Genomic DNA, 57033 nt, shown 5'->3' with positions numbered 1-57033 from the left:
CGGCACCTGCGTAAAAATTTTTCATTTTCTTTCGATTTCTGCTTGCGCGCCTGCGCCGCATTCCTTAGAGAAGCGCTCACAAGCTAAGTGGCCCGTTCGTCTATCGGTTAGGACGTCAGGTTTTCAACCTGAAAAGAGGGGTTCGACTCCCCTACGGGCTGCCACTTGTACCCTTACCCGACATTCTGAAGACAATGCGCCCTGATCTTGGGCGAGATGTGTTTGCCGTTGTGTCTGCGCTGTTTGATCTCGCGCCGCGGGCTGGACGGCTAAGCTCTGATGTCTCTGACGGCGGTTTGCGGCTCGCCTATTGCATCCATAATCAGAAAACTGAGCTCAAAATCAGGTCGATTTCATAAGTCACGGCAGTCATTAGATAGGGGGCATCAGACACACCCGAGGATGACCACCATGAAAGCCATGACCCTTACCGCCTAGGGTGGCGACGCGACGTTTGAAGCCGCCGCCCTGAACGCCCATATCGCGTCGACCGTGGGGCTGCTGGAAATCGACCTGTCCCCTGCGCACTTCAAAGGGCTGTCGCTGCATACCATCTTTATGCTGCTTCCAATGCTTGCCAACCGAGGCCGTGAAAAGCACGCGGAGATCCTGACCAAACTGGCAGAGATTGTGGACGCAGGGGCGCTGAAGCCCTTGCTTGATGACCAGAGATTCGGCCTTGATACGGTGGGCGGGGCCTATGACCGCCTGACCAGCGGGCAGGCCATCGGGAAGGTGGTTGTAGACGTCTGATCATACCACCAGATGCGTGATAAGAGGTTGCCAACGTACAGGCGCTGGCAGCCCTTATTGGCCCATTTCAACCGGAAACTGCTGGGCATCCCCCCATTGGCGCGGGGATTGCCCGTACATCCGCCTGAATTCGCGACTGAATTGCGACGGGCTGACATATCCCACATCGACCGCCGCCTCGTTCACCGACATGCCGCCTGCGATCTTCATCGCCGCATTGTTGAGCCGCATGGATTTGACAAACTGGATCGGGGCCATCGTCGTCACCTGTTTGAACTTGCGGTGAAAGGCGGCGCGGCTCATCCCGGCGCGGGACGCCATATCATCAATAGAGATCGGCGCGTCCAGGTGAGAGGATACATGCGCGATCGACCGTGCAATCGCATTGCCCGCGCCGAAGGCCTGTCTGGCAAAACTCCCTGACTCCCCCTTTAGGATCGCGTAGTAAAGCTCGCGCAGCCGTGCCTCGCCAAGGATCGCCGTATCCGCCGGATTGCCACCCAATTGCAGCAAACGCAGCAACGCGTCGGCAAAGGCATCATCCCACGCGGCCAGCCTGATCCCCTGCGCGCGTAAACCGCCTTTGACCTCGGGAATCACATTGCCGGCATTTTCCATCTCCATCGACAGTTCTGTCATCATCCGCTTATCGAGCGAAATGATAACCCCGTAGAGCGGGCTTTCGGCAGAGGCGGTCGGCGTGCCGGCCTTCACCGGCATCGACATCGGGCAGCACATATATCGGCTGTCGTCATAGATGTACCTGTGCCCGTCCAGCACGGCCTCTTTCGCGCCGCTGACGATAGCAATAACGCTGGGTTCATAGACCGCCGGCACGCAAGGAATCGCCTGCGTGGCCCGAAACAGGCGCACCCCGTCAATGCCGGTTCCCGTCAGCCCCTCTTGGGTCGCGTTGTTTCGGATTAGCTGTCTGATCTGGTCTTTGCTCATGAGGGCAATCTACTGCGTCACATCCGCTTTTCGCAAGCGCGTGATACAATCAGGCAAGTATTCGCGACGATCTCGCCTGTTTTGAGAGCCAACCGAGAGCTATTTACCCTTCAACATCAAACACAGCGCGCATCGCTGCCGCGCTGACATCGAAAAGGAACATGACGATGAAGGACACGACTTTCGGACCCAAAGGCTGGACACCTGATCGCCTTGGATCGCTCAAGGGGAAAACATATCTCATCACCGGCACGACGGCCGGTGCGGGCTTTCAGGCCACGCGCATCCTGCTGTCCAAGGGGGCAAAAGTCGTCATGCTGAACCGCAACGCCGACAAATCCATCGCCGCGGTCAAAACGCTCAAGGACACGTTCGGTCCCAACGCCGAGGTGAGCTTTGTGCGGATGGATCTGTCTGATCTGGCCAGCGTGCGCGCCGCGGCGGAGGAGGTGAAACGCACTGTTCCCCGGATTGACGCGCTGATCTGCAACGCTGCCATCGCGCAGGTGCCGACACAACAGCTGACCGTTGACGGGTTCGAAAGCCAGCTTGGCACCAACCACTATGGGCACTTCCTGCTGTGCGGGATGCTGTTTGATCGCATTCAGGAAAGTGCGGGCCGGATCGTTGTGGTGTCCAGCCTCGGGTACAACATGGGGATCAAGACGATCCAGTTCGACGACATGAACTGGGACAAGAACTATAGCGCCAACGCGGTCTACAGCCAAAGCAAGCTGGCGCAGATGATGTTCGCCTATGAGCTTCAGGACCGGCTGAAAGCCACCGACAGCCGCGTTGAGGTGTATGTCTGCCACCCCGGCGCGTCGGCGACCTCGCTGATCAGCACTAGCGGCGGGCTTTTCACACGGGTCACCTGGTGGATGATGAGCAAGACGCCAATGGTGCAATCCGCCGAAAAAGGCGCGTATCCCGAGGTCATGTGCGCGACAGAAGACGGGTTGGCGCAGCGCGCGCTTTATGGCCCGACCGGATGGCTGCAAACCGGTGGGCCCGTTGGCAAAGGCACGCTGAACCCCCATGCCTACGACAAACCCGTGATGGAGAGACTCTGGACCGTCTCCGAAAAAGCGACGGGTTTTCACTGGGAAATCTAAGGGAAACGCGCGCCCGCATCCCGAGCGCAGCGCGCGTTTCACGCGACGACCCCCCCTCGCCATTCGCCCCTTGGAATACGGCCTCAAAATCTGTGATTTTTTTGCCGTATTTCCCCGCTTTCTCATGCGGCTTGCACTTGCGCCCGCCGATGGCTTTGCCTAAAGAAGCGCTCACAAGTTAAGTGGCCCGTTCGTCTATCGGTTAGGACGTCAGGTTTTCAACCTGAAAAGAGGGGTTCGACTCCCCTACGGGCTGCCACTTGTGCCTACTTACCCCATTCATAACAAATACTTAGCGCCACTGTGCGGAAGCGACCCCCAAATGAACCCCCAAGTGTGAGTTTGCCCCCTGAGTTTCGATTCCCCCTTGTGTAAAATCGCTTTCGCCGTAAGCAGAATTTCTGCACAGCATATTTACGGACCACTCCTGCCAAGCTGCTTTGCTAACAACGCTACCGCAGAGAGGTCCATTCCTGTCTCGTCATCACGAATGATCCCATCTTGGGTGGGTCGGAACAGCGATGCCAGTACAATAGCCTCGTTCGCCTGCCCCACGTCCTCACCTTCCTTCATTGCTAGGTAGGTTTCGGCGAAGGCCTTTTTCTCACTAGCATCAAGAGCGAGGTGACGTTCGCTTAAGTGGATGCGGTACTGCAAGCGTGTGATCCAAGTGAGGATCGACATGGCGAGGAGGAGGCCTGTGACGGTTAAAGGACCCTTGGCAGAAAAATACCGCTCGCACTGAAGTTCTGCAGCACCCTCGGCTCCCTGTGGCGAGCAAACCATCTCGAAGAAGCTTCCGGCGATATAGTCGCCAAAGCATACAGGAACCCCGATTGCTATCGCAGCCGTAACAAAACCGAAGATGCCCAATCGCCACAAAGCTCCGCTAGAGTTCTCAGAGTGACTTTGCTCTCGCCTCTCCCACAAAGCTACAGGGGAGCGCAAACGAAGTTGGGTTGCAAACAGGTCTTGGAGACGCCCGAACTCCTCCTCTTGCTGCTGCAGTTTAATTTTGCTTAAACGTTCCACGCCAGCGATGCGCTTCTCAGCTTCTTCAAAGCGCTCCGAGACTTGACCATCAATGCCTGATTTCCATTCGTCGTACTGATCGGTGCGCTCTATAAATTTATCAAGAATGCCGTTTTCTAAATGTTTGCTTCTCTGCTTCTGCTCCTCAAGGAACTCGTTAAGACGGTTTTCATGTTCTTCATTGATTGTTGCCGCTTTAGCGACTTCCTGCTCTAACGCGTCATTGTGGTTCGCAGCTTTCCGAGCCGCACCAGCAAGCTTTGCCGAAGACACTTTACTGAATGGCAATACCGCCGCGACAATTCCGGACTCAAGTAGACGCTCACCTTTCTGGGAAAGGGGGCCGTAGAACTGGTTAGTAGATGGTTGAGCGCCAAAATTGAGTTCGATAAAGCGAATATATACAGCAAGCGCTTCGATGGTCTTTTCACCATTAAATAACGCGAGGATTAACCGCCCTTCCGCGCTATCAGAGTTCGGCGGCAAGGCGATACTACCGCCATGCATTGCCTTACGTGTTGCTTGGTTAAATTGGTTAACGTCTTCCAACTTACCCTCTAAAATTTCGAGGGCTGCCGAAAGAGTCTCTGGGCTTTGACTGTTGTTGTGCCGGAATGGCACATGCCCTTTCAACATATTTGGAAGCTCATCTAAGAATGGCCCCCATGCCGTACGCTCATCCTTAATGTATGTGAGCATTCCAGATTTGCTCGGATACCTTACGTCGGGATGATCTGCATAGGTTATGTGGTAAGGTGTAGCCGCCATGGTAAACTCGCCGTATGAATTGACTTTGGATCAACGTTTGCACACGGCTTACACCATTACAACTTAGGATGGTGCGGCTAACGCCGCCCCCACTAACTCCCCCGGGGATTAAGATACCCACCGTAGCGGGAATGCTCGATCATCTTCTCTTCGATCATCATCTCCATGCGTTCAGAAATAGATGTCGCGATGTTCAGGGCGTTCTCCTGATCATCTTCTGAGCCTTCCACCGTAACGTTGTTCACGACGCTGAACGTCATCGGAGCTGGACCGCCTGCGCTACCCATTTCCACAGGAACCTTCCTGTTGTTGGAAAGCGGGATAACAGCTTCATTCGGATGTAGAACGGCAGGGATGCCCGACGTATTGGCGGTACCCGCTGCATAGCTGGGGACGTTGTCTGGACCATAGTATTTGCTGGTCTTCGTCACGGGTGTGTACGTAGAAGAACTGGACGAGCTGCTACCTCCTCCGCCACCTAGGAGACCGCCTAGCAGGCCTACACCGATGCCCAGCCAGTTGCCGCCACGGAACATACTACCGAAACCACCACCACCATTACCGCCGCCGGATGTCGCGGTTTCCATCTTCTGTGCGCCGACCGTGGACCCGACGATGATGCCGGACTGCATCTGTGTTGCGCCTGCGGAGCCTGCTGCGGAGACGCCTGTCGCCATAGAAGTTGCAGAGGTTATACCAGCACGTTGTAGAGCACTTGCGCCCTGTATAGATGCCGTTCTGACGCCTGAGCCTAGTTTCTGGCCTGCTCCGGTTGCTCCTGTTGCCATCGCGGCTCTTATCTGCTGAGCAGCGTTAGCCCCGCCCGCTGTCAGCGCCGCCTGCATCTGCGCTGCTTCGGATGCACCGCTATTCAGCTCTGGAAAGATTGCGTCTGCGATCTGCTCCGCCATAGCGTCGGCTAGGCTTGCGCGGATGCCTTCGGCGATGCTGGACAGGTCAAAGTCACCTTGCAACGCACTGGATAGAGCGCTTCTAAAATTGCCCTCCGGATCGCCCATGACCGCGTCCATGGGGCTGGCCTGTGCGTCCTTCAGTTGTTCCGCTGCATCGATCTGGGCAAGCATAGCCCGCGTCTTTGCATCGACATTTGCCGCGCCGGACAATTCGACATCTGCAAAGAGCTTCGCTGCTTCCATCGTGGCAAAGCTGTTTCTCGCGACGAGTTCCATCGCCCGTGCTTTGCTTAGGGCTGCAGCGCGTTTAGATGCAATGGCGGACTTTGTCAGTGGAATTCCCAGAGCTGTACTTTCCGACTGAAGGGGGTGCCTACTTATCGCTGATGCTCAATTGCAACATGTATTACAGATGTCACGAAGCAACCTCAGGGTGCAATTGCAAGTAATTGAAATACGTGTGAAGAGACGATGGTTAGCGATATTATCGGAAGGGATTTCCAGTGAATACTTTTACCTATGGCGCGGCGTTGGCCTTGCTCGTTTCTACACCAGTACTGGCGGGTGACTTGGTCACTCCAATTATGGAACAGCCTGTTATGATGGCTGACCAAGCTCCAGCACCTGCATGGACTGGCGGCTACGTCGGTGGCAACATCAGCTACGGTTTCGGTTCTCTCGATGCAAACGATGAAGCGGCTTCATTTTTGAGCGACGAAGGTTTCAGCGATAATCTATCCGAGCCTGACGGTGTATCCGCTGCATTGCGGGCAGGATATGACTGGCAATTTGGCCGCGGCGTTTTTGGCCTTGGCGCAGAGTACAACTTTGGCTCCTATGACGGCGACGGCGAAGGTATTCTAGCCGATTCCGGCGTAGAAGTCGAAATTCAAGATATGGCGACGATTTTTGCTCGCGGCGGCTATCTCGTGCAAGATAACTTCCTTGCATATGGTTTTCTGGGCTACAGCAAAGCTAAAGGCGAAGTGTCACTCGACGGGGACAGCCTGTCCGAAGATCTTGACGGTGTAACAATTGGTTTCGGTGGTGAATACATGTTCACGCAAAATTGGACCGGCTACGCAGAGTATAGCTATACTGATTTCGGTGATGTCGATAACACCGAAGGCCTGCTTGAAGCTGATCTTCAACAAATTAAGTTCGGTGTTAACTACCGCTTCTAAACTGTAAGGCCTCCAGACCCTAAGTTTGAACAGCTACCCAAGCTAATTGGGTAGCTGTTTTTTTTGTGATCTGCCTATTGGTGTGCATTAGAACTTGATGCCCTGCATGACTTAGTTCAGTTGCCGTGAAAACTCAGTATTGAGACAATTCGATTTTTCTTGGTGCAGGGTAGTTCTGACAAGATTCATTTTTTCTTTTCTTATCAGGTTCAATAGTACGAATGCCTGCGACCGCAGTTTCTGCAAACCTTCTCAGGCATAGTTTTGCTCTCACGCCATGAATGGATACCAACAAAGCAAAACGTATTCTTAAAAATTTTTTTTATCATGATTGTTTTAAAATTCACCTAAGTGACACACTTAAGTGTTCTAATTCCTCCCTGAGGCATTGATTGCCACAGATCACCATGAAGTAATCCTTTAAGTTGTTCAAGTTAGTCCGAGCACACGCTGATACTGTTACACATTCTGTCCAAGTTGATGCCCGGTGGATGCCGTCGCATTTCCCTATCGCATTGGGCCGAGCAAATTTTGCGGATGAATTTTTTATAATTTTTCAGGGGAGTTAGTGTTTCGGTTTAGGGGGTGGGGGTACCCCCCTCCAGACCAATGAAAGATATTGATACGCAGATCGGAACTTTAGCAACTAGCACTCGCACAGGGGGTATCGCTTAGCATCTGCGCGACCATGTCACCCCCACCCGGTAGCCCCTCTTGGGTCCCTCCGTCAATTTTTATTATTATTTATCAATGCTTTAAGTGGAATTCCCCATTATGCTTCCATTTCGATCTGGATTGAAGGGAGGTGATCGCGCTGGTACACCTGCTAACGCAGGCCATCGCTGGTACACCGTGTCACCAGTGCCGATGCATCCACGGTACATGGTGTGGGTGTGTCGGTGGATCACTTACATTCCCCAACGTGCCAGAGCTGCTTCACAGTTCTCAGGTTCGTCACGGATACGCAGAACAGTCTGACGTGACAGTCCGGTTTCCTTGGCGATGGCTGACACGGTGGAAGCCTGCGTTAGCAGGTGCTGGACAGTGGTCATGGTGGCGCGGTCATAGCTCGGACGCTTGCCCCGATACTTGCGCGATGCATCCGGACCAGCCTTGGCGTGCTGTATGCCTGCGACTCTTGCCTCTTGCTTGGCCTTGGTATCGGCGGACGCCATTGCGGACATGAAGCCTAGCAGCGCATTGCGCACCGCCTTCCGGGTGTCGTCACCTTCAAGTGCGTGGTCCGCTTCAAACGTCATGCCGTTGATGATCGTGCGGACCGTGACACCCTTCCTATTGAAGGTCTCGATTGCCCCCTTCACATCTTCATAGTCGCGACCGAGTCTGTCGATCCATCGCACGACAAGCGTGTCCCCCGGTTGGAGGATATCAAAGAGACGCCTACCTTGGTCCCTTTCGCTGAGTGCAACAGACACGCCGGAGACGCCGTGGTCCGTGATGATATGGTCATCTGAGATGTTGAACTTCTCACGTGCCTGCGTGATTTGATGCGCACTGGTCTGTTCCGCAGTCGATACGCGGACATAAAGAACAGTCTTCGGTGTCGGGGTCATAATCTGGCCTCCAGATGTCCATTAAGCTTCTGTCCATTAGATATAGTGTCCGATGATGATTCGCAACCCTTATGGACGCTGTTTCGGTAGGCTTTTCAGGAGTCCGTCGGGCTATACCCAATCGGACACCCCACAGGGTGCAAACCGAAGGGGCGCGGCGTTCTGGTTCCCGCTAACGCGGGGGGGATGCCCACTCGATAGGTCATAGGGGCGATAGGCCAGCGGGATGTGGATGTGAGTGGGTGGGTTTGTGTGTCGGTGGTATGCATGGGCGGTGTGCATGGGCGGTGCGCCCCCCCCGCGTTGCGGGATGCAGGCCACTATGACGCTAAGTGAATTTATTACCTTAAAGTGACTTTAAGGGCAACTTTATTACTTGGAGGTTGCAGGGGCCGAAGCCCTGTGAATTATACTACATATTCAGTTAATGGAATATACTTCGGCAATTTTGAAGGGTTGCGCGATCAGGGTCGTGCGGCGGCTGGAGCCGGATTTGGGGCGACGTGGGGCGACGTTGGGGCGACATCGCAAAAAAGCAAAGTATCCTTTAATATCAACGTGGGGCGACATGGCGCGACATGGGGCGACAAATATTTCCGGATTGTGTAAAACCGCTGTCTCCCACCGTGCGGGCAAGCAAATTAAAGAGGACTAGTTTATTTCTTTATTTTGTCGCCCCATGTCGCCCCACCCTTATTTTTATGATGCAAATGTCGCCCCAGCGTGTCGCCCCAACGTCGCCCCATGTCGCCCCAACTTCACCAACGGGGGGGGCAGACCAGTCCCAGCAGATTTGCAGAACGAACTTAATATCCATCTCCTCGCAACAAAAGAGGCCTGCTAGCGCAGGCCTTCATTCGCTATCTATTATAATTACATACCTATAGAGGCGCGTCGTATCTTCAGGTTCTTGATTGACCTTCCATCCCCATCGACGGCCTGTGCGACATGGGCAGGCAGCTTCGACTGTGGCGCTTCCCGTGTCGACTTACGCGCCACCGAATCCCCCAGCACCTTGACCAGCTCAACGCGCTTCACCGCCACACCAAGAGAGGTACTAGGGTCTTCTAGCTGAGACCAATCGAGGTAGATATGTTCGTCGTCGTACCAACCTAACGGCGTACCTCTGGCGTCCTTTCCTTCAGCTTCACCGACACTTGTTCCATTCGACGCGATCCCACCCGCCGCGATGATTGTACGATCCCACATCCCTTGAAACTTTGAAGTGATCCTATCCAGCAAAGCGTCACCGCTAGACGCGGTCCCGGCCTCATCAGAGCTGCTAAACACGTCCCATGCGGCCTTTACAGCGGTTCTGACAGCATGCTTTGCCGCTGCTATGTCATCTCCCAACAGCAAGGCGTCAGCCGCCAGTTCGCCCGCCCGCTGGGCGATGGCAAAAGGCTTTGCCGCACGTGCGATAACAGCCGCCTTTCCTTGTGATAGCTGAGCAATGATTGCATCCACTTCCCGGACCAGCTTCGCCTTATCCTTCACCACACCTGAACTTATCAGATACTTGATGAAAGCCGGACCCGCGTGTCCATAGTTATGGTTAACTGCTTCCATGATATCGCGGCTCACCTTATCTACACTGACACCCCCTGAAACGTCGACGTCCGGAAAGCGGGCGACGAGTCCGGCACGATACTTACCACCGCCGGATTCGATTTCCTGCTTGATGCCGAATTCAGATGACATGACGACGAACGGATTGTACTTAACCCGCTGCGCCAGCCCAACATTTCGGTCCTTCTTCCGGGCCTTGGAGACACCGCCGGACATACCAAAAAGCATAGACTCAAGATACTTCTTGTCCTGAAACGCCCCGATCTCATCAAACATGAACGTGGTATGCGTGGTGATAACACAGAGGTCTTCAATTGCATTTGGCGTGGTCTTTGCGCTGTGCAACAATCCATCTCCGTCCTCTGGCGATGCAAAAACTGCCGCCCCTAGCTGTTGGCCTAGGGTCTTACCCAGTGATGAATGACCAGAGAAAACAAAGCCACACGACCGGTCCTTGAGGAGGCCAAGAATTGGTCCGGCGAACCCCGCCGCCACCCCTAATGTCCAGTAGAAGTTACTATCTGCATACTTGAATGCCTCCACCACAGCAGCAGTGAACATGTCAGCCGTTCCGCGCGGCTTCGGGAATGCCACACGCGCACCCTCAACCAGCCGTACAGGACGGGACCCTGCGCAGCCTACGTATTCGCCCGACGGAAGAGCAAAGCCCATCACTTCGCCATGTTCATCACGAAACCATCCGGGCGTTGTGACGGTCGGAATCTGGCGCTGTGGCGTGATCTCATTCAGAAGGTCTAGAAGCCTGTCATTTGCCTTCTTAGTACGTCCGAAGATCAGCAGGCCAGAGTCAGCTAGGTCGCGCAGAACTGTGTTGCTATCGACCATGATATCCGCACGCGATATGGTACGCTCTACGATCATTCCGTTCTCGTTGGTGAACGAGATGATGCGTCCAGAACCTGCCGTGCCATCCTCGTTCGATGACCTTCCCACCACATCGAAAGCAGCGCAGATCGGTATCGGTGATTGACCATCATCGCTCTTGGCGTAAATAGTACCACCTCTCAAAACGTATCTCTTTGGAAGCCAAGTCTTTGGTTCTTCAAAGGCATTCGGCGGTGTGTCTGCATCTGCATCTGGAGGTGAAGTTTGCTCTTCCCCTTCAGGCCACAGGTATCCGCCATTGTCATGATCTTCCCAGAGCCAGCTTTCGTCGAAGTCTTGATTTTGCGCGAGTGCGGCGAGCAGTACAAGGCGGTCATCCGGGCAACTATGCTTACAGCCAAACCGAAAACCACCGCCGACGCCATCAGCATCGACTACATGCGTACCAGTGCCCCCCGGCGTACTGTGATAGTCTTCGTTGGGGCACTCAATCTCTAACAGGTCACCCTTACTGCTACGCACCATGTCCGGAAATTCTGTGTCGATCAAAGTAGCTAGCTGCAAACGGTCGGCGTTCTGAGCTGCCCATACCGTCCAAGGAGTACCACAGGGCATTAGCAAATGATCAGCGCCATGACCGCCATTCTTATTCTTCTTAAACGTCGCGACGTATTCGCTCTTATCCATTGACGGGACATCGTCAAAAGCTAGCGGGTCACCTTGGAAAATCGTGATAGACGGGCTAGCGCCCTTTGGGTGTTCGGGCATGTAGAACACTCGGCTCATATCCACGCAGGCGAGATCGGTATGCCCACCAAGTAGACGATATGCAGCGCCGACCACCTTGTTTGCCCATACATCCTTTCGGGGTTGCAGCTCTCGGTGAATGTCTTCTGCGTCGACGGAATCTTGAAAGGGTAGGTAGACGCGGAACTTGTCCAAAGGCGCATGTGAATATTGAATAACCATGCCTTCGTTAGTCGCATGGTTGGCATCCATCACTTCTACTGACGTGATATGCTCTTCTGTGTAAATGGCGCGTGCATAATCGCGCAGATACTCCTGAACGTGTGCTGTCGTAGGTTCTCCGTCGATGTGTGGCATGTCCTTAAAAAGTGCTGTTCGCTTGATGTCTGAAACTGTCTTCTGATCAGAAAAAGATGTGTAAACAATCGCGGCAATGCCTAGCTCTTCGATCTTTCCCTCTACATCGGCACGTGCCGTGCCAGCATCAAAGTCGAGGCCGATTCCGTGCAGCTTTCGAACAGAATGAACACTACGCTTGGTCCCTGTAAATTCAGCAGCGACGAAACAAAGCCCGCCCTTCCTGCGTGCTTCACGGTGCATGGAAAAACCACCAGCAGGGCCTCCTGTGATCAGCGCCCGCAAACTTGTGGAAACGACGGGCCACTCCGTCAGCTTCCCATGCCCACCGACAAACAACGTGATCGGTCTATCTAGCAACTTCTCAAATGCAGGCGTGACGACACCTATCACCTCAGCGTCGTTCAGGTATTCAGGTGTGAAAAATTCAAGGCTACCTGTCTTGTTATGGTCATCTAGGTAAATAACGTTATCGGAGATAGGCCGGACTGCGGCCAAAGCGTCCGCATATTCTTCAGCGTACTCAGGTTCCCCTTCTTCACTGAAGATGTTCAGCCCCGCCTCCAAAAATGCGGCTTCAAGGTCGCTGATAGTGGGCGCATCACTGCGCTTGGCGATAGTAGTCATATAATGTATTCTCTTTCTGGTGTTTACTGCCCCTAACGGGGCGTTGCTCAGCGCCTAAAATCTTGCAAAATTCTGGTCGCTGAATTCTTCATACTCCATGATTCGAGAATCACCGAATCTGGAGCACAAAACGGGTCAAGTTACATATGCAACTAATTTCCAAGTTGACCCTCTCTGGGCAAAAACTTGCCTTATCTCATCGATTGTTCTACAATTCACGCAAGGTCGAGGTGTCGGCCCCAAAATCTTGCACAAACTGTTATGCAGGCTGTCTTTCTCCTGCTTGAAGTTATCGCCGTTCCTCACAGGAGCGGCGTTTTTCGTTCAGTCGTGTTCAGCAGCTTTGCCCAAGGCTCGGTTGCGAGCCATTGGCGAAACCTCTGCTTCTTTCGCTGGCTGATCATCGACGACCTTGACCGTCGGCGCTGCTGCCAGCTTCCCAAGAATCGTCATCATGGATTCTAGGTCGATTTTCGCGCTGGACTTCTTAGGTGTGTCGCCACTCTCCGCTTGCGTCTCCGCTCTGATTAGTTTCTCCAACGACCGCGTCGCGTCTGTGGATGCCTTGAAATCGGATCCAGCTAAAGCTCTGGCGGCCACGATTCTATACTGCTCCGCTATCCACTGCGGTGTGATGCCAAGGTCAGCGAGGCTCCCCCCTGAGCTTCTTCCACCCATACTTGCGAATATTCTCGCCGCCTCTTCATCTTGGATAGCCTTAACCAGCTCAACCACGTCAGGACGCTTTGCCAATCTGGACGCTGCCCCACGGCAGTCGCCTGCGGGGGCGTATACCTTACGGTACGCGGTGACCTGTTGCCAATTTTGGGCCAGAAGTCGGGCGTAAGCATCGTGGCGCTCATTTTTCAGCTTGTGCATACTTGCCTCCAATAATCGGCGACCGCCTCAACGGTATCCCACTTAATTTGTAGGTGAATTTTAGCCTCGTCACCGTACGGCGATCTGGCACCTGTCGACATCTGGTGGCGGTGGCGGTCATGCGGCCTGAATCCTGCGCCTTGCATGGCAAGGTCAGCGTCACCACCCAGTAAAAATCGAAACTTTTCAACGTCTTCTCGCCGGAGGAAATACCCTCCCAGCCCGTTCCGGTTGTCGTGATTCCACATCTGCGCAAGGAGCAGCCGCTCAACCTCTCCAGCGACAGTTTTAGGTGGGTTGGATAGTTTAAACTTCGTCATTTCATTGGTCTTTCTCATGTGTGTGTGTGATTGGTGCCCCGGCGGCGTGGAGATCGCCGCCGCCGGAAGCGACTGGCCGTGTGGGCAGGCCAGTATTAGTCATGCCGCTTGATCTTGATCCTGCGCACGGCGCTCAGCGATTATTTTGGCGACCTCCTCGCGCAGGCGAGCCTCTTCGGCAGCGACCATTTCTGGAGACCAGAACCTGCGGCGCTCTAGGCCTCGTTCAATTTTCTCCCTCACCGCCTTACGGCGCGCATTTTCTTTCTTTGATAACTTCCTTGGCTGCGCCTTGGTGCCGCCGTGCGCGCCGTATTGAAATTTACCCGGATCGTTCATGATATCGTCGAGAAAGCTGCTCATGAGATGCCATGCCGACGCGCATAGGCCATTCGCTGTTGCGGCCCTAGCCCTTTCAGGATGGCGAGGTGCTCGCTCAGCGTCATGCTACTAAAGACATCCGAACGGGGGCGGTCTAGGCCGCGCTCTCTGGCGTAGGTCAAACGATCAGCACGCGACAAATTCGCAGTCTCATACTGGATCTGGCTGATCCTTGTGGATTCCACCTCAGCGGCGATCAGCCTTGCAGAGATCGAAGGTTCAGCCTTCAAGGATGCAATCGCCGCTTCAAGATCCAGCTCGATGGCACCACCTGACAGCACGTGCTCGCGAACAGCAGGAATGTTTTCGATCAGTGCTGGATCAACCTCAATCGTGGTGCGTGCCGCAAAGGTATCACCGATGCTACCGATTGCCTTTAAGTGGTTTGCCCGGTCCTTATCACTTAGATGTGGTAGCAGCTCGTTAATGTCGCTCATTTTTCTTACCTCAAGTTTTTGTATTTATGTGTTTTTCTCAGGATTTACTGCCCACAGGGCGCTGACCCAGCTTCGCCAGCCTGCATCACAGGGCAGCTCATCTCCCTGATTGCTGAGGACGTACTGCACCACCGCTGGATGGATCAGGGTGATCTGGCGTAGATATTCCACCCCCGGCAGACCGCTGCGGATCGCCGCTTCGCGAACTTGACGTTGAACACCTCTGGCCCGCTCAGCCTCCTCAGGGGCTAGGCAGCAAACAAATTCAGCAGCTCTTCGCTGAGCGTGCTCACCTAGGTAGATATCGTCGGTACCGCGCTGTGCGCGTACCTTCGCGTCGAAGGTCACGACACTATGCAGAACATCGCCAGACAGCCCACGCTGCGACCGCTGCCTGATACGCGTGACCACTTCCGGCAACGGGTACAGGATGCCCTTAGGCGAGCCTGAGACGGAGTGGACAACCGGACGGGGCTGGAACCACCGGATGAGCGACCTCTTGTTACCTGCGCCCAGCGCCTCCAGATCAAGAATGCGCAGCGTCGCGCTGTGTGCATCAAGGTTCATCACCGATGCCTCCTATTATATTTTTATGGGGGATGGCTGGAACGCTCTGCGTCTTCCTGCTTGTCCCCTTTGTGCCAGAGAAGGTGACATCTGTCAACTTTTTGACCAAAACGGGTCATTTTATATTGCGTAAAAGATTATATTGTGAATCAATATTTCGCCATGCCACTTTGCGTGACATTTATTGGCAAGAATCTCTATCGTTTACAGACACATAGGGGGACTATAGCCTTCTAGGTGTTAATCACACCAATGGAGAAACGAATCATGCAAGCAGCAACAGATACCTTTGAAAACTTGAATGCAGACCTGATTGAGACCACGGCAAAGATTGCCGACGCAGCCTTGTACCCGGTATCAGAAACATTATTGCAACATCTGAGCGGGATGCTGGCACAGGTGCAGGAACAGCTATCCGCGATGCAGGAAGCCACCATGACAGCAGGCGACGTGGTTCATCTAGACAGGTGACGCCACCACGCCGCTAACGCGGCTCAAATTCAGCGACGACATTAAGGCTGAAGTAGAAACACACCTGCGCGCCACACTGGAGGTCCTGAAGGCGCAGGGAGCAGAGTTGGCCCCAACCCGCTGCGCTGATATATATAATAGAAGAGGCCCCGTCAGGGGCCTCTCAGTAAGCCTGACAGGCCTTGCCTCTAACGCGGCTCACTCTTCATGTGTCATTTCCTTATGCACCCATTCCAGAACCTCGCGCTTCGTTCGCCCACTGCTAAGCTCAATCACGTCATCCAAGGAGCGCCGCTCCTTATCCCGACGGTAACGCACCTCCGCGAGACTGCGTAGATAGGTATCCCACTCCTCCAGAACCTCGCGACGCCTCTCCAGCTTATCGGATCGGAGATAGGCACGCTGATCGCGATCCCCCCGACCCTTCATGTGCTGGATGATGTGTTCACCTAGCATGAAGTCGATCCGCAGAACGTCATCCGACCAATTGCGGAACGTGGTCCGCAGACCATGCGCTGTGGCGAGACGCCCTTCGGCATCTTTCCATTCATACTTGCGGAGCCAAAGGCGGTGCGCGTTGTTACTAAGATGCCCGCTCTTCGATGCCTCTGACGGGAAGACATATCCGGAGTCACCCCATTTGCGCCGTGCAGTGCGCAGGATATCGATCATGGCCCCCGTCAGGGGGACGCGGAAGACGTACTCCCAGTGCTTCACCCTGCCCGCTGGGATGGTCCAAACCTTTTCTTTGAAGTCGAACTCCTCCCATTCGGCGATCACGATGCAGTTTACCCGCACCCCCGTTAACATCAGCAGTTTCATGGAGAGGCCTACGGACGTGTCCTGTAACGCACACCATAGCGCAGGCGCATCCTGCCACGGGATTGCAGGATGGTTTTCATGCTCAATGTTCTGAGGCCCTAGGCGATTTGCAACACGGTCCATTAGATCGCGGTCGACTCTTGGATCATCTACCGACACGTAGCCAACTACAGCGTTAATCCATTGGCGCAGCTTGCGTGTCTTCTCCTGCCCCCACATAGGTTTGAGGAACTTGATAAGATCATCGGCGGTGAGGTCTGCGACGCCTTTGCGACCGATGTGCGGAAAGACATTCAATTCCATACCGCGAAGCCAATTAAGAGGCCTCGCATAGTGCTGGCAGTGAACCTGCCAATACTCTCGGGCAGCTTCTTCAAAGGTAACCCCTTGCCGCCTAACGGCGGTACGTTCTGCGATAGGGTCCCTGCCCTCTGCCTTAATGCCCCGGGCCTTCGACGCCAGCTCTCTGGCCTTCGCCAACGTCACCTCTGGGTACTTACCCAGCCCCATCTCCCGAGCCGCACCGTTCAGCGTGTACTTATATATCCATGACGCCCCGCGCTTTTTCTTATCGAAGTAAAGCCCTGCGCCGTCATGGTGCTTCTTAACAGGTAGCCCGGGCAACTCTGCCGCTTTCAGCTTTGACATCTGGAGGTCACTTTCTATTGGTCGGGCTTCGCATCCCTGAGAACTGACCCCCAAACTAACCCCCAACTATATGTTGCGCAAATAGAATCTAAAATTTGTTAAGCTATTGTTTTTATTAACTTCAGATTGATGCATGTTCTACATTTAGTCCCGTGTGATTCCCCTACGGGCTGCCACTTGGTTTTCCTTCCGTTTGTTATGTGCCTCTCGCCCGTTCTGCGGAACCGTGGCCTGCGTTATTTGCCTTTGTCCCGCGATGACGACCGCAAAAACGCAACTTGACGGGTGGGCGGACAACTGTCATCGAAACCGGGTCGGTTTCCTTCGGGAAATAATAGGGAATTCGCCATCCGCGCTTTGGTGTGGATGAACCGGAACTGCCCCCGCAACTGTAGACGGTGAGCTACCTCCATCATGCCACTGGGCCTAAAGGTCCGGGAAGGCGGGGACAGCCGCGATCCGTCAGTCAGGAGACCTGCCGACACTGAACCTGAAACACCGGGCGGGGTTGCTCGGGAGAGGATGATGATGGGACCGGATCTTACCACAAGCGCAGACCAAAATGCGCCCGCGCGCCATTTGGCTGGCCCCTTCTCTTTCTATTCAAAGACCCCGGCATCGGACCAACCGGAGCCCTTGATATGAAACCATTTTTTTCCAGCCTGACCCTGATTGCGAGCCTTGCGGGCAGCACCGCGCTTGGCGCAGAGACAGACTATCCGCTGACCATCGACAACTGCGGCCATACGCTCAGCTTTGATGCGGCACCCCAGACCACCGTGACCATCGGACAATCCACGACAGAGATCCTGTATCTGCTGGGCCAGCAGGACCGGATCGCGGGAACCTCTGTCTGGTTCAGCCCCGTTTTGCCAGAGTTCAAAGAGACGAACGATGCGATTGAACGGCTGGCGGACAACGACCCCAGCTTTGAAAGCGTGTTGGGCAAACGCCCCGATCTGGTCACCGTGATGTATGAATGGCACGTCGGCCCCGAAGGCATGGTCGGCACCCGCGACAGCTTTCACGAGGTGGGCGTGCCGACCTATGTGATGCCCACCGATTGCGCGGCCAAGGATAATTCTGTCGGCGCGGACGGCACGCGATCTGAACTGTTCACGACCCAGCAGCTGTATACCAGCATCGAAGAGCTCGCCCTGATCTATAACGCGCAAGACGCCGGTGCCACGCTGCTGGCAGACCTGCAATCGCGCGAGGCAAAGGCCGTCGAGAAAGCCAAATCGCTGAACCTGCCGCAAGGCACCTCGGCGTTGTTCTGGTTCTCGTCGTCCGAGATGGCGGCGGACCCTTATGTGGCAGGTCAACAAGGTGTGCCCGCCTATATGATGGACAAGCTTGGCGTTAAAAACGTCGTGACCTCGGCCGAGGAATGGCCGCTGGTCGGCTGGGAGACTTTGGCGAAATCCGACCCGACCTTCATCGTGCTCGCCAAAATGGACCGTCGCCGCTTCCCCGCGGATGACATCGAGAAAAAGCGCGACTTCCTGATGAACGACCCCGTCGCCCGCGAGATGACCGCGGTGAAAGAGGGCCGCGTCATCACCATGGACGCCCATGCGATGGACCCGACCGTGCGTGCGATCTATGCGCTGGAAACGATGGCTGACGCGCTGTCCGGTTTCGATCTGGCCGAATGACCGCAATCGACCGCTCTGTGATGCGCAGGCCGCAGTGGCACTGGTGGGTGATCATCCCGCCGGTGCTGCTGGCCGCACTGCTGTTTGGTGCGGCCATCGGCGAGGTCTCTATCCCGCCGCTGGTGGTGCTGAAGGTGCTGGCCAATAAGGCGCTGAACGCGGGCTATGCGGTCGACAAGATCGACGAGGGCATCGTGTGGAACTACCGCATGGCGCGGGCCGTGGTGGCAATGTGCTGTGGCGCCGGTTTGGCGCTGTCGGGCGTCGTGTTGCAAGCACTGCTGCGCAATGCGCTGGCGGACCCCTATCTGCTGGGCATCTCTGCGGGGGCGTCCACGGGTGCTGTTGCAGTGACCATCCTCGGGCTGGGGGGTGGTGCCATCTCGTTGTCTATCGGTGCGTTCAGCGGGGCGCTGGTGGCTTTCGCTTTTGTGGCTTTGCTGGCGCAGGCGGCGGGGGGCGGTGTGGGCCTGCGGGCCGCGGGCGTGATCGTGCTGGCCGGTATCGCGGGCAGCCAGATGTTCAACGCCCTGACCGCGCTGATGATTACGAAATCAGCCAATGCCGAACAGGCCCGTGCCATCATGTTCTGGCTTTTGGGGAATATGTCGGGCGTGCGCTGGCCCGATGTACTAAGCGCCCTGCCCGCGGCGATGATCGGTCTGCTGGCCTGTCTGTGGCACGCCCGCGCGCTGGATGCCTTTACCTTCGGCAGCGACAGCGCCGCGTCCTTGGGCATTCCGGTGCGCCGCGTGCAGCTGCTGCTGATCGGCACGGCGGCGTTGGTCACGGCGGTGATGGTCTCGGTGGTGGGTGCGATCGGCTTTGTCGGGCTGGTGATTCCCCATGCCATGCGCATCGTCGTGGGGCACCGTCATGCGATCCTTGTGCCTGCTTCCGCACTGGCGGGGGCGGTGTTTCTGGTCTTTGCCGATGTGGTTTCGCGGGTGATTGTACCGGGCCAGGTGCTGCCCATCGGCGTGGTGACCGCTTTGGTCGGCGCGCCCGTCTTTGCACTGATCCTGATTGGCAAAAGGACGTCGCCATGATTCTGTCCTGTCACGAACTGGGCTGGCGGGTGCGCAACCGCGCCATCGTCAATGACGTGTCCCTGTCCTTGCGTCCGGGCGAAAAGCTGGGGCTGATCGGGCCCAACGGGTCGGGCAAATCCACGTTGCTGCATATGCTTGCCGGTATTCAGAAACCCTCGCGCGGGCGGGTCGAGCTGGACGGCGCACCGCTTGCAAAGATGCGCCAGCGCGATATCGCGCAGCGGCTGGCGCTGGTCGAACAACACGCCGATACCGCAGATCGCATCACCGTGCGCCACGCCGTTGAACTGGGCCGCACCCCGTGGCTGTCCGCCCTGCGCGGGTGGAGCGCAGGGGACGACGCCATCGTCACACAGGCGCTGGCGGATGTGGATCTGTCGGGCTTTGGCGACCGCCACTGGCACACGCTGTCGGGCGGTGAACAACAGCGCGTGCATATCGCCCGTGCACTGGCCCAAAGGCCGCAAGTGCTGCTGCTGGACGAGCCGACGAACCATCTGGATATCCGCCATCAGCTGTCGATCCTTGAACTGATCCAGCGCTTGCCGACAACGGCGATCATCGCCCTGCACGACCTAAACCAAGCCACGCTCTGCGACCGGATCTGCGTCTTGCAAGATGGCAAGCTGCGCGCCATCGGCACCCCCTCCGAGATCATGACCGAAACCCTCCTGCGCGAGGTCTTTGGCGTCTGCGGGCATTTCCTTGTCGATCCGGCGGATAACGCGCAGGTGATCCGCTTTCACACGGCAACCCATTAAGCGCGCCAAGCGGCCACAGCTCTATCCAACTCCTTACGCATTTGGACGGGAACCATCCGTCACGCTACAGGTTTTGCCTGTGGACCCTGAAGGAGTAGCTACAGATGACCGACAAGAAGCAAACCCCTCCCACAACCACAGACGCCGGCATTCGCGTTCAAAGCGATGAACATTCGCTGACCGTTGGCCCCGATGGCCCGATCGTGCTGAATGACCACTATCTGCTTGAACAGATGGCGAATTTTAACCGTGAACGTATTCCAGAGCGCCAGCCCCACGCCAAAGGCTCGGGCGCATTTGGCACCTTCGAGACGACGCAAGACGTGTCGAAATACACGATGGCGGATATTTTCCAGCCCGGCGCGAAATGCGATGTGGTGATGCGGTTTTCGACCGTGGCGGGCGAACGCGGCAGCCCGGATACATGGCGCGACCCGCGCGGCTTCTCGATCAAGATGTACACGGACGAAGGCATCTTTGACATGGTCGGCAACAACACCCCGATCTTCTTTGTCCGCGATCCGATCAAGTTCCAGCAGTTCATCCGCAGCCAGAAGCGCCGTGCGGATAACAACATGCGCGACCACGATATGCAGTGGGACTTCTGGACGCTCTCGCCCGAAAGCGCACATCAGGTGACCTATCTCATGGGCGACCGTGGCATTCCGAAAAACTGGCGCGAGATGAACGGGTATTCCAGCCACACCTATTCGCTGGTCAATGCCGAGGGCGAAAAATTCTGGGTCAAGTTCCACTTCCACACCGATCAGGGCGACGGCAACGCCTACCTTAGCCAGGATGAAGCTGACAAGCTGGCGGGGACCAACGGCGATTACCACCGCGCCGATCTGTTCAACAACATCCGCGACGGGAACTACCCCAGCTGGACGCTCAAATGGCAGATCATGCCTTACGAGGATGCCAAGACCTACCGCATCAACCCGTTTGATCTGACCAAGGTCTGGCCGCACGAGGACTACCCGCTGATCGAGGTCGGCAAGCTGACCCTGAACCGCAACCCCACCGATTTCCATACAGAGATCGAACAGGCCGCGTTCGAGCCGAACAATATGGTGCCAGGCGTGGGTCTGTCGCCAGACAAGATGCTGTTGGCACGGGGTTTTTCCTACGCGGACGCGCACCGCGCGCGGCTGGGTGTCAACTACAAACAGATTCCGGTCAATAAGCCCGTCTCGCCGACCCATAGCTATTCGAAAGACGGCGCGGGCCGGACTGAAAAAGTGTCTGATCCGGTATATGCGCCCAACTCATATGGTGGGCCCTCTGCGCAGCCGCATCAGCATGAAGCGGGCCTGTGGTATTCCGATGGCGACATGGTGCGTCAGGCCTATACCCTGCGCCCTGATGACGATGATTGGAGCCAAGCCGGCAAGCTCGTCCGCGAGGTGATGGACGCCGATGCCCGCGAACGTTTGGTGTCGAATGTGGTGGGGCACTTGTGCGACGGTGTCAGCGAAAAGGTGCTGGTCCGTGCCTTTGAATACTGGCGCAATATCGACAAAGACACCGGCGACAAGATCGAGGCCGGTGTGCGCGAGAAGCTGGGCGGGGAATCCAAAGCCCCCGGCATGGCCTCTGCCCTCAGCATCGGCGGCAAGTAACACCGCACCGTTCCAAGCCAAACGATCAGCGGGGCCTGCGCGGGCCCCGCTTTTTTTGCATATTCCAGAGCGATTTAACCGACGGCGATATTGTCGATCAGCCGCACACCGGCCAGCCACGCGGCGGCCAATAGACGTGCGGGGCGGTCGGGCGTGGTCATCAGCTCCAACTGGTCAGCAGACCGCAGGTCAAGGTATTCCACCTGCGTAAAGCCCGCACGTTCCACCCGCGACACTGCCGCCGCGCGGAGCGTTTCCAGATCGCCACCGGCAAGCAGCCCCTCTGACATCTCTTCCATCGCGCGGTGAAGTTCGGGGGCCCAGGTGCGGGCGCGATCCGACAGCAGCAGGTTGCGCGAGGACATGGCCAGACCGTCTTCCTCGCGGATGGTGGGGCAGCCGATCACCTCTATCGGCAGGTCCAGATCACGCGCCAGACGGGTCACCACCTGAAGCTGCTGATAATCCTTTTCGCCAAAGAACGCCTTGTCCGCCTGGGACTGGGTAAAGAGTTTGGTCACGATGGTGGCCACGCCATCGAAATGTCCTGCCCGATGCGCCCCGCACAGCCCTTGGGTGATGCCCTCGACCGACACCGTCGTCGCGAAACCATTGGGGTACATCTGTTCCCCATCTGGCACATAGACGACATCCGCCTTCAGCGCGATCAGCTTGCGCGCGTCCTCTTCCTCGGTGCGGGGGTAGTTTTTGTAGTCGTCAGGGTTGTTGAATTGCTTGGGGTTGATGAAGATCGTCACGATCACACGGTCGCACGCCTCTTTTGCGGCCCGCACGAGGCTCAGGTGCCCCTGATGCAGCGCGCCCATGGTCGGCACCACGGCGACGCTTTCGCCCGCGGCTTTCCATCCGGCGACCTTGCTGCGCAGCTCAACGAGCGTGCGGATAATTTCGGGTGTCATGTTTTGGAAACCTCGTCAGAAAATACATGCTCGGGTCCGGGGAAGGATCGTGCCGTGACCTCGTCGGCATAGGCCTGCACCGCGGCCTTTGCGTCATCGCCCAGATGGGCATAGCGTTTTACGAATTTCGCCTTGAAGGCGGTGAACAGCCCCAGCATGTCATCGACCACCAGAATTTGCCCGTCGCATTGCGCTGACGCACCGATGCCGATGGTGGGAATGGCGACCGTTTCAGTGATCTGGTCCGCCAAAGCCTGCGGCACTTTCTCAAGCACCACGGCAAAGGCCCCTGCCCGCGTCACCGCCTGCGCATCGGCCATCAGCTGCGTGGCCGCCGCACCGCGCCCCTGCACCTTGTACCCGCCAAGCGTGTGGATCGACTGCGGCGTCAGGCCGATATGCGCCATCACCGGAATGCCGCGTTTGGTCAGGAAGGCGATGGTGTCTTCCATCACCTCCCCCCCTTCAAGCTTGACCGCACCGGCACCGGTTTCGCGCATCAAGCGTGCCGCATTCTCAAAGGCTTGGGCCGGGCTTTGCTCGTAGCTGCCGAAGGGCATATCGATCACCAGCATCGACTGGGTCAGCCCGCGCCGCACCGCTTGACCGTGCAGGATCATCATCTCCATCGTGACCTCAAGCGTCGAGGGCAGCCCGTGCAGCACCATCCCCACTGAATCGCCCACAAGCACGAAATCGCAGATGCCATCCATCACTTGCGCCATCGGCGTGGTATAGGCGGTCAGGCTCACCAGCGGAGCCCCCCCTTTGCGGGCCAGAATATCCGTCGGCATGGGGGCGGTCTTGCGGGCTGTGGCGCTCATCTGTGGCGGTCCTTTTTGGTAAGGTCGTCATTGCAATCTATCGGGGCCATGGCGGGGCATGGGGCGGCTTGGCGATGCTTCTAGACCAAAACGTCGCGATGTAGGTAGCAAAAGCGCAAGAATTTTACCCATGTCGCTGCGTCAGTCGAATCCGATACTACTTGGGCGGGATCGGAGCCACTGGCTGTGCGCCCCGCCCCGTGGGCACGGTCAGCACCAGCAGGCAAAGCACAACCAGCCCCACGCCGGCCCAGCCAAGGGGGGGCAAGCGTTCGCCCACCACGACCACGGCCAGCAGCGCTGCGACCACCGGCTCGATCAGCGTCAGGGTCGTGGCGGTACTCGCCCGCACCCGCGACAGCCCGTAGCCGAAACAGATATAGCCCAGAAACATCGGCACAAACGCCATATAAAGCCCGACCGTCGCGTTCCCCCACGAGGCCAGCAGCGGGCCGCCAGTCGCCAACAGCACAGGCATCAACATCAGCCCGCCCAGTCCAAAGGTGGCACCCATGGCCACCGAAGACCGCAGGCCGCGCAGCATCATCGCGCGCGCCGTCCAGCTATAAAGCGCATAGGTAAACCCGCCAAGCAGCCCCAGCACGACCCCAAGCGGCACATTGGTGCCCCCCACGGCCCCATGCCCGCCCTCGGCCAGACAGATCAGCACCATGCCAGCGACGCCCGCCAGCGCGCCAAGGCTCCACCGGAGGGTCAGCAAGGAACGCTCCATCACATATTCGATCAGCGCGGCAAACAGGGGCGCGGTGCCGATGGTGACAACGGTCCCGATGGTCACCCCCGCCAACCGCATGGAGCCATAGAACGCCAGCGGATAGATCATCACCGCCAAGGCCCCCAGCAGCAGCAACCCGCGCTGCTGCCAAAGTTGCGCACGCGCATGGGCGATGCCCCGCAGCGCCAGCAGCGCCTGCGCGATGCCGCCGATTCCCATCGCCGCGGCACCGATCGCCGCAGCACTCACGTCAGGGGCAAAGGTCGCGGCGGTGCCGGTGGTGCCCCAGACAATGCCCGCAAAAAGCACGCCCGCCACGCCAAGTGCATTGCTCTGGCGGCCCGAGCTTTCCTGATCCGTCATTCTGTCATCCCCTGCGCTGCGCGGTCCTGTGGCGTAGTGATGACCCGCCAAGCGCCTGAGGTCAAAGCATCATTCGGACTGCAAACGCGATACGATACTGCCTGCGGTCACGGTGCCGATCGTCTCTCCGTCCTCGACCACGGGGATCGCCTGCGCATCATCGCCGATCTTGCCAATCAGCTCGGCCACCGGCGTCTCGGCGGCGACGGCCCCGTCCGATGTCGCGGCGGGCGGGCCCATCACATCGCGGGCCGTCAGCACGCCAAGCGGGTTCATATTGGCCACGAATTCCGCCACATAGTCCGACGCGGGGTTCGAAAAAATCTCACGCGGGGTGCCGCATTGCACGATGCGCCCGCCCTCCATAATCGCGATGCGCCCGCCCAGTTTGAAGGCTTCGTCCAGATCATGGCTGACGAAGATGATCGTGCGTTTCAACTCGCGTTGCAGATCAAGCAGCTCGTCCTGCAGGCGGGTGCGGATCAGCGGATCAAGGGCCGAGAAAGGCTCGTCCATCAGCAGGATCGGGGCTTCGGTGGCAAAGGCGCGGGCCAGCCCCACACGTTGCTGCATCCCGCCCGACAGCTCGCTGACCTTGCGATCGGCCCAATCGGCCAGACCGACAAGCCTAAGCTGCGCCTCGGCCCGTTCAAGTCGTTCGCGTTTGGGAACATCGGCCAGTTCCAGCCCGAGCGCCACGTTGTCGCGCACCGTGCGCCACGGCAGCAATCCGAACTGCTGGAACACCATCGACACACATTCGCGGCGCACGCGGCGCAGATCCGCGGCAGAGCTGGCAGTGACGTCACAGCTCCAGTCGCCATCATGCACCCGCACCGATCCACGCACCAACGGGTTCAACCCGTTGACCGCGCGCAGCAAGGTGGATTTGCCAGAGCCGGACAAGCCCATCAGCACAAGGATCTCGCCCTGTTTGACGTCAAGCGTGCAGTTATGCACCCCGAGGATCTGCCCTGTCTCGGCCTCGATTTCGGCACGGTCTTGTCCGGCATCCATCAAGGGCAACGCCTTGGCCGGTTTCGGGCCAAAGACGATGGACACATTGTCGAATTCGACGGCGTTTGCGGGGTTGGTCATTTGATCGCTCATTTTCGTGTCACCCGTAGCATCCGGTCCAGCATGATGGCGACCACGACGATGATCAGCCCCGATTCAAAGCCAAGCCCCGTGTTCACCTGATTAAGCGCGCGCACCACCGGCACGCCAAGGCCATCCGCCCCCACGAGGGCCGCGATCACCACCATCGAAAGCGACAGCATGATCGTCTGGTTCAGACCGGTCATGATCTGAGGCAGCGCATAGGGCAGTTCGATCTTCCACAGGGTCTGGCTGGGCTTCGCGCCAAAGGCCTGCGCGGCCTCAAGCAGCGCCTTGGGGGTGGACGCGATACCAAGCTGCGTCAACCGGATCGGCGCGGGCAGGACAAAGATCACCGTCGCGATCAGCCCCGGCACCATGCCGATGCCGAAAAAGACAATTGCGGGAATAAGATAGACGAAGGTGGGCAGCGTCTGCATCAGGTCCAGCACGGGTGCCATATAGCGGTACATGCGCGGTCGATGCGCCGCGGCGATGCCGATGGGAACACCGACGCCCATGCAGACCACACAGGCCGACAGCACCAGCGTCAGGCTTTCGGTGGTTTCTTCCCAGTAATCCTGATTGAGGATGAACAAAAACCCCAACACGATCAGCAGCGGGGTTTTCCAGTTGCGCTGGATCGCCCAGGTCAACGCGCCGAAGACAGCGATAACGATCAGCGGATGTGGCGTTTGCAGCACCCAGAGGATCGCGTCAATCAACCACTCCATCGCGACGGCCAGCCCGTCGAACAGCCAACTGGCGTTGATCAGCAGCCAATCAAAAACCGCCTCTGCGGCGTCATCAATCGGGATCTTGTTATCGGTGAGCCAGTTCATGGGAACCTCCGGAGGCTGGTATCATGCGATGATGGCAAAAAGGGCCCGCCCGATGGCAGGCCCTTTTCACATCCTAAGGGTGGATTACTCGACGATGGTCTTGGCGGCCGCCATCGCGTCGCCACCGTCCACGGTGGTCACGCCGTCCAGCCATGTGTCGAGCACATCAGGGTTCGCCTTGATCCAGGCTGTCGCCGCATCGCGGGGCTCTTCGCCGTCATCCAGAATGGCCCCCATGATCTCGTTCTCCATGGCGAGGGTGAATTCCAGATTGGTCAGCAGCTTGCCCACGTTGGGGCATTCCTCGACAAAACCGGCGCGGGTGTTTGTGTGCACGGTCGCACCGCCCAGATCGGGGCCAAAGAAATCATCCCCGCCTTCCAGATAGGTCAGATCAAAGTTCGCGTTCATCGGGTGCGGCTCCCAACCAAGGAAGACGATAGGCTCGCCCTTGGCGGACAGGCGTTTGACCTGTGCCAGCATCCCCTGCTCCGAGGATTCCTTGACCTCGAACTCGGCCAGATCAAAGGCGTTATCGTCGATCATCGACTGGATCAGGCGGTTGCCGTCATTGCCCGGCTCGATGCCATAGATCTGACCGTCCAGCGCGTCTGCATTGGCAGCGATATCGGCAAAATTCTTGATCCCCATGTCCGCAGCGGCTTTGTTCACGGCCAGCGTGTATTTCGCGCCAGTCAGGTTCGCGCGCACGGTGTCAACGCTGCCATCCTCGCGGTAGGGGGCGATGTCGGCCTCCATCGTGGGCATCCAGTTGCCAAGAAACACATCCACATCGCCTGCGGCCATCGACGTGTAGGTCACTGGAACGGAAAGGATTTTCACGTCTGTCTCATAGCCCAAAGCGTCCAGCACGACGGTGGTCGCGGCAGTGGTCGCGGTGATGTCGGTCCAACCTACGTCGGAAAAGGTGATCTCGTCACAGCTTGCGGCAGCAAGGCTGCTGGCAAGGGACAGGGTAAGCGCGGTGGTTGCTGCAAGAACTTTCATGGCAGAGGAACTCCCGTTATGTTTATTGTTGATCGCGTAATAGAGCGCGATTGCGCGCTTTGATGCAACCCGATTTCTACACGACCGCGCGACAAGACGCGGCTCAGGCAAGGAGACACCCCATGATCGGCACCCCCTATTTCACCATTCCCCTCTTCACAGGCCCCCGCGCGTGAGCGGTGCAAGCCCCGCGTGGATCGGGGTCGATGTCGCGGATGGGCATGTGCATCTGTGGGTGCATGATTCACGCGGCGATGTGCTAGCGCAGGCCGACGGGCCGGTCGCTGCCTTGCCTGCCGAAGACGGCTTTGTCGCGGCCCTTACGGATTTGCTGTCGCCCTATCTGTCGGACCAACAGCGTTTGCCGGTGATCGTCGCGGGGCTGCCCGCCCTGCCCGCCAGCAGCCTGCGCCCCATTCCGGCAGAGCCCTTGGGCGGGGTGCTTGCCCTAGAGGTTGATGACCCGCGGCTGGAACTACGCGCGGTGCCCGGCCTGAAACAGGCCAGCCCACCCCAGATCACGCAAGGGGCCGAGACGGCGATTGCGGGCTACCTTCAGGCAGCGCCCGAGTTTGACGGGGTGATCTGTTGCCTTGATGCACAGTCCACATGGGCCCACATCAGCGCCCGCGAGGTCGTCAGTTTTCAAAGTTTTCTCACCCCCATGATGGCCACGCAGTTGTCGGCTACAGCCCCGCTCTCCAAGGCGGTTGTCGGTGGTGCGTTGGATGAGGATACTTTCGACGCCGCCGTGAATGATGTCATGGCTCGCCCGCAAATCGTTGCCACCGCGCTGGCCGAGATTTCGGCGCACGCCACCATAGATGGCCCCACAATGGACGCAGGCTGGTCACGGCTGATGGGTTTGTTGATCGGGCTAGAGCTGGCCGGTGCCCGCGCCTATTGGCTGGGCCGCGAGGTGGTCATCCTCTCCGACAGCCCCCTCGCCCCGCTCTATGCACGCGGGCTTGCCGCCCAGGGTCTGACGGCCAGCCACGTCTCGCGCCGCGACCATGTGCGCGCCGGGCTGCAGCTTTGCGCCGACGCAAGCGCGAGTTGATCTGACGCGCGCGAGATAAACGAGGACGCCCCCGGCCCTAGGCCGGGGTGCCACCGTTTTCAGGAAAGAAACACGCCGCGGCATGATGCCCCTGCGGCAGTTCTGGCCGCATGGCGCGGCATTTGTCGCGCACTTTCCAGCACCGTGGCGCAAAGGGGCAGCCATCGGGGATCGCCAGTGGAGACGGCAGTTCGCCTTGCAGCTTGATCCGCTCTTTCGCGCCGCGTGGGTCCGCTTGGGGCGTGGCCGACAGCAGCGCCTTGGCATAGGGGTGGAACGGCGCACCGAACACATCATCGCGGCTACCGCGTTCGACCGCGCGCCCCAGATACATCACAATCACCTCATCCGCCACGTGACGCACGACGCTCAGGTCATGGGAGATGAACAGATAGGCCAGTTGCAGACGTTCCTGCAGATCGACCAACAGGTTCAGCACCGAGCTCTGGATCGACAGGTCCAGCGCGGACACAGGCTCGTCCAGCACCAGCACTTTGGGGTCCAGCATCAACGCCCGCGCAATCGCGATCCGCTGGCGTTGACCGCCGGAAAACATATGCGGATAGCGGTCAAAATGTTCAGGCCGCAAGCCCACCAGACCGAGCATCTCGCGCGCTTTGGCGGTACGCTCCTTGCTGCTCATGTCGGGGCGGTTGATCTTGAGAGGTTCCTCGAGGATCGCGCCGATCCGCTGGCGCGGGTTGAGCGAGCCATAGGGGTCTTGGAACACGATCTGCACCGATTTGCGCAGCGATGCCCAGTCTTCGCGGACCACGGGTTTGCCATCCAGTGTCAGCGATCCGGCGGTCGGGTCTTCGATCATCGTGACCATCCGCGCCAAGGTCGATTTCCCGCAGCCGCTTTCGCCTACGACGGCCAGCGTTTTGCCCGGATAGAGCGCGAAATCGAGCCCGCCCACGGCCTTGAGCGTACGCGGCTTGCGAAACAGCCCGCCGCCGACTTCATAGTGACGCTCCAGCGCCGTTGCAGTCATCACAGGTGCGGTCATGATGCGACCCTTTCGTCTGTGTTCAAGGGGTAGAAACAACGCGCATAGCCCAGATCAGCGCCCAAGGCGGGCGGCGCTTCGGACTTGCATTTGGCGTTGGCGAATTTGCAGCGTGGCGAAAACAGGCATCCTGCGGGGCGGTCGAATTGCCCCGGCACCACGCCCGGAATGGTCGGCAGCCGCTTTTCCGTCGCCCGTTCTGGCAGCGCATCCAGCAGTGCCGAGGTATAGGGGTGGTGCGGCGCGTCAAACAGCGGTATCACCGGCTGTTCTTCGATCTTCTGGCCGGCATATTGTACGCTGACCCGTTCGGCGGTCTCAGCAACCACACCCATGTCGTGGGTGATCAACACCAACCCCATGCCCGTTTCCTCGCGCAAGGATGCGAGCAGATCGAGGATCTGCGCCTGAATGGTCACGTCGAGCGCCGTGGTAGGTTCATCGGCGATCAGCAGCTTGGGCTTGCAGGCAATCGCCATGGCAATCATCACCCGCTGGTTCATCCCGCCCGACATCTGGTGCGGGAAGGCCGACAGGCGCTTTTCGGGATCGGGGATGCCGACCTGTTCAAACAGCTCGATCGCGCGTTTCTGACGCTCGCGGCGGCCCATGCCAAGATGCACCCGCAGGGCCTCGCGGATTTGCCAGCCCACGGTGAAACAGGGGTTGAGCGATGACATCGGCTCCTGAAAGATCATCGCCAGATCATTGCCGACGATCTTGCGACGCGCCTTGGCATCCATCGTCAGCAGGTTGTGCCCGTCAAAGGTCAGCTCGTCCGCGGTGACGGTGGCGGTCCAGGGCAGCAGCCCCATCAGCGCCAGCATCGACACGGATTTACCCGACCCGCTTTCCCCCACAATCGCGAGGATCTCGCTTTCGTTCACGTCCTGGTCGACGCCGTCCACCGCCCGGAACTTGCCCGAGGCCGTGGCGAAATCAACGCTTAGGTTTCTGATACGCAAAAGTGTCATGGCTCAGCTCCGTTTCAGTTTCGGATCAAGCGCGTCGCGCAGGCCGTCACCCATGAGGTTGATCGCCAGCACGGTCACAAGGATCGCCACGCCGGGGAAGGTCACGACCCACCAGGCGCGCAGGATGAACTCGCGTGCTTCGGCCAGCATCGTGCCCCATTCAGGTGTGGGCGGCTGCGCCCCCATCCCCAGAAAGCCCAAGGCCGCGGCATCAAGGATCGCGGTCGAGAATGACAGCGCGGCCTGCACGATGATCGGCGCAAGGCAGTTGGGCAGCACGGTGACAAACATCAGCCGGAAGATCCCTGCCCCTGCCACACGCGCCGAGGTCACGTAATCCTTCTGACGTTCCGACAGCACGCTGGCGCGGGTCAGGCGCACATAATGGGGCTGCAACACAATCGCGATGGCGATCATCGCGTTGGTCAGCGACGGCCCGAGGATCGCCACCAGCACCAGCGCCAGCAGCAGGGACGGGAACGCCAGCACGATGTCCATGACACGCATGATGATGCTGTCGACCCATTTGGGCGCAAAGCCCGCGATCAGCCCGATGATGATCCCGCCGGTCGCCGCGATAGAGACAACGACGACCCCCACAAAGAAGGAATAACGCGCGCCCACAATCAGGCGCGACAGCATATCGCGCCCGAGCGGATCGGTGCCCAGGATATGGGTCCAGCTGCCGCCCTCTTGCCACGCGGGGGGCTGTAGGGTGGCGGCGCGGAATTGCTCTGTCGCGTCATGGGGGGCGACCCACGGACCGAACAGGGCCAGAAAGGCAAAGACCGCAAAGATCCATAGCCCGATGACAGCGCCGCGGTTTTCGCGGAAGTAGAACCAGAATTCGCGCAAGCGGCCCGGACGTTCCTGGACCATTGCGGCTTCGGCAGAGAGTGCGTCGTCCATGTTATCGCTTTCTGATTTTGGGGTTGATGACGCCGTAAAGCATGTCGACGGTCAGGTTCACGACCATCACCATCACAGCAATCAGCAGCAGCCCGCCCTGAACCACGGGGTAATCGCGGCGGAAAATACTATCGACCATCCACTTGCCGATGCCCGGCCAGCTAAAGATGGTTTCGGTCAGGATCGCACCGGCCAGCAGTGTGCCGACCGACAGACCAATCACGGTGATCACGGGGATCAGGGCGTTGCGCAGGGCGTGGATGCTGTTGATCCGCCCCGGAGACATGCCCTTGGCGCGGGCGGTGCGGATGTAATCCTCGCCCAGAACCTCCAGCATGGCCGACCGCGTCTGGCGTGCGATCACGGCCAGCGGGATTGTCCCCAGCACGATCGTTGGCAGAACCAGATGGCGCACCGCTGACAGGAACGCCCCCTTCTGACCCGACGCCAGACTGTCGATCAGCATAAAGCCGGTGGGGTTGGGGAAGTAATACAGCAGATCAATCCGCCCCGACACAGGCGTCCATTGCAGGTTGCCCGAAAAGACGATGATCAGCAGCAGCGCCCACCAGAAGATCGGCATCGAATAGCCCACGAGCGCCGTGGACATCAGCGCCCGGTCAAAGAACTTGCCCCGGTTCACCGCCGCAATCACCCCCGCCGGAAGGCCAAGGGCGATGGCAAAGATCATCGCGCAGACCGCCAGCTCAAGCGTGGCTGGGAAGAGGGTGAAAAACTCGTCGAACACCGGGCGTTTGGTGACAAAGCTATTGCCCAGATCGCCCTGAAGCACGCCGGTCAGATAGTCCCAGAATTGCACATAGATCGGCTGGTCATAGCCGAATTGTTTGGCCAGTTGGGCATAGCGTTCATCAGAGATGCCGCGCTCGCCCGCCATAACCTGGATGGGGTCGCCCGGCAGCGCGCGGATGAACCCGAAGGAGATCAGCGTCACCCCGATGAAAGTCGGGATGAACGTCAGCAGTCGTCCCAGAACATAGTTCAGCATTTTATCACCATCAGCTCTTTGGGGAAGTTGGTCAGCGTTTCATAGCCGTCGTCGGTAATCAGCACGTCATCCTCGATGCGCACGCCGAAATTTCCGATCTCGTAGAGGCCGGGTTCATTGGTGTAAACCGTTCCGGCGGGTAAAGTCATGTGGTTGCCCCGCATGATATAGGGGGCCTCGTGGACCTCGCGGCCCAGACCGTGGCCGGTCTTGGTGCGGATGCGGTCCCCATAGGGCGAGGCTTCCAGCACAGAGATCACGGCATCGTCGATGTCATGCGCGGTCACCCCCGCGCGGGTCACGGCAAGCCCTGCCATATTGGCGCGCAGCACGGTGTCATAGACATCGCGCCCCTCGTCGGTGACGTGATCCAGAAAAACGGTGCGGGTGATGTCGGCGGCAAAGCCGTTCTTGCGCGCGCCAAAGTCCAGCAGCAGCGCATCGCCCGCCTTGACCGCGTAATCCTCGCGCGCATGGGCATGGGGCCGGGCCGAGCCATCCGCGGCGGCCACGATGGGACCAAAGGACAGGTCATCCGCCCCTTCCGCAAAAAGCGCCTGCACCAGCGTCTGTTCGATCTGCTTCTCGCTCTGGCCCAGCTTGACGCTGTCCAGCGTGCGCTGAAGGGCGCGTTCGGAAATGCCGATCGCCGCGCGCAGGGCGGCGATATCCTCGGGGGTCTTGATCATCCGCAGGGCTGAGATTTCGCGCTCTGCATCGGTGATGATCAGATCGGGCTGTGCCTGTTTAAACGCATGGTGCACGAACACGCGCATCACCTGCCCTTCGACCGCCAGCGACGAGATCCCCAAATGCTGCGTCAGCGCGGCAAAAGCATCGGCATAGCCGGTCTGGTCGCGCCAATCAAACACCGCGCCGTCAAAGCCGACCGTGTCCCAGCTCCCCAGTTCAAGGTTCGGCAACAGCACCGCCGCAGGTTTATCCGCAGGGATCACCAGAACAAAGGGGCGTTCGTGGCTCATGAAGCTTTGGCCGACAGCGCGCGAGAAATTGGGTCCGGGCACCAGCGCCACGGCATCGACGCCCAGATCGGCGGCCACAGCGGCATAGTCGGCAAGACGTTGAGAGAGGTTCTTTGACACGGGGGGCTTGCGCCTTTCGTTAACGTGGCCGGGGCCTAGAATAAAGGAAGGGACGGCGCGACATGCACCGTCCCCATTGCTTTGTCATCGCTGTTATTGCGACAGGCCAACCTGGTTGAAGATGTGGCCACCCAGCGGGTGCACAACATAGTTTTCAACTTCGGGGCGCATTGGCATGTAAACAACCGAATGCGCGATGGTGGCCCAAGGGGCTTGGTCCTTGAAGATTTCCTGCGCTTTTTCATACAGCGGCGCACGCTCTTCTTGTGTTGGCAGAACCTTGGCTTCCTGAACCAGCGCGTCGAATTCCTCGTTGCACCATTGTGCGCGGTTGGATTTCTCTACGCCGTCACAGCCCAGCAGAACCGCGAGGAAGTTGTCGGGGTCACCGTTGTCACCTGTCCAACCCAGCAGAACGGCACCATCGCGGTCTTTCGCTTTGGAACGCTCAAGGTATTCACCCCATTCGTAGGACACGATCTCTACGTCGACACCGACCTTCGAGAAGTCTTCCTGCATCAACTCGGCCATACGGCGGGCATTGGGGTTATAGGGACGCTGGACCGGCATCGCCCAGATTTTCAGCGTCAGGTCGGATACGCCTTCGGCTTCCAGCGCGGCTTTCGCGGCTTCCGGATCGTATTTGTCGTCCTCGATCGCATCGTTATAGGACCACATTGTCGGCGGCAGCGGGTTCTTCGCGATTTCGCCGGAGCCTTGGAACACCACGTCGATGATCGCTTGCTTGTCGATCGCCATGTTCAAGGCTTTACGCACATTGGCGTTGTCGAACGGAGGCATCTGCGTGTTATACGCCAGATAGCCCACGTTCAGCCCCTCTTGCTCCATCACGACGACATCTTCGGCGTCTTTCATCGCCTGCACGTCCGCAGGGTTCGGATAGGCCATGACGTGGCATTCGCCCGCTTGTACCTTCTGGTAGCGTACGGAGGCATCCGGTGTGATCGCAAAGATCAACGCTTCGACTTTGGCTGGGTCACCCCAGTATTCGTCGTTGCGCACGTAACGGATCACGGCGTCTTTCTGGTAGGCTTGGAAGGTGAACGGGCCGGTACCGATAGGTGCCTGGTTCAGCATTTCCGGCGTGCCGGCTTCCAGCATCGCGTCGGCATATTCCTTGGACACGATCGAAGCAAAGTCCATTGCCATGTTCGCAATGATCGGCGCTTCGGCGCGGGTCAGGTTGAACTGAACGGTGTAATCATCAACCTTTTCGATGCTTTCGATCAGGTCAGGCATCGACATCGCACCGTAGTATTCCCAGGTGCCACCCGATACTTGGTTGTAGGGGTTGTCGGCGTTGCCTTGACGGTCAAAGCTAAAGATCACGTCATCGGCGTTAAAATCGCGTGTGGGCGTGAACTGGGCGTTGCTGTGAAACTTGACGCCTTTGCGCAGCTTGAACGTTACGGTCTTGCCGTCTTCGGACACCTCCCAGCTTTCGGCCAGCGCGGGAATGGTTTCGGTGGTGCCGACCTTGAATTCCGCCAAGCGGTTGTAGATCGGGTGGCTGGACGCATCAAAGGTCGTGCCTGCGGTATACAGGGCCGGGTCAAAGCCTTCTGGCGACCCTTCCGAGCAATAGACCAGCGACTGCGCCTGCGCCGCAACGCCAAGCGTGCTCAGCAGCAGGCCCGTGGCCATGATATTCTTGAAAGACATTCGATTTACTCTCCTAGTTGGTAAAGTGTTATCTCCCCACGGCCTCTCTGGGCCGATGAGGGCGATAGGGTTAACGCCTGAGGGGTAACATTTCGCGCGAGCTCTCTGCCGGCGCGGCCTCACTCTGTCCGATTTCCCCGGACTTATCGTATTTCATGCGACCGACCCATAAGATGCGGGCCTGCCGGTCTGTTCTGTTGGCCCAGCAATGGGGCGTGGTACCCAGATAATGCAGGCTGTCGCCCGCCGTCATCAGATACTCCCGTTCGCCAACCATCTGCGAGATCTCACCCTCAAGGATATAGATGATCTCTTCGCCAACATGGGTCACCGTTTCGGATTCATAGCCGGGCGGCACGTTCATCACATAGGATGTCATCTCGTGGCCCGCGCGTTCGGCACCGATCTGTTCATATTCAATCGACGATCCTGCCACCGCGAAACGGGGCCTTGCGGCACCGCGGGTCAGGCTGTCGACCGTGCGCGGGGTCCGCACGAAAAAATCCGCATCAACGTCAAGCGCGGCAGCGATCTGGCTCAGCGTGCCAAGCGTCGGTGTCGCGTTGCCGCGTTCCACTTGGCTCAGATAGCCCACCGACACACCGGAGGCCGACGACAGCTGCTGCAATGTCATCGCCATCCGATGACGCTGCATCCGCATGCGGTCGCCTAATCCCTCTGGCGGCGAAAGCGCCGCCGCCTGTATCGCAGTTGTTGACAAATAATCCCCCGAAGCACGCTTTGGCGTATCTTGGCGCTCAGACTGTCGCGCAACTTTGTTTACGTCAACAATAAAAATTATTGTCAGAGTGAAAACACAGCCCTTGGTCGCGACGTCACCTGACCTCTTTTACACCGGACCCTCCCCCGAACGCGCCCATGTGATTCTATTTATACGTGCGCATCCACGCAGTCCAGTTTCTGCACATTTTTTAGGCAAAAGCTAGAAAAACAATGCAAACCGCGCGATGAACACCCGTGCCCAGTTGCAACAATCGGTCCCGCACCACACGCTTGATCTATGGCTATGTCTTTACCCCTGCTGGTGTTTACCGACCTTGATGGCACGTTGCTGTCACATAGTTCCTATCGCTGGGATGCGGCCACACCGGCCTTGGACGCGTTGCGCAATATCGGGGCCGCAGTGGTGTTGGCGAGCTCGAAAACCGCGCCTGAGATCGCAGAGATTCGCGCCGAACTGGCATGGGATCACTGCCCCGCGATCATCGAAAACGGTGCCGGTATTTTACCGCCCGACAGCACCGACATGCCCAAAACGGACAGTTACGTGCGCCTGCGCCACGCGCTCGACAGCCTGCCTGCGGAGCTGCGCGACCCGTTTTGCGGGTTCGGCGATATGACGGTGGCACAGATCGCACAGATCACCGGCCTGTCGCATAATGACGCCGCCAACGCGGCAGAGCGGGCCTTTTCAGAACCCGGCATCTGGTCGGGCAGCGCCGAGTTGCGCGGCGCATTTATCGACGCCCTGCACGATCACGGTATCCATGCCCGTGAAGGGGGACGGTTTCTGACCCTCTCCTACGGGCGCACCAAAGCCGACCAGATGGCCGCGCTGACCGACGCCTTTGCGCCGCGCCATACGCTGGCGCTTGGCGATGCCCCCAATGACATAGAGATGCTGCAAGCAGCCGACTTTGGCGTCATTGTCGCCAACCCGCACCGCGACCCCCTGCCCCCGCTGCACGGTGAGGACACCGGCAGGATCACCCGCACCACGCTCCCCGGCCCTGCCGGATGGAACGGTGCCGTGCTGGACCTGATCGCGCGGCTTAACCTGAACTAAGGAATGACAAAGCATGGCTGATTTTCATCAAAACGGGAATATCGCGACCCTGCACAATCTGCGCACCCGCTCGCTGGACGAAATGACCTACGAGCTTGAGACGTTTGCCCAGACCCGCAAAATGGCGCTGATCCTGCCTTGTCTCTACTCCGAACTAGAGACAGAGGCGATGCCCCGCATTCTGGCAGAGCTGTCCAAGGTCACCTATCTGCACCGCATCATCATCGGTCTGGACCGCGCGGACGAGGCACAGTTCCGCCATGCGAAAGAGTTCTTCAAGGGCCTCAACCAGAATCACATCGTGATCTGGAACGACAGCCCGCGGATGCTGGCGCTTGGCGCGCAGCTCAAGGACATGGGCCTCGCCCCCGCCGAACAAGGCAAGGGCAAGAACGTCTGGTCCTCGCTCGGCTATCTGATCGCCTGTCAGGACAGCGCGGTGATGGCGATCCATGATTGCGATATCGTGACCTATACCAACGACCTGCTGGCGCGGCTGATCTATCCTGTCGCCAATGCGAATTTCCCCTATCAGGTCGCCAAAGGATATTACGCGCGGGTGGGCAGCGACAAGCTGAACGGGCGGGTCACGCGGCTGCTGGTCAGCCCGCTGCTGATCGCGCTGAAAAAGGTCGTGGGCGACCGTGATTATATCGATTACCTGCGCGCCTTCCGCTATCCGCTCTCGGGCGAATTTGCCATGCGCACCAATATCTTGCCCGATCTGCGCATCCCCTCCGACTGGGGGCTGGAGATCGGCGTGCTCTCAGAGGCATGGCGCAACCTCGCGCCGAAATCCGTCTGTCAGGTCGAAATCGCCGACGACTATGACCACAAGCACCAAGATCTGAGCGAGACCGACGCCGATGCGGGGCTGAACCGCATGTCCACCGACATCTGCAAGGCGATTTTCCGCAAGCTGGCGGCAGACGGCACCGTGTTCACGCCCAATGTCTTTCGCACGCTCAAGGCGACCTATTATCGCTGTGCGCTAGACCTGCTGGATGCCTATTACAACGACGCCAAGATGAACGGGCTGAGCATCGATCGCCACAAGGAAGAACGCGCGATCGAGCTCTTTACCGAGAATATCATGCGGGCGGGACACTTCTTTCTCGATAACCCGCACGAGACCCCCTTTATCCCCACGTGGAACCGCGTCCACGCCGCCGCGCCCGAGTTCCTTGCCAATCTGCGCGAGGCCGCCGCAGCGGATGACGCAGAATACAACTAGCTGAGGGCGGCGCGGGCGGCGGGGTCAGAACCGGTTGGTGATCCACATGCATTGATAGGGAGCCAGCGTGATGTGATCCGCGCTGGCGTCAATCAAATCACCGCTGATCAGGTCCTGCCAGGGTTGATCCTCGATCAGGTTTAGCGCCGCCGCCGAAATCCCGACAGAGGCGTCGCTGACGTTGTGCAGCGCAAAGATCGACTGTTTGCGGTCCAGACTTTGGCGCCACACGCCGAACACGCGGTCATCTTGCAGGTTCACGGTGAATTGCGTCGCATTGGGGTGAAACGCCTTTTGCTTCTGCCGCACCTTTAGCCGCGCTGACAGATCGCCCAAAACGCGCGCCGGCGCGCTGGACGCATCGGCCAGCTGGTCGCGCAAGCTCGGATAATCCCATCGGTGTCGGTTGATCGCGCGACTCATCCCGCGATGTTCGACCTGCGCGTGATCATTGGGCGTCGCCAGCATGGCGTGGATGTAGAAGGCGGGTATCCCCTCCAGCGACATGACGATGGTCTGCGAACAGATGAACCGTGCATGATGATGGTTATCCTCGCCCTTAAAGGTCCGCGACAGCGCGTCGTAAAAGGTCGTGTTCAGCTCGTACGGGCTTTGCCCGCCGTCGGGCAGGCTGCGCATCGACACCAACCCGCCGACCTGTAGCACCGTATCAATGACCTGTTGTTTTTCATCCTCGGGCAGCAACCCTTCGGCGGGGCGCATGCCGATGCCGTCGTGACTGGCGGTGAAGTTCAGATAGGCGCAGCCCATGGGGGCCGGTGGCATCGTACGCTGCCAGCGCCTCAGATGCGCCCCATTGCCCGACATCATCGCATGCAAGATCAGCGGCGGCAGCGGGAAATTATAGATCGCATGAGCCTCGTCCCCTGCCCCGAAATAGCTGAGGTTTTCAGCCTTGGGCACATTGGTTTCGGTCAGCAGGATGATCTTTTCCGGCGCATAGTCGCACAGCAACCGCATCAGCCGGATAATCGCATGGGTTTGCGGCAGGTGGATCGACGGGGTGCCGATCTGCTTCCACAAGAACGCCACCGCATCCAGCCGGATGATCTGCACGCCATTATCCACATGCAGGCGGATGATCCGCAAAAACTCAAGCAGCACCTCGGGGTTGCGGAAATCAAGGTCGATCTGGTCATGGCTGAAAGTGCACCAGACGTGGCGCGGGCCGCTTGAGGTTTCTACCTCTTGCAACAGCGGCGTCGTGCGCGGGCGCACCACCTCGCGCAGATCATCCTGCGGCGAGGCTTCGAAAAAGAACTTGTCATAGGGGGCCTGCCCCTGACGGTAGGCGTTGAACCAGTTCCCCTGGCTCGACACATGGTTCAGCACCAGATCGGACATCAGCGTGAAATCGGCGGCGATGCGGTTGATATCAGGCCAATCCCCAAGCTGCGGGTTCACCGCGCGAAAATCGGACACGGCAAACCCGTCGTCAGAGGTATAGGGGAAGAACGGCAGGATATGCACGCTGTTCAATGTGCCGCGCAGGTAGCGATGCAGGAAGTCGTTCAACAAATCCAGCGGCTTATGCGCCCCGTCCACGATAGAGTTGCCATAGGTGATCAGCAGCGCGTCACGTTCCGACCAAAGCGCATTGCCGGCAATCCGGCCTCTTTTGCGGCGGGTTGCCCCCTCGGGCCAGAAGGCATCAAGCACCATGCTGGAAAGGATGTCGGCATCCAGATCGGGATAGACCTCTGCCAACAACGCGCTAAGCCGAGAGCCGAGAGAACGGGCACTGTCCGTCATGATGTCCTGCCTTGCCTGAATATCCTTTCCCAAAACCCTAACGCAGCCGCGCCCGTGTGACGAGCAGCCAAAAGCGGTGCCCCCATAATCCTGTCGCCGCTGCCCCCTGCGGCGCGTTTTAAGGCAAGCTGCACAATCTTGAAGCATTGCGCAGATTGAACGCCCGCAGATCTAAAGGCCCCGCAATTATGACGCGTACCAAAGCCAGCACGCCCAGCGCCCGCCGTCATCTACTGCAGCGCGTGTGGTTTCTCCCTCCGCTTCTGCATGGCGTCTGACACAGTTTCATCGTGCACCGTGTGCCGCGCACGCCCGGCTTGCTTAGAGCGGTAAAGCGCCGCATCGGCGTCCGACAGGACATCTTCGGCCACGGCGTCCTGCCCCGCTTTGACCCCTATGCTGCCGATGCTGGCAGAGATTTGGCACGCCGCGCCATCAAATTTGATCGGCTGTTCCAGTCGCGAGATGATCCGTTCGGCGACCTGTGCCAGATGCGCGCTGCCGGCAACCCCAGGCAGCAGCAGGGTAAATTCGTCACCGCCGACGCGGGCGACGGTGTCGATGTCTCTTGTTGCTTCCACCATGATCCGGGCCGCGGTTTGCAACACGTGATCCCCCGCCGCATGGCCCAGGCTATCGTTCACCGCCTTGAAGTAATCCAGATCGATCTGCATCACGGCAAACCCCTTGTTCCCCGCGATAAGCCGCGACAGCACGTGATCCATCGCGCGCCGGTTTTTCAAGCCAGTCAGCGTATCGGTAAACGCTTGCTCCTCCGCCGCGATCTTTGCGACCTCAAGCTTCTGGTTCAGCGCACGCGATGCCGCCATCGCCGCCGATTTCGCCTCCATCAGATAAAGCATTTCGACCGCGAGGTCGGTCGGCGCGAAATCGGCATTGCTCAGACGATGGGTGCGGACGCCGTTCAGGATCGATATCCCGAATGACAGGTTTATCAGACAGTCGGTTTCCGAGCCTTCCATCTGATCTTCGCCACAAGGCAGTGGGACCAGAACCCCTTTAAAAATCTGCTCGGGCCGGTCGTGCAACGCCAGATGCAGCTTGCGCCCCGCCATTGGGCGAATTTGCGCAATACTGTCGGCCATATTCGGTCGGCGCATGACAAACTGGTCGAAAAAACTGCTCCCGATCCAAGTGCCACGATGGCGCAGTTTGTGGATGGTGGGGCCCACATGCCGGATACGTCCGCAGGGCTGCACGATCACATGCATCGGGCATAGCACATCCAATGCCGCCTCATAAGCTGCCCCACCTGTCACCCGCGTGCACCCAGATCAAAGCTGCGCCCCTGCGCGTAGTGCCGGTCAATAATCGTGACGGTAATCACTTCCCCCTCCGGTGGGGCGGCTTTGCAATCGAGCAGGGCCAATGTGCCATAGTCATCCGCAATCACCCGCATCACGCCCATCATCACATAGCCAAAGCCTTGCACTTTCCCGCGACAGGTGAGCGTAAAGCGCCAGTCATCAAGCTGCGCGACCTCCATCTGGGGCAGTTGCAGGTCTTCCACGGCGAGGGTGGCACGTTCGGGCAAGTCGTTGAGCGAATGCAAGAACTCTTCAAAATCGTCGCCGCCAAAGCGCAGCAAGCGCCGCACGCCTTCGCGGTCGGGGTTGGACACAAGCCAGGCACCCAGATCTTCCAGAAGATCGGGGATCGCGCGTTTCATCACGGCAGACAGGCGGTTGATAACCCGCGGCGTGATGGCATCATCATAGGTGAGCATCGGTTCAAAATCCGCCGTGCCCATAACGGCGCAAAGATCGGCGCGCAGGGCGACCTGCGCCCAGACATGGTGGCCAAAGCTATCCAGCACGAACCGTTGGATCGTATGGTTGATCAGCCCGTGCATCGCGCCCCTTTCCGCCGTTTCACGGGGAAGATGGCGGAGGAGAGTTAACAAAGGCCGAAGGCTAAACCTCCGACGCGGCGGAATGCGCTTTGGTTTTGTCTCAAATGCAAACTAGCTGTCAGCCCTGCGGGTCATGCCTCTGCCCGTCCAGCCACGCGGGCAGATGGCCGATGTCGGGCAGCACCACATCGGCGGCCCCTTCCAGGTCCTGACGTGTGGCCAGCCCCGTCAGCACCGCAACGCAGGCCATACCCGCCGCACGGCCCGCCGCCATATCGTGCAGGCTATCCCCGATCATCGCGACTTCCGACGGGTCCACCCCCACGGCTTTGGCAAACGCCATGAGCTGCCCGGGCGTGGGCTTAGCACCGTGGCCGCTATCGAAACCTGCGATAAAGTCAAAATATCCGGTCACCCCCGCGCCGCCCAAATGCGCACGGGCGGGCGCCTCGGCGTCATTGGTGGCGACGCCAAGCACCAGCCCGCGTGCCTTGAACGCCTCTAGCAAGGCAACCAGCGGCACCGCCTCTGCCTGAGGGGCGTTTTCGGCCTCGTGGTTCAGCAGATCTAATAGATCCGTCTTCGCCATCTCGGCCACATGGGGGGCCAGCGCATCAACGACTTCCCCCGGTGTGCCCGCAATAACAATACTGTCGGGCGAGAATCTCTGCGTTCGGTAATCAAAGCCGATCTGCTGCCCCAGCAAAGCCGCTCTTTCTCCGTCTCCCTTGCTGATCCGGGTGAGAAAAGCATTGGCCCATGCCTCCCATGTGGCGGCGAAATCGAACAGGGTTCCGTCTTTGTCGAACAGCAGCGCTTTGATCATTTTCAGGTCCAATTCATCTGCGCGCCACCCGGAAGCGACTGACGGGCTTGCATGATACGATCGTAAGGGATGTTCACCGTATCACAAAATCCCGTGACCCAGGCGTCATCCATCATGATGAAATCCAGAACCGCCCCAAGAAACACCGGATCACCGGCCTGCGTGCGCAGGTCTTCGGCAGATGCGCCCGTTGATCCCATAAAGGTGGGCATCAGGTCTTCGTTCGCGGCCAGCCAGGCCAAGGCCTGCAGGGCGACCGTCTCGGCGGCATCTAGCTTCATCATATTAATTTCCATCACGGTTTCTCAAACGAAACCCTTTGTTAACCAATCACGGCAACAAAGGGCGCTTAAGCCAGTTACACGTGAGTGGAGAATGAAGACAAGTGCCCGGTAAAGTCCTGATTGTGGATACGGTTGCGACCAACCGCATCGCGTTGAAAACCAAACTCATGTCCGCCTCCTACGAGGTATGGCAGGCGTCCACCGTGGCACAGGCGGTCGACATCTCGCGCCGGTCGGGGCCTGATCTGGTCATCACGGCGCATCATCTGGACGGGCAGGATGCGACGGCCCTATGCACGATGCTCGCGGGGTCGCCGCGGACATCACGGATACCTGTCTTTGCCTTGGCCGATGGCGCGGCGCTGTGTTTGCACCTGCTGGCGAATGGCGCACAGGAAGCAATGGTCAAACCTGTCTGCGACAAGCTCTTTCTGGGACGGGTGCGCAGCATGATACGCGCGGGCCACGGGGCCAGCCACACGGCCATGCGCGACGCGATGTGCCCCCCGCTCGGGCTGGAAGAAACCGCCGCCACCTTCACCCGCCCGGGCACGTTCCAGATCGTCAGCCATGACAAGGCAGAGACACAGGTGCATGTCACCCAGCTACGCAAACGTCTGCGGGGGGCTGTCAGCCAGACGACCATCCGCGACGCGTTGACCGGTATCCGGCAGAACGCGCTGCCCGATGTCTTCATCCTGACCCTGACCGGTGTCGAGACGCGCGACGAGGCGCAACTGCGCCTGATCTCGACCCTGCGGGCAAATACGACGACGCGGCACTGCGGTATTCTCGTGCTGCAATCGCGCCCCCACCCTGACGGTGCCGCCCATGCGCTGGATCTGGGGGCCGACGACCTGATGCAGCATGGCTTTGATATCGAAGAACTTTCGCTGCGGCTGACCGGGCTCCTAGCGCGCAAACAGCAGGGTGACACGATCCGGCGTGATGTCGATACACGCCTGCGCGAAGCGGTTTTTGATCCGCTGACAGGGATCTACAACCGCCGGCACGCCCTGTCAGAGGTCGCGCGGCTGACCGTGCGCACCCGCCGCAAAGGGATACCGCTGGCCGTGATGCTGGCAGACATAGACCACTTCAAACGCGTGAATGACGCTTTCGGCCATGCCTCGGGGGACGCCGTGTTGATCGAGACAGCACGCCGGTTGAAATCATGCCTGCGCCCGCTCGACGTTGCCGCCCGCATTGGAGGGGAGGAATTTTTACTCATCCTCCCGGGCATCACAGAGGCAGAGGCCACCCGGATGGCCAAACGCATATGCGAAGCCTACCGCACGACGCCATTTACCATCCCCGCCAGCGCGCAGCCTATCCATGCCACGATCAGCATCGGGCTATGTACCGCACAGCCTGAAACCAGCGACGCCTTCCCCGCCCCACTTGATGCCTCGGCCATCGCGGCAGAGCTGATCGACCGCGCGGATCAAGCTTTATACAGTGCGAAACACCGAGGGCGCGATCGCGTCGGTCTGATCAGGTCAGCGGCGTGAAATCATCCTCTCCCCACGGTTGCAAAGCCGGAAAAATGCCGCCACTCTCGCCGCGATATGCCTGCACATCCGGGGCGTATCCCCCTGATCCTCGACAAAGGCTTTGCCATGCTGCCCGATAAACCGATGACCGGTATTGCCATGATGCTTGGCTTTTGCATCGTTGCCCCTGTGGGTGATGCGATTGCGAAACTGCTGGGGTCCTCCGTGCCGCTGGGTCAGGTCGTGTTTATCCGCTTTGCCGTGCAATTGCTGATCTTGCTGCCGCTGGTACTGCTGACGGGCAGGCCGCTGGCGATGCGGGGCCGAACGCTGTGGCTCGCCTTTGTGCGCACAGTGCTGCATGTCATCGGGATCGCGATGATGTTCACCGCGTTGAAATACCTGCCGCTGGCCGATGCGGTGGCGATTATCTTTGTCATGCCCTTCTTTATGCTTCTGCTCGGCAAATACGTGCTGGGGGAAGAGGTCGGCACCCGCCGGCTTCTCGCCTGTATCGTCGGCTTTTGCGGCACACTGCTGGTGGTGCAACCCAGCTTTGCCGAGGTGGGCTGGCCCGCATTGCTCCCCGTCGGCGTAGCGCTGAACTTTGCGCTGTTCATGCTGGTGACTCGGCAGATCGCCAAACACACCGACCCGATCAGCCTGCAAACGGTCAGCGGGTTTATGGCCGTGGTGATCCTGCTGCCCTTGCTGGGTCTGGGTCAAACCGTAGCGGTACCCGCCTTGGGCTGGCAGGTCCCTGATGCAAACGCCTGGATGCTGCTGATCGCAATCGGCGTCCTTGGCAGTGTGGCCCATCTGCTGATGACATGGTCCTTGCGCTACGCCCCCTCGGCCACGCTGGCACCGATGCAATATCTCGAAATTCCCGTGGCGACGCTGGTCGGGTTGATCGTCTTTGGCGATCTGCCCAATGCGCTGGCGGCGCTCGGGATGGGGATCACCATGGCCGCCGGTCTCTATATTATTCTGAGGGAGCGGGCCACGCAGCGGCGTCTGGCTGCAGCAGCGATTGTGCAACCTGCGGAATGAGCACCCTGGGCACCATCACCAACGCAGCGGGACGATCGACCCTAAGGGTCGCGGGCCCCGTCGCACGGTTCGATGTCCCCAACCGCCCCAGCGGCGAAAGCTCTAGCCCGTCGAGCGGCCACTCAAGCCCGCTGCTTTCCCCGTGGACCGCCGCCAGCGGGTATATCGACACCACATCCCCCGCCCGTGTCGGCAGATCAAGCCGGGGCGGCGCGAGGAAAATCACCTGCTCTCCGGCGATGAGCAGGCAACGCTGGTGCGGATGCCGCGCCAGAGAGCTCAGGGCGGCAAGCTGATGGTCCACGCGCCCGCCAGAAAACCCCACCGCCACGATCAACGGCGCGGCCACCGACCGCAGCGCCTTGTCGAAATCGGTGGTTTCCTGCTCTGCCAATTTAAACTGCCGCGCGAGCGGGATTTGCGACAGGGTCTCGGGCGTGACGGAATCGAAATCCCCCACCAGCGCCGCGATCTCTACGCCTGCGTCGCGGGCCAGATTTGCCCCGCCATCGACCGCCACACACATCGGGGCAAGCTGCAACGCCTCGTTCAGATCGTTCGGACCGGGCTGCCCGCCCCCGATGACGGTGACAGGGCTGCGGCTTGCCACAATGGTTGTTTTCACGCGGTTTTACCTCAAATTGGAAACAATGCCGCAATTTTGACATTAAATGATACGTTGCAGGGCACAGATTCGAGCCGAATTGGTCTTGAACCTTATGGTAAACAGTAAGCTGCAAATAGGCAGAGGACGACCATCCGATGATGAATAACAACAAAATTCTGACGGTCTCATACGGCACTTTCTCGTGCACGTTGGAAGGCTTTGACGATTCATTCGGCACCATGAAGGCCATCGCAGAGTATTTCCGCGACCTGTCGTCGGAGGATCGGTATTTCGGTGCGGAACCCGCACAGCCCGATGCGGAGATGCTGGCCCATATCGCCCAGAAAGAAATCTCGCGCCGCGTCGAGGCGCGCCAGCAGGACGGTCAGATCGTCCTGAGCGCGCAGACCCCGGAAGAACCCGCAGCGCCAGCGCAGCCCGCCCCTGCGCCCGAAGCAGCCGAGACCCCCAAGACACCTGCCGCACCGCAGCCGCAGGTCAGCAGCACCGCTGCCGGTCCGTCGGTGGTGTCGACCTCCTTCGCGCCGCGCCGGCCCAAGGAAATCTCTGCCTATTATGACGCCTACCGCATTAACGCGCTGAAATCTGCCGAGGCAGAGGCCGCACCCGCGCCTCAGGCCGAAGCCGCCGCACCGCGCGACGAGGTGGTCAGCCGTGATGTTGCCGCGCCAAAGTCTGAAGCCACGCAGGCCGAAGCGGCCCCTGCTTCTGCGGCCCCCGCCCCCGAGGTGGATATCGTCCCCGGCCAACCCGACGAAGATGTCGAAGCGTTTTTCGCCGATAGCCCGCGCAACGAGGTGACCGTCGACGACCAAGACGCCGAAATCCAGCCCGTTGCGGCCCCTGTCGTTGATAGCATCGCGGCCAAACTGCAGCGCATCCGCGCCGTGGTCGCCAATCAGGACGCCCCCGCCGCACCGCAGCCTCAGGTCTTTGACGACGAGGACACAACCGACGCAGAAGACAGCACCGACGATGTCATCGCGAACGCGATCAACGACATCCAGGGCGCGCTGGACGCCGACGATACGGTCGAAGACATGGCACAATCCTCCGACCTCGAAGCTGAAAAAGACGTTGCCGCTGCACAAGAGAGTGAAGAACAGCACGAAGTCGTTGCGGCTGATGAGGTCGAAGAGGCTGACGCCGCGCAGGTTGACGCTGACGAAACCGGTGAAGCCGAAGAAGACACAGCGCCCCGTGGTCGTGTGCTCAAGGTCAAACGCGCCGACATCGACCGCGCCATCGCCGAAGGCGAGCTGGAAGAGGTCGAAGAAGACGCGCCTGCGGTTCTCGAAGAGCCTGAAAAACCCGCCCTGCGTATCCAGCGCGACCCCGAATCGACGCTCTCTGACGAGGATGAAGAAGATCTGGCCCGCGAGCTGGCCGAGCTTGAGGCAACATTGTCCTCCGCCGCTGCCGACACACTGACCGACGCGCCTGAGGAGGCCGAAGAAGCCGTCGCCGATGAGGACGACGCGCCCGAAGAAGAGACCGCCGAGGAAGCCTCGCAGGAAGACACGGCCCAGGAAGAACCCCTCGACACTGATGTTTCCGAGGATGACGCCGAAGAGGTACCAGCCGAAACCGAAACCACGGCAGAGCCCGAAGCCGAAGCCCCCAAAGCCGCCCCGCAACGCCGCAGCCTGCCAACGCTCGACGCGGACAGCGGCCCGGATATGAACCGCCTGCTGGCGGAAACCGACAACCAGATGGACGAACCCGAAGCCGCCACACGCCGCGACGCGATCACCCATCTGCGCGCCGCCGTGGCCGCGAAAAAGGCCGATATGGCCCTTGGTGCGCCCGATGCTGCGGAACGCGAAAACAACGCCTACCGCAACGATCTGGCCGAGGTGGTCAAACCGCGCCGCCCCGCGTCAACCACGGCCCGCACCGAACGCCCCGCCGAACCGCGCCCTGCCCCGCTGAAACTGGTAGCGGCACAGCGGATCGACACGGACCAGCCGCGCAATGTGGCCCCCGTACGCCCCCGCCGCGTCGCCGCCGTGGCCCCCGCGCCGGTGCCGCAAGCCGGTGGCTTTGCCGAGTTCGCCGAGGAAATGGGCGCGACCCAGCTTCCCGACCTGCTGGAGGCGGCCGCGGCCTATATGGCCTTTGTCGAAGGCATGGACGATTTCTCGCGTCCGCAGTTGATGAACACCGTACGCCAAGGCGGTGCCGAGGATTTCAGCCGCGAGGAAGGTCTACGCTCCTTCGGTCAGCTGCTGCGCACTGGCAAGCTGCAAAAGCTGGAAGGTGGCCGCTTCAAGGCCTCCGAACAGATCGGGTTCCAGCCGGATGCACGCGCAGCTGGCTAAGCGGGCAAGAAATGACAACCGAAACGAAAAACGGCCCCCGAGGGGGCCGTTTTTTTATGCGATAATTGTGATCAAAAACGCTCTAAGACGTGCAGGTGAAACAGGTTATTCTGCGTCCTGATCCGCGTTCGGGTCCGCCTGACCGATCCCCTTGAACACAAATTTGAACGGGATCGCCCAGACCACGCCAAGCGCGATATAGATCACCAGTTCGACCCAGAAAGGGGGCCGGTCAAACAGCGACACGGTGACCACCGCCGCAATGATATAGAGCGGCAGACCAATCAGCAGAATGACCAGCGCCCACCGGCGGCGTGCTTTATATCCAAGGGCCATCATGTCGTCCTTTCATAATGTGCCAAGGGCCCCGAAGGGCCCCGGCGTGTCAGATCAATCGGCGAAGGGGTCGGTGACCAGAATCGTGTCTTCCCGCTCTGGCGAGGTGGACAGCAGCGCCACCGGGCACTGGATCAGCTCTTCGACGCGGCGCACATATTTGATCGCGTTCGCGGGCAGATCGGCCCAGCTACGCGCGCCTTCGGTGCTTTCGGACCAACCGGGCATTTCCTCGTAGATGGGGGTGCAGCGGGCTTGCTGGTCGGCCGCTGTGGGCAGATAGTCCAACTGCTCCCCGTCCAGCTCGTAGCCGGTGCAGATCTTGAGCGTTTCGAACCCGTCCAGCACGTCCAGTTTCGTGAGCGAGATGCCGGTGACGCCGCTGGTCGCGCAGGTCTGGCGCACCAAAGCCGCATCGAACCAGCCACAGCGACGCTTACGCCCGGTGGTGGTGCCGAATTCATGGCCCCGCTCGCCCAAACGCTGACCGTCCGCATCATGCAGTTCGGTCGGGAACGGGCCTTCGCCCACGCGGGTGGTATAGGCTTTGACGATGCCCAGCACATAGTTGATCGCGCCCGGTCCGATGCCGACACCTGTTGCCGCCTGCCCCGCAATCACGTTCGACGAGGTGACGAAAGGATAGGTGCCAAAGTCGATGTCCAGCAGCGCGCCTTGCGCCCCTTCGAACAGGATACGCTTACCGGCCTTGCGCTTTTCGTTCATCACCTTCCAGACAGGTGCTGCGTATTCAAGGATCTTCGGTGCGATCTCTTTGAGCAGTTCAACCAGCCCGTCGCGGTCGATGGCTTCGACGCCCAGACCCTTGCGCAGCGGATCATGGTGCTGCAACGCGCGGTCAACGCGGGCTTCAAGCGTGGCTGTATCGGCCAGATCGGCGACGCGGATGGCGCGGCGGCCGACTTTATCCTCGTAGCACGGTCCGATGCCGCGGCCGGTGGTGCCGATTTTGGTGCCCTTTGATGCAGCCTCTTCACGGGCGCGGTCCAGCTCGCCGTGGTAGGGCATGATCAGCGGTGTGTTTTCCGCGATCATCAGCGTTTCCGGCGTGATCTCTACACCTTGGGCGCGGATCGTCTCGATCTCTTTCAGCAGGTGCCACGGGTCAAGCACAACACCGTTACCGATGACCGAAAGCTTGCCGCCGCGGACAACGCCCGAAGGCAGCGCGTGCAGCTTGTAGACCTTGCCGTCGATGACCAATGTGTGGCCCGCGTTATGGCCGCCCTGAAAACGCGCGATGACATCGGCCCGTTCGCTGAGCCAGTCCACGATTTTGCCTTTTCCTTCGTCGCCCCATTGGGCGCCTACGACTACGACGTTGGCCATGAAGATATTCCTTTAACAGTTCAAATAACCGTGCAAACCCGTGGAGGTATAGCGACGACCGTCGGGGACCGAAACTGTAAAATGCAGCCAAAACGCCGCCGCGTCATTTTTCTGGGCATTTATCAGCTTGGGGCCGTGAAACTTCGCAACGGACCATAGACTTTGCCCGGGCTGCACCGATATTCCATGCCGGATCAAAGAAGGAAGTACCGCAGATGGGATTCATCATACGTTGGGCCTGCGCCTTTGTCTTGCTGGCCGCGACCTTTAACCCGACCCCCTATAACTATGTCACCTGGGCGAAGCGATACGGGCATATGAACCTGTCCATCGCGGTGCTGCTGGGGCTTTTGCTGTTCATCGGCTACGTGATCTATCTCCGCGCGACGCTACGCTCTATCGGCGGGCTGGGGATGCTGCTGGTGCTGGCGCTGGTGGGGTCAAGCCTTTGGGTGCTTTATGATCTGCGTATTCTAAGGCTGGACAACCGCAGCTTTAACCTCTGGCTCGGCCTTGTCGCGCTGAGCTTTGTGCTGGGCATCGGCCTCAGCTGGAGCATCTTTCGCAGGGCGGTATCCGGTCAGGCCGACGTGGACGATGTGGAAACCTGACACGGGCTTTCACACGGGCTTTCCGCCCAAGCGGCACCGCGGGTGCCAATCCTCCCTTGCCCCCATAGACAAACTTGCCTAGACACGCCCAAAGTCCAAAACGCAGAGCCGTAGGTACCCATGGAAAATGTAGTCCTGATTGTCCATCTCATTCTGGCCCTTGGCCTGATTGCAGTCGTGTTGCTGCAACGGTCCGAAGGGGGCGGCCTTGGCATGGGCGGCGGCGGTGGCGGCGGGGCCGTTTCCGGTCGCTCGGCAGCCACAGCCATGGGCAAACTGACCTGGGTTCTGGCCGCGGCCTTTATCGTGACCTCGATCACGCTGACCATCATCGCGGCTGAAAAATCTGCCGGTTCTTCGGTTATCGATCGTCTGGGCGGCACGCCACCCGCGCTGAACCAGGGTGACGCACCAGCGCTGCCCGATGCCGACGCGCTGCTGCCACCGACACCTGCGGAAAATACACCGCAAGTGCCGACTGCGGATTAATCCAGACACTACAACAGCTTGAGGTTGGGCCAAGATACGCAACAGGATGTTGCGGCTTGGCCTTGCTTTTTCCATCCGAATCCTGTTAGGCTTAAGTCCCGTGATGCTGCGGTTTTCCGCAGCTCAATTGCTTGGCTTTTGCCGCATCAAATCTGAACTCACGGGGGCCTTCATCACATGGCACGCTATATTTTCATCACCGGTGGTGTGGTTTCTAGCCTTGGCAAAGGCCTTGCCTCTGCGGCCTTGGGGGCCTTGTTGCAAGCGCGCGGATACTCCGTCCGTCTGCGCAAACTGGACCCCTATCTGAACGTCGATCCCGGCACGATGTCGCCTTTTGAACATGGCGAGGTTTTCGTCACCGACGATGGCGCCGAAACCGATCTGGATCTGGGCCACTACGAACGCTTTACCGGCGTGGCCGCGCGCAAGACGGATTCGATCAGCTCGGGTCGGGTCTATTCCACCGTGCTCGAGAAAGAGCGGCGCGGCGACTATCTGGGCAAGACCATTCAGGTGATTCCCCACGTCACCAACGAGATCAAGGATTTCCTGCACGTCGGCGATGACGAGGTCGACTTTATGCTTTGCGAAATCGGCGGCACCGTCGGCGATATCGAAGGCCTGCCCTTCTTCGAAGCGATCCGCCAGTTCAGCCACGACAAGCCACGCGGCCAGTGTATCTTCATGCACCTCACCCTGCTGCCCTATCTCGCGGCCAGCGGCGAGCTGAAGACCAAGCCGACGCAACACTCCGTCAAGGAACTGCAAAGCATCGGGATCGCGCCCGATATTCTGGTCTGCCGCTCCGAACACCCCATCCCCGAGAAAGAGCGCGAGAAAATCGCCCTGTTCTGTAACGTCCGCAAAGAGGCCGTGGTCGCGGCCTATGACCTGAAAACCATCTATGACGCGCCGCTGGCCTATCATGCGCAGGGTCTGGATCAGGCCGTGCTGGACGCGTTCGATATTTCCCCCGCGCCCAAGCCCGAACTGTCGGTCTGGCGCGATGTCTCTGACCGCGTGCACAACCCCGAAGGCGAAGTGAACGTCGCCATCGTCGGCAAATATACCCAGCTGGAAGATGCCTATAAGTCGATTGCAGAGGCACTGACACACGGGGGCATGGCCAACCGCGTCAAGGTCAAGATCGACTGGGTCGATGCCGAGGTCTTTGATCAAAGCGATGATGTATCCGCCCACCTCGAAGGGTTCCACGCGATCCTCGTGCCCGGCGGCTTTGGCGAACGCGGCACCGAGGGCAAGATCAAGGCGGCGCAATATGCCCGCGAGCAGAAAGTCCCCTATCTGGGGATCTGTCTGGGCATGCAGATGGCCGTGATCGAAGCCGCGCGCAACGTGGCCGGTCTGACAACCGCAGGCTCGGAAGAATTCGACCACGAATCCACCGGCAAGAAACGGTTCGAGCCCGTGGTCTACCACCTCAAGGAATGGGTGCAGGGCAACCACAAGGTTGAACGCAAGGTCGACGATGACAAAGGCGGCACCATGCGGCTTGGCGCCTATGACGCGACGCTGAAAGAAGGGTCGAACGTGGCCAAAGTTTATGGCACCACGTCCATCGACGAACGTCACCGCCACCGCTACGAGGTCGATACCGCCTACCGCGAGCAGCTTGAAAAAGCGGGTCTTACCTTCTCGGGGATGTCGCCCGACGGCATGCTGCCCGAGATCGTGGAATGGTCTGATCACCCGTGGTTCATCGGCGTGCAGTTCCACCCCGAACTCAAATCCAAGCCCTTTGATCCGCACCCCTTGTTCAAGGATTTCATCCGCGCCGCCAAGGAAATGTCGCGGCTGGTCTGACCCTCGCGAAAGGCGGCCAACGGCATGCTCAGCTACCAACATATCTACCACGCCGGCAATCTGGCCGATGTTCACAAACACAGCCTGCTGGCGTGGATGTTGGGGTATCTGACCCGCAAGGACAAACCGCTGTCCTATATGGAAACCCATGCGGGGCGCGCGCTGTATGACCTGTCAGACACGCCCGCGCTGAAAACAGGCGAGGCGGCACAGGGCATTGGCCGCGTGCGCGGCTGGTTCGACGATGCGCATCCTTACGCAAAGGTGCTTGACCAGATCACCGCTGAACATGGCGCAGACGCCTACCCCGGTTCGCCCCTGCTGGCGGCCAAGCTGCTGCGCGACAGCGACAGCATCCATCTGGCCGAACTGCACCCCGGCGAACATGCCGCCCTTGATCTGGCGATGTCGCCCTATGACGTCAAATGCCACCACCGCGACGGGTTCGACATGGCTTTCGCCCTGACCCCGCCCACCCCGCGCCGTGGCCTGATGCTGATTGACCCCAGCTTCGAGATCAAAACAGACTACGCCGATATCCCGCGCCACATTGGCAAGCTAGCGCGCGCGTGGAACGTGGGCATCATCGCGCTGTGGTATCCCATTCTGACCAATAAAGCGCATCAACCGATGCTCAGCGCGCTGATGGGGGCCCACCCCGAGGCCCTGCGTCACGAGGTCAGCTTTGCCCCTGCCCGCCCCGGTCACGGGATGGTCGGTTCTGGCATGTTCGTGCTGAACCCGCCCTTTGGGCTGAAAGAAGAAGCGGCCCGTCTGGCGGCCAAGTTCAAAACCCTACCCCGATAAGGAGCCCCCGATGCCCAAAGGTTACTGGATCGCTAACGTCGACGTGCATGATGCCGAAGTCTACGACAAATACCGCGCCGCCAACGCCAAGCCCTTTGCCGATTTCGGGGCGAAGTTTCTGGTGCGTGGGGCCGCGCCCGACATCCGCGAAGGCACGTCGCATCCGCGCATCGTGGTGATCGAATTTGCCTCGCTGGCCGATGCGGTGGCCTGCTATGAAAGCGAGGGCTATCAGGCGGCCAAGGATATCCGGTCCTCCGTCTCTGATGGGAATCTGGTCATCGTCGAAGGGTATGACGCCTGAGGCCGCGACAGGCCCCTCGCCTGCCCCTGCGGCATTGCGCTTTTTATACATCACCCCTTTGCGAATATGGGAAAAACGGAACGCTGCGTGCGGAATCGGGTTAGCCTCATGTGCCCGCAAGGATAAAGAGTTGCCATGTTTGAACGTCTATTCCCCCGCCGCAAGCCGGACCCCAAGCCGCTGCCACAGCCTACCCCCCAGCTTGCCCTCGGTGCGTTGCTGGTGCGTGTGGCGCTGGCCGACCGCACCTACCGCGCTGCCGAAGTGGGGCAGATCGACCGCATTCTCGCCCAGACCTTTGGCCTGAAACCGATCGAGGCCGCGAAACTGCGCGCCACCTGCGAAGCGCTGGAACGCCACGCCCCCGGTACGCCCGAATTCGCCCAGATCCTGCGCGAAGAAGTCGCCTATGACGACCGCAAGGCGCTTGGCGATGCGATGTGGTCTGTGGCGCTGGCCGATGGCGCACGTGACGACGACGAAGAGATCCAGCTGCTGGCCATTGAAACCGCGCTTGGCCTCAGCGACGCCGACATGACCGCCGCCCGCGAAAAAGCGCTGAACGCTTTGTGACCTTGGCCTTGCGCCGCAACCGCTCTATATCACGCCCATGTTCGCAGAATTCATCAAACGGCTGACCCAGCCTGATCCCGCCCAGCTTCCCGATGGGGATGCCCGCCTTGCGCTGACCGCGCTTTTGGTGCGCATCGCCAAGTCGGATAATGAATACGCCCCGTCCGAGCGCGCGCGCATCGACCAGATCATCGCGAAACGCTATGCGCTGGACGCTGACGGCACCGCCTCTCTGCGCGCCGACGCCGAAGCGCTGGAAGCCGAAGCCCCCGATACCGTCCGCTTTACCCGCGCGATCAAGGATGCCGTTCCCTATGACGACCGCCTTGCCGTGATCAAAGCCCTGTGGGAGGTCGTGCTGGCCGATGGCAGCCGCTCTGACGAGGAAAACGCATTGCTGCGTTTGGTGACCAACTTGCTGGGGGTCACAGACACCGACAGCGCCATCGTGCGCAAGCAGATTGAAGACAAAGACTAGTTTACGCGCAGGCGGTGAATTTACGCGGGGTCAAGCGTTGAATTATTGGGCAAAACCCAAGTTCTGGATTGCAAATCCCCCTTAAAATCACCTTAACTTGCTGCGGAATGCACAATAAGGCAGCACAGTGACAGATCAGCCCCCCGTTATTGAGATCAACAATCTTCACAAGGCTTATGGCCCTCTGGAGGTGCTCAAGGGGGTGTCGGTCAAGGCCCCGCGCGGGCACGTCATCTCGCTGATCGGGTCGTCCGGCTCCGGCAAATCCACCCTGCTGCGCTGCTGTAACCTGCTGGAAGACAGCCAAGAGGGCGATCTGCGCTTCAACGGCGAGGCCGTCACCTGGAAAGGCACCGGCCACCACCGCCGCCCTGCCGATCCAAAACAGGTGCTGCGCATCCGCACAAATTTGTCGATGGTGTTCCAACAGTTCAACCTGTGGTCCCATATGACGATCCTGCAAAACGTGATGGAGGCCCCGCTGACCGTCCTGCGCCGCGACCGCGCCGAGGTTGAGGCCGCCGCGCGGGCCTATCTCGACAAGGTGGGCATCGGCGACAAATGCGATGTCTTTCCGGCGCAACTGTCGGGCGGCCAACAACAGCGCGCCGCCATCGCACGCGGGCTGTGTATGGAGCCCGAAGCATTGCTATTCGACGAACCGACCTCGGCGCTGGACCCCGAGCTTGAGCAAGAGGTCGTCAAAGTCATCAAGGATCTGGCCGCCGAAGGGCGGACCATGATGATCGTAACCCATGATATGAAACTGGCGGCCGATGTCTCGGATCACGTCGTGTTCCTGCATCAGGGTTTGATCGAAGAACAAGGGGCCCCCGAAGACCTGTTCGGCGCCCCTAAATCAGAACGTCTGCGCGGGTTCCTCTCGGCCACTCACGCAGAGTAAAACCACCTAAAAACAATAAACTGGGAGACTTCAAAAATGAAAACACTCGTTCTTGCAACCGCCGCACTGGCGCTCAGCACCGGTTTTGCCATGGCAGACGCCCACGGCAAGACCATCCGCATGGGGACCGAAGGGGCCTACCCTCCCTATAACTTCCTGAATGACGCGGGCGAAGTAGACGGCTTTGAGCGCGAAGTCGGTGACGAGCTATGCGCCCGTGCCGAGCTGACCTGCGAATGGGTCACCAACGAATGGGACAGCATCATCCCGAACCTCACATCGGGCAACTACGACACCATCATCGCCGGTATGAGCATCACCGACGAGCGTGAAGAAGTGATTGATTTCACACAGAACTACTTCCCGCCCGCGGCTTCCGCCTATGCGGCGAAATCGGCGGATGCCGATGTGATGGGCGGTGTTGTTGCAGCACAGACCAGCACGATCCAAGCCGGTCACGTGGCTGAAT

The 57033-nt window shown here is 59.3% G+C and carries 56 protein-coding genes, 2 tRNA genes and 1 riboswitch (2 of these 59 cut by a window edge); of the genes, 26 read left to right on the top strand and 32 right to left on the bottom strand.

Features of this window, described 5'->3' with window-relative positions; all coding sequences use genetic code 11:
• The 3 genes from recJ to ACTRWK_RS09945 form a co-directional block, all read left to right on the top strand.
• On the top strand, positions 1–14 hold the end of the coding sequence (gene recJ / locus ACTRWK_RS09955; RefSeq protein WP_037943883.1) for a single-stranded-DNA-specific exonuclease RecJ. The gene continues 1726 nt to the left of window position 1, outside the view; 14 of the gene's 1740 nt are visible here — the last part of the coding sequence; its start codon lies off the left edge, out of view; the stop codon is at positions 12–14.
• 75 nt (positions 15–89) lie between these two features.
• Positions 90–164, top strand: a tRNA-Glu gene (locus tag ACTRWK_RS09950).
• A gap of 328 nt (positions 165–492) precedes the next feature.
• The gene (locus ACTRWK_RS09945) at positions 493–753 is read left to right on the top strand and encodes a zinc-binding dehydrogenase (RefSeq protein ID WP_289084175.1); all 261 of its coding nucleotides are present in this window, start codon (positions 493–495) and stop codon (positions 751–753) included.
• A 54-nt stretch (positions 754–807) separates the two neighbouring features.
• Here ACTRWK_RS09945 and ACTRWK_RS09940 read toward each other — a convergent pair whose 3' ends face one another.
• A complete protein-coding gene (locus ACTRWK_RS09940) occupies positions 808–1704 on the bottom strand; it encodes an AraC family transcriptional regulator (RefSeq protein WP_289081979.1) in 897 nt (298 codons plus the stop codon).
• Between the two features lie 167 nt (positions 1705–1871).
• Between ACTRWK_RS09940 and ACTRWK_RS09935 the strand changes: the two genes are divergently transcribed.
• Together ACTRWK_RS09935 and ACTRWK_RS09930 are read left to right on the top strand one after the other, a co-directional pair.
• Positions 1872–2819 carry an SDR family oxidoreductase gene (locus tag ACTRWK_RS09935; RefSeq protein ID WP_304951180.1) on the top strand — a complete coding sequence of 316 codons (948 nt, stop codon included), beginning with the start codon at positions 1872–1874 and terminating at the stop codon, positions 2817–2819.
• A gap of 184 nt (positions 2820–3003) precedes the next feature.
• Positions 3004–3078 (top strand) — tRNA-Glu (locus ACTRWK_RS09930).
• 155 nt (positions 3079–3233) lie between these two features.
• Here ACTRWK_RS09930 and ACTRWK_RS09925 read toward each other — a convergent pair.
• Entirely contained in the window at positions 3234–4619 is a 1386-nt protein-coding gene (locus tag ACTRWK_RS09925; RefSeq protein ID WP_462843913.1) for a DUF6161 domain-containing protein, read from the bottom strand.
• Positions 4620–4711: 92 nt separating this feature from the next.
• The gene (locus ACTRWK_RS09920; RefSeq protein WP_462843912.1) at positions 4712–5809 is read right to left on the bottom strand and encodes a hypothetical protein; all 1098 of its coding nucleotides are present in this window, start codon (positions 5807–5809) and stop codon (positions 4712–4714) included.
• Between the two features lie 227 nt (positions 5810–6036).
• On the opposite strand from ACTRWK_RS09920, the gene ACTRWK_RS09915 reads away from it, so the two are divergent.
• Positions 6037–6717, top strand: coding sequence for an outer membrane protein (locus tag ACTRWK_RS09915; RefSeq protein WP_462843911.1), 681 nt, complete (start codon positions 6037–6039; stop codon positions 6715–6717).
• Positions 6718–7625: 908 nt separating this feature from the next.
• On the opposite strand, the gene ACTRWK_RS09910 is transcribed toward ACTRWK_RS09915, so the two are convergent.
• The 7 genes from ACTRWK_RS09910 to ACTRWK_RS09880 form a co-directional block, all read right to left on the bottom strand.
• A complete protein-coding gene (locus ACTRWK_RS09910; protein ID WP_462843910.1) occupies positions 7626–8291 on the bottom strand; it encodes a recombinase family protein in 666 nt (221 codons plus the stop codon).
• Positions 8292–9164: 873 nt separating this feature from the next.
• Entirely contained in the window at positions 9165–12437 is a 3273-nt protein-coding gene (locus tag ACTRWK_RS09905) for a DUF927 domain-containing protein (protein WP_462843909.1), read from the bottom strand.
• A 324-nt stretch (positions 12438–12761) separates the two neighbouring features.
• Complete coding sequence (locus tag ACTRWK_RS09900; RefSeq protein WP_462843908.1) at positions 12762–13172, bottom strand: hypothetical protein; 411 nt, start codon at positions 13170–13172, stop codon at positions 12762–12764.
• 131 nt (positions 13173–13303) lie between these two features.
• Positions 13304–13636, bottom strand: a complete 333-nt coding sequence (locus ACTRWK_RS09895) for a hypothetical protein (RefSeq protein ID WP_462843907.1) — start codon at positions 13634–13636, stop codon at positions 13304–13306.
• 99 nt (positions 13637–13735) lie between these two features.
• Positions 13736–13999, bottom strand: a complete 264-nt coding sequence (locus ACTRWK_RS09890) for a hypothetical protein (RefSeq protein WP_462843906.1) — start codon at positions 13997–13999, stop codon at positions 13736–13738.
• Entirely contained in the window at positions 13996–14454 is a 459-nt protein-coding gene (locus ACTRWK_RS09885) for a hypothetical protein (RefSeq protein ID WP_462843905.1), read from the bottom strand. The genes ACTRWK_RS09890 and ACTRWK_RS09885 overlap by 4 nt, the downstream gene beginning before the upstream one ends.
• Positions 14455–14478: 24 nt before the next feature.
• Positions 14479–15021 (bottom strand): hypothetical protein, encoded by a 543-nt coding sequence (locus ACTRWK_RS09880; protein WP_462843904.1) that lies wholly within the window; start codon positions 15019–15021, stop codon positions 14479–14481.
• 267 nt (positions 15022–15288) lie between these two features.
• Between ACTRWK_RS09880 and ACTRWK_RS09875 the strand changes: the two genes are divergently transcribed.
• Positions 15289–15492, top strand: coding sequence for a hypothetical protein (locus ACTRWK_RS09875; protein ID WP_462843903.1), 204 nt, complete (start codon positions 15289–15291; stop codon positions 15490–15492).
• A 198-nt stretch (positions 15493–15690) separates the two neighbouring features.
• On the opposite strand, the gene ACTRWK_RS09870 is transcribed toward ACTRWK_RS09875, so the two are convergent.
• Positions 15691–16962 carry a tyrosine-type recombinase/integrase gene (locus ACTRWK_RS09870; RefSeq protein ID WP_462843902.1) on the bottom strand — a complete coding sequence of 424 codons (1272 nt, stop codon included), beginning with the start codon at positions 16960–16962 and terminating at the stop codon, positions 15691–15693.
• A 298-nt stretch (positions 16963–17260) separates the two neighbouring features.
• A riboswitch (cobalamin riboswitch) is annotated at positions 17261–17459 on the top strand.
• A gap of 144 nt (positions 17460–17603) precedes the next feature.
• On the opposite strand from ACTRWK_RS09870, the gene ACTRWK_RS09865 reads away from it, so the two are divergent.
• The 4 genes from ACTRWK_RS09865 to ACTRWK_RS09850 all read left to right on the top strand — a co-directional run bounded on the left by ACTRWK_RS09865 (position 17604) and on the right by ACTRWK_RS09850 (position 22055).
• Entirely contained in the window at positions 17604–18620 is a 1017-nt protein-coding gene (locus ACTRWK_RS09865) for an ABC transporter substrate-binding protein (RefSeq protein ID WP_462843901.1), read from the top strand.
• A gap of 20 nt (positions 18621–18640) precedes the next feature.
• A complete protein-coding gene (locus ACTRWK_RS09860; protein ID WP_235183813.1) occupies positions 18641–19669 on the top strand; it encodes a FecCD family ABC transporter permease in 1029 nt (342 codons plus the stop codon).
• Positions 19666–20433, top strand: a complete 768-nt coding sequence (locus ACTRWK_RS09855) for an ABC transporter ATP-binding protein (RefSeq protein ID WP_005852524.1) — start codon at positions 19666–19668, stop codon at positions 20431–20433. Before ACTRWK_RS09860 ends, ACTRWK_RS09855 begins: the two co-directional genes overlap by 4 nt.
• Positions 20434–20537: 104 nt before the next feature.
• Entirely contained in the window at positions 20538–22055 is a 1518-nt protein-coding gene (locus ACTRWK_RS09850; RefSeq protein WP_289081982.1) for a catalase, read from the top strand.
• A gap of 74 nt (positions 22056–22129) precedes the next feature.
• On the opposite strand, the gene panC is transcribed toward ACTRWK_RS09850, so the two are convergent.
• The 6 genes from panC to ACTRWK_RS09820 form a co-directional block, all read right to left on the bottom strand.
• Positions 22130–22975, bottom strand: coding sequence for a pantoate--beta-alanine ligase (panC, locus tag ACTRWK_RS09845; RefSeq protein WP_037943873.1), 846 nt, complete (start codon positions 22973–22975; stop codon positions 22130–22132).
• Positions 22972–23799, bottom strand: coding sequence for a 3-methyl-2-oxobutanoate hydroxymethyltransferase (gene panB, locus ACTRWK_RS09840; RefSeq protein ID WP_009826594.1), 828 nt, complete (start codon positions 23797–23799; stop codon positions 22972–22974). The genes panC and panB overlap by 4 nt, the downstream gene beginning before the upstream one ends.
• A 157-nt stretch (positions 23800–23956) precedes the next feature.
• On the bottom strand, positions 23957–24898 hold the full coding sequence (locus tag ACTRWK_RS09835; RefSeq protein WP_037943872.1) for a DMT family transporter: 942 nt from the start codon (positions 24896–24898) through the stop codon (positions 23957–23959).
• Between the two features lie 69 nt (positions 24899–24967).
• A complete protein-coding gene (gene choV, locus ACTRWK_RS09830; RefSeq protein ID WP_005852516.1) occupies positions 24968–25996 on the bottom strand; it encodes a choline ABC transporter ATP-binding protein in 1029 nt (342 codons plus the stop codon).
• An 8-nt stretch (positions 25997–26004) separates the two neighbouring features.
• Entirely contained in the window at positions 26005–26838 is an 834-nt protein-coding gene (gene choW, locus ACTRWK_RS09825; protein WP_289081983.1) for a choline ABC transporter permease subunit, read from the bottom strand.
• A gap of 84 nt (positions 26839–26922) precedes the next feature.
• Positions 26923–27846 (bottom strand): choline ABC transporter substrate-binding protein, encoded by a 924-nt coding sequence (locus ACTRWK_RS09820; RefSeq protein WP_005852512.1) that lies wholly within the window; start codon positions 27844–27846, stop codon positions 26923–26925.
• Positions 27847–28018: 172 nt separating this feature from the next.
• Between ACTRWK_RS09820 and ACTRWK_RS09815 the strand changes: the two genes are divergently transcribed.
• Positions 28019–28906, top strand: coding sequence for a 2-dehydro-3-deoxygalactonokinase (locus ACTRWK_RS09815; RefSeq protein ID WP_289081984.1), 888 nt, complete (start codon positions 28019–28021; stop codon positions 28904–28906).
• A gap of 37 nt (positions 28907–28943) precedes the next feature.
• Here ACTRWK_RS09815 and ACTRWK_RS09810 read toward each other — a convergent pair whose 3' ends face one another.
• The 7 genes from ACTRWK_RS09810 to ACTRWK_RS09780 all read right to left on the bottom strand — a co-directional run bounded on the left by ACTRWK_RS09810 (position 28944) and on the right by ACTRWK_RS09780 (position 36254).
• Complete coding sequence (locus ACTRWK_RS09810; protein ID WP_005852507.1) at positions 28944–29915, bottom strand: ABC transporter ATP-binding protein; 972 nt, start codon at positions 29913–29915, stop codon at positions 28944–28946.
• Positions 29912–30889: an ABC transporter ATP-binding protein gene (locus tag ACTRWK_RS09805; protein ID WP_005852505.1), complete on the bottom strand. Its 978-nt coding sequence runs from the start codon at positions 30887–30889 to the stop codon at positions 29912–29914. The genes ACTRWK_RS09810 and ACTRWK_RS09805 overlap by 4 nt, the downstream gene beginning before the upstream one ends.
• A gap of 3 nt (positions 30890–30892) precedes the next feature.
• Positions 30893–31798 (bottom strand): ABC transporter permease subunit, encoded by a 906-nt coding sequence (locus ACTRWK_RS09800; protein ID WP_005852503.1) that lies wholly within the window; start codon positions 31796–31798, stop codon positions 30893–30895.
• Position 31799: 1 nt separating this feature from the next.
• Positions 31800–32807: an ABC transporter permease subunit gene (locus ACTRWK_RS09795; protein ID WP_289081985.1), complete on the bottom strand. Its 1008-nt coding sequence runs from the start codon at positions 32805–32807 to the stop codon at positions 31800–31802.
• Complete coding sequence (locus ACTRWK_RS09790) at positions 32801–33910, bottom strand: M24 family metallopeptidase (RefSeq protein WP_289081986.1); 1110 nt, start codon at positions 33908–33910, stop codon at positions 32801–32803. The genes ACTRWK_RS09795 and ACTRWK_RS09790 overlap by 7 nt, the downstream gene beginning before the upstream one ends.
• 93 nt (positions 33911–34003) lie before the next feature.
• Positions 34004–35593, bottom strand: a complete 1590-nt coding sequence (locus ACTRWK_RS09785) for an ABC transporter substrate-binding protein (protein WP_037943869.1) — start codon at positions 35591–35593, stop codon at positions 34004–34006.
• Positions 35594–35663: 70 nt separating this feature from the next.
• Entirely contained in the window at positions 35664–36254 is a 591-nt protein-coding gene (locus ACTRWK_RS09780) for a helix-turn-helix domain-containing protein (protein ID WP_005852495.1), read from the bottom strand.
• 360 nt (positions 36255–36614) lie between these two features.
• Here ACTRWK_RS09780 and ACTRWK_RS09775 point away from each other — a divergent pair, with 360 nt between their 5' ends.
• Together ACTRWK_RS09775 and ACTRWK_RS09770 are read left to right on the top strand one after the other, a co-directional pair.
• Positions 36615–37400 (top strand): HAD-IIB family hydrolase, encoded by a 786-nt coding sequence (locus tag ACTRWK_RS09775; protein WP_289081987.1) that lies wholly within the window; start codon positions 36615–36617, stop codon positions 37398–37400.
• A gap of 13 nt (positions 37401–37413) precedes the next feature.
• The gene (locus ACTRWK_RS09770) at positions 37414–38634 is read left to right on the top strand and encodes a glycosyltransferase family protein (RefSeq protein WP_289081988.1); all 1221 of its coding nucleotides are present in this window, start codon (positions 37414–37416) and stop codon (positions 38632–38634) included.
• Positions 38635–38658: 24 nt separating this feature from the next.
• Here ACTRWK_RS09770 and ACTRWK_RS09765 read toward each other — a convergent pair whose 3' ends face one another.
• The 5 genes from ACTRWK_RS09765 to ACTRWK_RS09745 all read right to left on the bottom strand — a co-directional run bounded on the left by ACTRWK_RS09765 (position 38659) and on the right by ACTRWK_RS09745 (position 43402).
• Positions 38659–40407: a sugar phosphorylase gene (locus ACTRWK_RS09765; protein WP_289081989.1), complete on the bottom strand. Its 1749-nt coding sequence runs from the start codon at positions 40405–40407 to the stop codon at positions 38659–38661.
• Between the two features lie 230 nt (positions 40408–40637).
• Positions 40638–41639 (bottom strand): diguanylate cyclase domain-containing protein, encoded by a 1002-nt coding sequence (locus tag ACTRWK_RS09760; RefSeq protein WP_462843917.1) that lies wholly within the window; start codon positions 41637–41639, stop codon positions 40638–40640.
• Between the two features lie 44 nt (positions 41640–41683).
• Entirely contained in the window at positions 41684–42280 is a 597-nt protein-coding gene (locus ACTRWK_RS09755) for a heme NO-binding domain-containing protein (protein ID WP_386170623.1), read from the bottom strand.
• 118 nt (positions 42281–42398) lie between these two features.
• A complete protein-coding gene (locus tag ACTRWK_RS09750) occupies positions 42399–43106 on the bottom strand; it encodes an HAD family hydrolase (protein WP_462843900.1) in 708 nt (235 codons plus the stop codon).
• Between the two features lie 2 nt (positions 43107–43108).
• Positions 43109–43402, bottom strand: coding sequence for a DUF3572 domain-containing protein (locus ACTRWK_RS09745; RefSeq protein WP_064216042.1), 294 nt, complete (start codon positions 43400–43402; stop codon positions 43109–43111).
• Positions 43403–43491: 89 nt separating this feature from the next.
• On the opposite strand from ACTRWK_RS09745, the gene ACTRWK_RS09740 reads away from it, so the two are divergent.
• Positions 43492–44901 carry a diguanylate cyclase domain-containing protein gene (locus ACTRWK_RS09740; protein ID WP_462843899.1) on the top strand — a complete coding sequence of 470 codons (1410 nt, stop codon included), beginning with the start codon at positions 43492–43494 and terminating at the stop codon, positions 44899–44901.
• 57 nt (positions 44902–44958) lie between these two features.
• Entirely contained in the window at positions 44959–45936 is a 978-nt protein-coding gene (locus ACTRWK_RS09735; RefSeq protein WP_462843898.1) for a DMT family transporter, read from the top strand.
• Here the strand turns inward: ACTRWK_RS09735 and ACTRWK_RS09730 are convergent.
• On the bottom strand, positions 45869–46561 hold the full coding sequence (locus ACTRWK_RS09730) for a thiamine diphosphokinase (RefSeq protein ID WP_005852476.1): 693 nt from the start codon (positions 46559–46561) through the stop codon (positions 45869–45871). The genes ACTRWK_RS09735 and ACTRWK_RS09730 overlap by 68 nt on opposite strands.
• Positions 46562–46698: 137 nt before the next feature.
• Between ACTRWK_RS09730 and ACTRWK_RS09725 the strand changes: the two genes are divergently transcribed.
• A complete protein-coding gene (locus ACTRWK_RS09725) occupies positions 46699–48885 on the top strand; it encodes a hypothetical protein (protein ID WP_462843897.1) in 2187 nt (728 codons plus the stop codon).
• Between the two features lie 105 nt (positions 48886–48990).
• Here the strand turns inward: ACTRWK_RS09725 and ACTRWK_RS09720 are convergent, their stop codons facing one another.
• Both ACTRWK_RS09720 and ACTRWK_RS09715 read right to left on the bottom strand, forming a co-directional pair.
• Positions 48991–49221, bottom strand: a complete 231-nt coding sequence (locus ACTRWK_RS09720) for a DUF2842 domain-containing protein (RefSeq protein ID WP_260005315.1) — start codon at positions 49219–49221, stop codon at positions 48991–48993.
• A 54-nt stretch (positions 49222–49275) separates the two neighbouring features.
• Positions 49276–50571, bottom strand: a complete 1296-nt coding sequence (locus ACTRWK_RS09715) for an adenylosuccinate synthase (protein ID WP_005852471.1) — start codon at positions 50569–50571, stop codon at positions 49276–49278.
• 215 nt (positions 50572–50786) lie between these two features.
• Between ACTRWK_RS09715 and ACTRWK_RS09710 the strand changes: the two genes are divergently transcribed.
• The 9 genes from ACTRWK_RS09710 to ACTRWK_RS09670 all read left to right on the top strand — a co-directional run.
• The gene (locus ACTRWK_RS09710; RefSeq protein ID WP_289081994.1) at positions 50787–51182 is read left to right on the top strand and encodes a DUF6524 family protein; all 396 of its coding nucleotides are present in this window, start codon (positions 50787–50789) and stop codon (positions 51180–51182) included.
• A 120-nt stretch (positions 51183–51302) separates the two neighbouring features.
• A complete protein-coding gene (gene secG / locus ACTRWK_RS09705) occupies positions 51303–51671 on the top strand; it encodes a preprotein translocase subunit SecG (protein ID WP_037943847.1) in 369 nt (122 codons plus the stop codon).
• A gap of 177 nt (positions 51672–51848) precedes the next feature.
• Entirely contained in the window at positions 51849–53498 is a 1650-nt protein-coding gene (locus ACTRWK_RS09700; RefSeq protein WP_005852465.1) for a CTP synthase, read from the top strand.
• 24 nt (positions 53499–53522) lie between these two features.
• The gene (gene rlmJ / locus ACTRWK_RS09695; protein ID WP_005852463.1) at positions 53523–54305 is read left to right on the top strand and encodes a 23S rRNA (adenine(2030)-N(6))-methyltransferase RlmJ; all 783 of its coding nucleotides are present in this window, start codon (positions 53523–53525) and stop codon (positions 54303–54305) included.
• A 10-nt stretch (positions 54306–54315) separates the two neighbouring features.
• Positions 54316–54609, top strand: coding sequence for a DUF1330 domain-containing protein (locus ACTRWK_RS09690; protein WP_005852461.1), 294 nt, complete (start codon positions 54316–54318; stop codon positions 54607–54609).
• A 135-nt stretch (positions 54610–54744) separates the two neighbouring features.
• Complete coding sequence (locus tag ACTRWK_RS09685; protein WP_074635615.1) at positions 54745–55182, top strand: tellurite resistance TerB family protein; 438 nt, start codon at positions 54745–54747, stop codon at positions 55180–55182.
• A gap of 37 nt (positions 55183–55219) precedes the next feature.
• Complete coding sequence (locus ACTRWK_RS09680; RefSeq protein WP_037943843.1) at positions 55220–55660, top strand: tellurite resistance TerB family protein; 441 nt, start codon at positions 55220–55222, stop codon at positions 55658–55660.
• Between the two features lie 127 nt (positions 55661–55787).
• Positions 55788–56564, top strand: a complete 777-nt coding sequence (locus ACTRWK_RS09675; RefSeq protein ID WP_005852455.1) for an ABC transporter ATP-binding protein — start codon at positions 55788–55790, stop codon at positions 56562–56564.
• A gap of 36 nt (positions 56565–56600) precedes the next feature.
• Positions 56601–57033, top strand: partial view of a transporter substrate-binding domain-containing protein gene (locus tag ACTRWK_RS09670; protein ID WP_005852453.1) — the 5' portion only. 302 nt of this gene lie beyond the right edge of the window; 433 of the gene's 735 nt are visible here — the first part of the coding sequence; the start codon lies at positions 56601–56603; its stop codon lies off the right edge, out of view.

This window comes from Sulfitobacter sp. G5_S2_6_S6 (genome assembly GCF_054968505.1).
This window is presented reverse-complemented; position numbering and strand designations above follow the sequence as displayed.

Bases quoted from the DNA above. Each gene is read 5' to 3' on its own strand.
- ACTRWK_RS09680 (WP_037943843.1), top strand. From the start codon at position 55,220: ATGTTCGCAGAATTCATCAAACGGCTGACCCAGCCTGATCCCGCCCAG.
- ACTRWK_RS09685 (WP_074635615.1), top strand. From the start codon at position 54,745: ATGTTTGAACGTCTATTCCCCCGCCGCAAGCCGGACCCCAAGCCGCTG.
- choW (WP_289081983.1), bottom strand. From the start codon at position 26,838: ATGAACTGGCTCACCGATAACAAGATCCCGATTGATGACGCCGCAGAG.
- ACTRWK_RS09860 (WP_235183813.1), top strand. From the start codon at position 18,641: ATGCGCAGGCCGCAGTGGCACTGGTGGGTGATCATCCCGCCGGTGCTG.
- ACTRWK_RS09785 (WP_037943869.1), bottom strand. From the start codon at position 35,593: ATGTCTTTCAAGAATATCATGGCCACGGGCCTGCTGCTGAGCACGCTT.
- ACTRWK_RS09885 (WP_462843905.1), bottom strand. From the start codon at position 14,454: ATGAGCGACATTAACGAGCTGCTACCACATCTAAGTGATAAGGACCGG.
- ACTRWK_RS09935 (WP_304951180.1), top strand. From the start codon at position 1,872: ATGAAGGACACGACTTTCGGACCCAAAGGCTGGACACCTGATCGCCTT.
- ACTRWK_RS09890 (WP_462843906.1), bottom strand. From the start codon at position 13,999: ATGAGCAGCTTTCTCGACGATATCATGAACGATCCGGGTAAATTTCAA.
- ACTRWK_RS09770 (WP_289081988.1), top strand. From the start codon at position 37,414: ATGGCTGATTTTCATCAAAACGGGAATATCGCGACCCTGCACAATCTG.
- ACTRWK_RS09800 (WP_005852503.1), bottom strand. From the start codon at position 31,798: ATGGACGACGCACTCTCTGCCGAAGCCGCAATGGTCCAGGAACGTCCG.
- ACTRWK_RS09780 (WP_005852495.1), bottom strand. From the start codon at position 36,254: ATGCGGATGCAGCGTCATCGGATGGCGATGACATTGCAGCAGCTGTCG.
- ACTRWK_RS09755 (WP_386170623.1), bottom strand. From the start codon at position 42,280: ATGCACGGGCTGATCAACCATACGATCCAACGGTTCGTGCTGGATAGC.
- ACTRWK_RS09880 (WP_462843904.1), bottom strand. From the start codon at position 15,021: ATGAACCTTGATGCACACAGCGCGACGCTGCGCATTCTTGATCTGGAG.
- ACTRWK_RS09870 (WP_462843902.1), bottom strand. From the start codon at position 16,962: ATGTCAAAGCTGAAAGCGGCAGAGTTGCCCGGGCTACCTGTTAAGAAG.
- ACTRWK_RS09905 (WP_462843909.1), bottom strand. From the start codon at position 12,437: ATGACTACTATCGCCAAGCGCAGTGATGCGCCCACTATCAGCGACCTT.
- ACTRWK_RS09775 (WP_289081987.1), top strand. From the start codon at position 36,615: ATGGCTATGTCTTTACCCCTGCTGGTGTTTACCGACCTTGATGGCACG.
- ACTRWK_RS09690 (WP_005852461.1), top strand. From the start codon at position 54,316: ATGCCCAAAGGTTACTGGATCGCTAACGTCGACGTGCATGATGCCGAA.
- ACTRWK_RS09715 (WP_005852471.1), bottom strand. From the start codon at position 50,571: ATGGCCAACGTCGTAGTCGTAGGCGCCCAATGGGGCGACGAAGGAAAA.
- ACTRWK_RS09700 (WP_005852465.1), top strand. From the start codon at position 51,849: ATGGCACGCTATATTTTCATCACCGGTGGTGTGGTTTCTAGCCTTGGC.
- ACTRWK_RS09760 (WP_462843917.1), bottom strand. From the start codon at position 41,639: ATGCATGTGATCGTGCAGCCCTGCGGACGTATCCGGCATGTGGGCCCC.
- ACTRWK_RS09805 (WP_005852505.1), bottom strand. From the start codon at position 30,889: ATGACACTTTTGCGTATCAGAAACCTAAGCGTTGATTTCGCCACGGCC.
- ACTRWK_RS09820 (WP_005852512.1), bottom strand. From the start codon at position 27,846: ATGAAAGTTCTTGCAGCAACCACCGCGCTTACCCTGTCCCTTGCCAGC.
- ACTRWK_RS09795 (WP_289081985.1), bottom strand. From the start codon at position 32,807: ATGCTGAACTATGTTCTGGGACGACTGCTGACGTTCATCCCGACTTTC.
- ACTRWK_RS09875 (WP_462843903.1), top strand. From the start codon at position 15,289: ATGCAAGCAGCAACAGATACCTTTGAAAACTTGAATGCAGACCTGATT.
- secG (WP_037943847.1), top strand. From the start codon at position 51,303: ATGGAAAATGTAGTCCTGATTGTCCATCTCATTCTGGCCCTTGGCCTG.
- ACTRWK_RS09835 (WP_037943872.1), bottom strand. From the start codon at position 24,898: ATGACGGATCAGGAAAGCTCGGGCCGCCAGAGCAATGCACTTGGCGTG.
- ACTRWK_RS09710 (WP_289081994.1), top strand. From the start codon at position 50,787: ATGGGATTCATCATACGTTGGGCCTGCGCCTTTGTCTTGCTGGCCGCG.
- ACTRWK_RS09910 (WP_462843910.1), bottom strand. From the start codon at position 8,291: ATGACCCCGACACCGAAGACTGTTCTTTATGTCCGCGTATCGACTGCG.
- ACTRWK_RS09750 (WP_462843900.1), bottom strand. From the start codon at position 43,106: ATGATCAAAGCGCTGCTGTTCGACAAAGACGGAACCCTGTTCGATTTC.
- ACTRWK_RS09920 (WP_462843912.1), bottom strand. From the start codon at position 5,809: ATGGAACTCGTCGCGAGAAACAGCTTTGCCACGATGGAAGCAGCGAAG.
- panB (WP_009826594.1), bottom strand. From the start codon at position 23,799: ATGAGCGCCACAGCCCGCAAGACCGCCCCCATGCCGACGGATATTCTG.
- rlmJ (WP_005852463.1), top strand. From the start codon at position 53,523: ATGCTCAGCTACCAACATATCTACCACGCCGGCAATCTGGCCGATGTT.
- ACTRWK_RS09925 (WP_462843913.1), bottom strand. From the start codon at position 4,619: ATGGCGGCTACACCTTACCACATAACCTATGCAGATCATCCCGACGTA.
- ACTRWK_RS09940 (WP_289081979.1), bottom strand. From the start codon at position 1,704: ATGAGCAAAGACCAGATCAGACAGCTAATCCGAAACAACGCGACCCAA.
- ACTRWK_RS09720 (WP_260005315.1), bottom strand. From the start codon at position 49,221: ATGGCCCTTGGATATAAAGCACGCCGCCGGTGGGCGCTGGTCATTCTG.
- ACTRWK_RS09810 (WP_005852507.1), bottom strand. From the start codon at position 29,915: ATGACCGCACCTGTGATGACTGCAACGGCGCTGGAGCGTCACTATGAA.
- ACTRWK_RS09855 (WP_005852524.1), top strand. From the start codon at position 19,666: ATGATTCTGTCCTGTCACGAACTGGGCTGGCGGGTGCGCAACCGCGCC.
- ACTRWK_RS09865 (WP_462843901.1), top strand. From the start codon at position 17,604: ATGAAACCATTTTTTTCCAGCCTGACCCTGATTGCGAGCCTTGCGGGC.
- ACTRWK_RS09735 (WP_462843898.1), top strand. From the start codon at position 44,959: ATGCCTGCACATCCGGGGCGTATCCCCCTGATCCTCGACAAAGGCTTT.
- choV (WP_005852516.1), bottom strand. From the start codon at position 25,996: ATGACCAACCCCGCAAACGCCGTCGAATTCGACAATGTGTCCATCGTC.
- ACTRWK_RS09895 (WP_462843907.1), bottom strand. From the start codon at position 13,636: ATGACGAAGTTTAAACTATCCAACCCACCTAAAACTGTCGCTGGAGAG.
- panC (WP_037943873.1), bottom strand. From the start codon at position 22,975: ATGACACCCGAAATTATCCGCACGCTCGTTGAGCTGCGCAGCAAGGTC.
- ACTRWK_RS09765 (WP_289081989.1), bottom strand. From the start codon at position 40,407: ATGACGGACAGTGCCCGTTCTCTCGGCTCTCGGCTTAGCGCGTTGTTG.
- ACTRWK_RS09850 (WP_289081982.1), top strand. From the start codon at position 20,538: ATGACCGACAAGAAGCAAACCCCTCCCACAACCACAGACGCCGGCATT.
- ACTRWK_RS09725 (WP_462843897.1), top strand. From the start codon at position 46,699: ATGATGAATAACAACAAAATTCTGACGGTCTCATACGGCACTTTCTCG.
- ACTRWK_RS09745 (WP_064216042.1), bottom strand. From the start codon at position 43,402: ATGGAAATTAATATGATGAAGCTAGATGCCGCCGAGACGGTCGCCCTG.